This window comes from Streptomyces sp. NPDC003036, assembly GCF_040611175.1.
GTDB lineage: Bacteria > Actinomycetota > Actinomycetes > Streptomycetales > Streptomycetaceae > Streptomyces.
In genome coordinates this window covers 110,338-158,932 of the sequence record NZ_JBEXNO010000013.1, presented here as the reverse complement: position 1 = coordinate 158,932, position 48,595 = coordinate 110,338, and the positions used below count along the sequence as shown (strand labels likewise).

The following is a 48,595-nucleotide window of genomic DNA, read 5'->3' as shown; positions in this document are numbered from 1 at the left end:
GTTGCGCAACGCTGAGCGGCAGCCGTACGAAGGCGCCGCCCCGTGCGCAGCGGCGTGCGGCCGAGCGGCCTGGCCGTACGACGGCGCGGCCCGGCGGCGGGACTGCTTGGCGCACCCCCGCACAGGGCGAAGAGGCGGCTGACAACCAACGGGGCGGTGCGGCCGTACGACAAGCGAGCGGTGCGACCGTCGAGAGCAGCTGCACCACCAGCCTGTCGTGCGCCGTTGCCGGGCGCGTGACGAGGGCCTGCCGCGGCGCTGTTGCGTGCTTCGTCGTACGGCCGTCGCTCGTCGTAGGCAATGAGAGGCGGCGTATTCGCCAAGCTGGGCGACGACTCCCGCACGGCGGCGGTGGCGGCGGCGACGGCCCGCCGGCTGATCAGGCGTTAAACCGGGACTTCGCCGCCCGGGGCGGGCGGCGGGCGTACGACCATCTCGGTCGGAGCGGCCGGCCTGGCCGGGCCGGGCCCAGTGAGTAAGGCCTGGTCGACCTCGCCGCCGCCGAACAGCGGCAGGCGGACGGGGCCAGCCAGGCCGGATCCCAGCCGACGCCACCTGGCACACCGCCCGGCTGGCGCTGGGCAACTCCCACCAGACCCACGGACCGTGAGCCGCCAGCGCACAGCTGGACGGCGGCCGAACGCACGACGGCCGCCCGCCAAGCGGCGCGCGAGCGCGCGGCCGTACGACGGAGACGTTAGGGCTGGACGGTGAGGCGGTAGAACTCGAGCTGGATGCCGTCCGGGTCGCGGAAGGCGATGGCGTCGCCGGTGGGCTGTTCGACGATGCCGCTGTGGGGGATGCCCAGATCGGTCAGTTTCCGGAGCTGAGCGAGGAGTTCTCGGGAGAGTCGACGGCGAACGACAGGTGGTCGAGGCCGATGCGGCGCGGGGAGAACGGGGCGGGGTCCTGGTCGTCGTGGCGGATGAGGCCTAGCAGGATGCCGGCGGGCGTCTTCAGGTAGCGGTAGGCGAAGCCGTGTTCGGCATTGGTGCCGTCGAGGACGCAGGTGGCGTCCAGGAGCCTGGAGTACCACTTCTCCGAGCGGTCGAGGTCGCTGACGCTGAGGTCGACGTGGGAGAGGGCGAATCCAGACATGGAGGGGCCTTTCGTAACGGGTGCGGGTGGGGCGGAGGCGAGGCCGGTCGGGCATCGCCGAGAGTGCGGTGGGCCGATTCCAGGACGCTGCGGACGAGCGGCTGCGCGTCGGCCGGCGCGGGCGCGGAGATCTGGTCGCGGAGGAGCGCGTCGATGGCCCGGTAGAGCATGCGGCCGGCCCAGTGCGGGTGGGTGGTGCGGAAGGCGCCGTCCTGGGCCCCGCGGGTGACGAAGGCCGCCAGTACGGCGATGACGCGCTCGTCGGACGCGCGGCAGATCCGGAGGGCGCGGGCGTTGGCCGAGCGGTAGACGATGCGGCGGAGGACGGTGTGCTCCAGGGCGTGGTCAATGATCCCGGCCAGCAGGCGGTCGAGCGTGTCCCACCAGGGCGCGCCGTCGCCGAGGATGGCCTCGGCGCGGACGAGGAGCGCGTCGACGGACCGCTGCCAGAGCGCGCCGAGGACGTGGTCCTTGGAGTCGAAGTAGAGGTAGAAGGTGCCCTTGGCGATGCCTGCCCGCCGTGTGATGTCCTCCACGGTGGCCTCGTCGAATCCGAGGGCGCCGAAGACGGCGAGGCCGCTCTCCAGGATCTCGGCGCGGCGGTAGTGTGTGGTCCCTCTGCCGGTGCCGGCCGCGGCGCGGCGCGGGTGGTCGTGGGTGGTCATCGGGTCGACTCCGGGTCGTGGCGGTCGGTCAGCTCAGGGCCGCCTCGGTCCAGGAGCGGAGGGCGGCGGGGGCCATCTCTCCTATCTCCCCGACGGCTTCGGCCACGTGGTCCGGTCCGCCCAGGGCGGTGAACTTCCGGCGCATCAGGCGGGCGTGGTGGCGGCGGGTGTGAGGGCCCGCGGCGCCGTGCGGGATCAGGCGTTCCCTGGCCGCGGTGCGGCCGTCGGCGAGGCGTACGGTCACGCGGGCGCCGGTGGCCTTGTGCGCCCCGGTGAAGTCGGCCGGGGCCCGGTCGGGCCGTGCAGTGGCGGCCATGGCGACCAGGTCGGGGCCGCCGAAGCCTTCGAGCCAGGCCGTGGCGTCCGGCCCGGCGTGGCGGATCGCTTCTCCGAAGGGCGCCTCCGAGGCGAGGAGAGCCCGGGTCATGGCGGGGTCGTGGACGAGCCGGACCCGTCGTGCGATCCGCCAGCGGGACTCCTCGTCGCGCCCGGGTGCGGTGAAGTCGGCGACGGATAGGTCGCCGGTGAGGAGCGCGGTGGCGACGGTGTACGGGGTGTGGAGGACGAGCGCGCCGAGCGGGGCGCCGGGTCCGTGGACGTAACGTTCCGCCGTGCGCTGGGCGGTGAGCGTGTAGAGGGACGTCTCGACGACGACCTCCTCGATCGCGTCCGCGCCGTCGAGGTGGCCGAGGGCGAGGTCGTGGTGGAGGTCGAGTGCGCAGTCGATGGCCGCGTCCACACCGGGACCGCCCGGGTGCATCTTGAACGAGAGGGTGTCGGTGTGCCACCGCTCGCCCAGGCCGGCGGTGACGGCGTCGGCGAGGGGCACGGTGGCGAAGCGCGCGAGGAAGCCGTCGGGGTGCTCCAGTAGGTCGGGCGGGCCGTGGAAGCCGGCGGTCGCCGCATCGCAGGCGTCCATGGCGGTACGGACCGGGGCGAAGGTGCTGAACAGGCGGGCGTCGCTGGCCAGGAAGGCCCGCAGGAGCGGCCACGGGGGCTGGGCGAGGGCTAGCCCGAGGGCGTCGGTCCAGGTGGCGGCGGTGGCGCCCTCGCAGTGGAGACGTCCGGCGACGGCGCCGACGAGGTGGGTGTGCAGGGCGCTCTGGCCGCGCAGCGGGCCCAGGGTCGCGGCGGCGGTGACGCGCGCGGCGCATTCGTTGGCCGCGACGATCGCGGTGAGGAGCGCGGCTCCGTCCAAGCCCAGGTGGTGGGCGTAGGCCAGCGGAACGGCGACGGTGGAGGGGGACAGGTGTCCGGCGTACGCGGTGTCGTCGAGGTTGAGCCAGGACCCGAGGCCCGCCAGGACGCACGCGGAGGTGCGCGGGTCGTCCTGGAACGGCGGGCCGAACGCCTCGACCATGCGCGCACCGAGGGGCTGTTCGGCGCCCGCCCGGATGGCGGCCAGCTGCGAGAGCAGCTGACTCGCGGCGAGGGACAGCACCCGCTCGGGCACCTGATCGGGGCGGAGCGCCGCGGCCCAGCGGGCGAGCGTGACCAGTGCGGGCGGCCCGCCGGGAGCGGTCCCCCGCCGGGCGGCGGCGACGGGCGCGGTGGTCTGATCGGGCGGGCCTGCGGTGCCGGGCGCAGCGACAAGGTCCGGCGGGCTCACGGGGCCGGGTGTGTCGGCCTGATCCGACGGGCTTACACTGCCGGGCGCGACAATCCGGTCGAGTGGCCTTACGGGGCCGGGCGCGTCCGACCCCGTCGGCCGGCCCGGGGCGGTCCCCCGCCCGGCCGACCTGTCCGCCGCTGACGGCTGATGCGGGACGGCCACGGCATCGGCGTCGCGTCCGGCGGGCGTCGCCTCGGGTGCCGTCGGACGGGACGGGCGGCCGGGTATGTGCGCGCGGGCGCTCATGCGGCGGGCGTCAGTTCGGGGACGGGTGCGCCCCATACGGGGATCATCGCGGGCAGGACCCGCAGGGTCATCGAGGTTCCTCCGGCCGGCTGGAGCTCTCCGTCATGCTCAAAGCAGAGCGGTCGGCCGTCGAGGCGTTCGACGCGGATGGTGCGGCCTCGCGCGTAGACGACGCCCTGGCGGTTCATGTGGGCGCCCGTCAGGGTCAGCTTGGCCACTTCGGAGGGGAGCACGTCAGCTCCGAGGATGCAGACGTCGAGGAGGCCATCGTCGGGGACCGACCAGGGCAGGACGAGGTACTGACCGCCGCGGATGCGTCCGCCGCCGACGTTGGCGAAGACGGTGCCGCCCTCGTGGATGACCGAACCGTCGACGGTGACGCGGCCGGGGTAGGCGGTGAACGTCCGGGCGGTCTCGGCGAGGGCCTCGGCGTAGCGGGCGGGTCCGGTCAGAGGGATGCCGCGGGCGGTCTCCAGGGCCTGGGCGATGACGCCGCTGCACGCGCCTAGGAGGACGAGGGCGCCCGTCTCGACGAGGAGCGCCAGGTCGATGCGGCGCGCCACGGCGCCGGGCGCGGGGCCGACGAGGGCGGAACGGAGGGCGTCCTGCCAGGGGAGGTCGCCCCAGATCATCCGGTAGCCGGAGTTGCCGGTGCCGGCCGGGACGGTGACGAGTCCGGCGGTGGCGGGCCGGTAGCCAGCGGTCATGCCGGCGATCACTTCGCCGACGGTGCCGTCGCCGCCGACGGCGACGACGAGGTCGGGGTCCTCACCCGGGGGGCGTTGCAGCGCCGCGCTCACGGTGGTGCGGGCGTCACCCCTGTACCGGGTGATGTGGACGTCGACCCGTTCGAGGCGCTCTCGACACAGGTCGGTGGCTTCGGCCAGGGCCTCGGGGGTCATGGTGCCGGCTGTCGGGTTGGCGACGACCAAGGCCCTGCGGGGGCGGACCGCCTGCCGTGCGGTCCGGGCCGGTACCTGAGGGTCGTTGGGCATGGCGTCCTCACACGTGGGCGGGAACGGACGGGAAGCCTGCCGACGAGCGGCAGATGATCTTCCTCTCGAATCGAGCGTAACAACCGGACCGACCGTCGGTCAATCAGATCGGAGCTGCCGTCGGCCCCTCCTTCGCCCGCCGTCCCGGACGGCCGCCGCCCGGGTCCCGGCGGCGCGCGGAGACTCCGGATGGAAAGCATCAGCTCGGTGTCAGAAGCAGGTCAGAGCGGGCTGCGACGATCAAATCCCGGCTCCCTTCGTTCCCGTGCGCCGGTCAGCACCGGGACCCATTCGGAAAGGCCAACCATGCTCTCGGACGGAACAACAGAGGAGAAATCCTCCGTACGTTCTGCCTCTTCTGGCCGTGCGGCAGAAGAACGCCAGGCACCCCTGCGTAGCTACAAGCTCTACGTCGCCGGCAAGGACGTCGAAGGCGACGGCTGGGTCTACACCGTGAGCGGCAGATCTCTCCTGGAGGACGTGTTCACCAGCGTGACGCTCAAGCGGACGCTGGAGAAGGACCCCGAGTCGGACGCCGCCCAGCACCCCTACGTGGTGGGCCGTTGCGCCATCGCGAGCGACGACGCCCTGAGCCTGGCGAGCGAGGCCGCCGCGGCCGCCGCGCCCGGCTGGGCCGCCTTCCCGCTGGAGCGCCGCATGCGGCTGGGCCACCGCTTCCGCGAGGAACTCGAACGGCGCCGGGACGAGTTCATCGACATGCTCATCGCGGAGGCCCATCCAGCCAAGCTCGCCCGCTGGGAGTACAGCTCGCTCCTCCAGATCTTCAGCGAGGAGAGTCTCGGGTGGTACCAGGAGCAGATGCACACCGAGTTCCGGCACGGCGGTCGCCGTCTCATCCTGCGCCGCCAGCCCGACGGCGTCGTCGCCTTCAACCCGCCGCAGAACGCCCCGCTCCCCAGCGCGGCCCTCGGCGTGCTCTGCCTGATGTCCGGCAACGCGGTCGTCATGCGCGCCCCGCGCAGCATCGCCCTCAGCACCATGTGGCTGATGCGGGACGTGGTCGCTCCGATCCTGGACGAGCTCGGCGCCCCGCCCGGCACGCTCAACGCCCTGTGTGCCAATCCCAAGCAGACCATGGACCGCTGGATCGACGACCCGCTCATCGACGACATCTTCTACATCGGCGGCAGCCAGGAGGGTCTGCGCCTGGAGCGGAACTGCGTCGAGAAGGGCAAGAAGGCCATCCTCGAACTGGCCGGCAACGACTGCGTCGTCGTCTGGTCCGACGCCGACGTGCCCAAGGCCGTCGAGGCCATCACCGAGGCGTTCTACGGCTCCGGCCAGATATGCATGGTCCCCAACGGCGTACTCGTTCACCCTGCCGTCGCCGACGAGCTGCTGGCCGAACTCCAGGAGCAGGTCAAGCGTATCCGGCCCGGCTATCCGGAGGAGGAGGACGTCCTGCTCTCCCCCGTCCGGCGCAGCGAGCGGTTCTTCCGCCTGCTCGGCCAGGCCCTGGACCTGGGCGGGACGCTCGTCACCGGCGGGCGGCGCATGGAGGTCGACGGCACCCCGTCCGACACGGGCGTCTTCCTCCAGCCCACCGTCGTCCGGGTCGACGGACTGGCACGGGCCCGCACGTTCGACATCGTCCGCGAGGAGACGTTCTTCCCCCTCATCCCCGTGGTCGTCGCCGAGCCCGCCGCAGACCAGGAGCTGCTCAGCCGATTCGTCGACTTCACCAACGCCAACCCCTATGGTCTGCGCAACTCGCTGTGGACCGGGTCCGACGAGGTCATCGACACCTTCGTGCGCCAGGTCGTCAACGGCGGACTGCTGAAGATCAACGACTCGCACATGGGCTGCGTGCCCTACCTGCCCACCCACGGCGGCACCGGTCTGACCGGCGGAGCCTTCGGCGAGGCCAACTACCCAATGCTCAAAACCTCCCATCTGCAGGGCGTCAGTATCGCCAGCGGCGTCAGCCCGTACGAGGCGGTCTTCGGCGCCTGAGCGCGCCGCGCCCCGCACCCTCCGCCCCGAACCTCTCTTCCTTCCCCCATCGGAGGTACCCGTGCGCTCCCTCGACCGTGCCCGCGCCGTCTGCGAGCAGTACCACCCGGGGCTCCTCAAGGCCCTGGAGGAGATCCCCTTCGACCAGCGCGAGCAGCCTGGCAGCACCGCCATCGACCTGTTCCGTGCCCACGGCGGCGTCGGGCTGCTCATCCCCACCGCGTTCGGCGGCGCGGGGGCCTCCCCGCTGGAGGCGGTCCGCGTGCAGGAGGCCCTCGGCGCGGTGTCACCGTCGCTGGCCGCCGCCACGACCATGCACCACTTCACGGCGGCCATGCTCTACGCGCTGGCCGAGCGGGAGGACCGGCTGACCACCGCCCAACTGGACCTGCTGCACCGGATCGTGCCGGAGCAGAAGCTCATGGCGTCCGGTTGGGCCGAGGGGCGTACCCAGCAGAACGTCCTCGCCCCGACCGTCACCGCGGAGGCCGTCGAGGGCGGATACCGTCTGCGGGGCTCGAAGAAGCCGTGCAGCCTGTCGTCCTCGATGGACCTGCTGACAGCCAGCATCTCCGTGCCGGGCGCCGACGGCGCGCCCGAGCTCGGCGTCGCCCTCGTGCCGGCGGACTCCGCCGGGCTGAGCGTGCACCCGTTCTGGGGCGCCGGACTGCTGGGCGGCGCCGAGAGCGACGAGGTGCGTCTGGAGGACGTGTTCGTACCAGAGGAGCTGGTGGTACGGACCTCGGCCGACGATCCGAGCCGGCTGGACGACCTGCAGATGGCCGGGTTCATCTGGTTCGTGCTGCTCATTTCCGCCGGGTACATGGGAGCCACCGCCGCCCTGGTCGAAGAGGTCGTCACGCGCGAGCGGGGCAACCCCGCCGAACGCGCGGCCCTCGCGATCGGCCACGAGGCGGCCGTCGCCCTGCTCGAAGGCGCCGCACGCGCCCTGGAGGCCGGGGTCGAGGGCGAGGAGGCGGTGGCCGGCGCCCTGGTCGCCCGCTACACCGTCCAGGAGGCCCTCGTCACCCACGCGAACCGGGCGCTGGAGCTCCTCGGCGGCATCGACTTCATCAAGGGGTCCCCGAACGCGACCATCGCTGCCTCCGTACGCCCCCTCGCCTTCCACCCGCCGGCCCGGCCCGCCGCGGCCGAACCGCTGCTGCGCTACTTCGCCGGCGGTCCCCTCGAACTGGCCTGAGGGCCGCTGCGGCGGCCCTCCCCCGCGGCGGTCCGGCCTCCGTGTCCCCCTGTTCCGTCCCGTAAGCCATAGGAGTGACGACTCGTGACCGTGGTCCAGAACTCCCCCGACGGCGCCGCGCCGCCGAGCGCGGAGGAAGAGATCCTCCGGCTCTACCGAGCCCACCTCAGCAAAGGCCGGGCCACACTGGCCGAGCTGTTCGGCAGCCACATGGAGGTGGACTCCTCCGGAGCGTGGCTGACCACCAGCGACGGCGAGCGCTTCCTCAACGCTGGTGGGTACGGGGTCTTCATCATGGGCGCCCGCCACCCCCGGGTCGTGGAGGCCGTCCAGCGTCAGCTGCACACCCACCCCGCGGCGACCCGGATTCTGCTGGAGCCGACCGCCGCCCGGGCCGCCGAGGCCCTCGTGTCGGTCATGCCCGAGGGGCTGGACCGCGTGCACTTCGCCCTGTCGGGCGCCGAGGCCGTGGAGACCGGTCTCAAGCTCGCCCGGGCGAACGGGTTCCGCCGCACCGTCTCCATGAACGGCGGCTACCACGGCAAGACCCTGGGCGCGCTGTCCGCCACCGCCAAGGACGTCTACCAGCAGCCGTTCCGGCCACTCGTGCCCGACTTCCTCCACCTGCCGTTCGGCGACGCGGACGCGCTGGAGGCCGAGCTGTCGGCCCACCCCGGTGAGGTGTGCGTCATCCTCGAACCCGTCCAGGGCGAGGGCGGCGTGATCATCCCGCCGAAGGGCTACCTGAAGCGGGTCGAGGAGCTGGTCCGCCAGTACGAGGGCTTCCTCGTCATCGACGAGATCCAGTCCGGTCTCGGCCGGCTCGGCGAGTGGTGGGGCGTGGACATCGACGGCGTCGTGCCCGACGTCATGCTGACGGGCAAGGCGCTGGGCGGCGGCGTGCTGCCCGTCTCCGCCGCCGTCGCCACCCGCAAGGCGTTCCGGCCGTTCGACAAGGACCCCTTCCTCCACACCGCGACGTTCTCGGGGCAGCCGCTGCTCATGGCCGCCGTCCAGGCTTCCATCGAGACGATCAAGGAGGAGCGGCTCGTCACGAGGGCCGTCGACCTCGGTGCCGTACTCCTGCGGGAGCTCACCGAGATCGCCCGGCGCAACATCCCCGACCAACTGGTGGAGGTCCGGGGGCGCGGTCTGCTGATCGGCGTCGAGCTGGTCGAGGCCGGGCTCGCCGGCGAACTGCTGATCGAGCTGTTCAACCACGGAGTCGTCGCCAACCACTCGATGAACGGCAGCGCGGTGGTGCGCTTCACGCCGCCCGCCACCTTGACCGGCGCCGAGGTGCGGATCCTCCTCGACTCCTTCGACAAGGCCACCCGCGACCTGATCCGGGGCGCGGCCACGATGCCGGAAGGCGGTAACTGACCGTGCGACACGTAGAGATCAAGGTGCTGGTCCCCTCGCAGGAGGCCCGGACCGTCTTCGAGTCGATCATCCGCTGGGAGCGGTACCCCGATCTCGCCCCCCATGTGCACACCACCGCCGTGCACGGCACCCTGCCGTCGGACGACTGCAGTTCGAGCTGGGAGCTGCACTTCCGCAGCGGTCTGCTGCGCTGGACGGAGCGGGACGAGTTCTCCGTCGAGGACCTGACGGCCCGCTTCGAGCAGACCGACGGCGACTTCGACAGCTTCGAGGGCGTGTGGACGCTGCGCCAGGAAGGCGCGGACGTCGCCGTCGACTTCGAGGCGGACTTCGACTTCGGCATCCCCAGTCTGGAGGGGATCCTCGATCCCATCGCCGAGCGCGTCATCAAGGAGAGCGTGGCCTGGGCCGTCACCGGCATGTTCCCGGGCACCCAGCTGCTCGGCGACGCCAACCTCAGCGACATCCGCCCGGAGACGGCTGCGGCGTGACCCGCCGCCCCGACAGGAGCTGAACCGTGGATCAGGCCAACCCCTTCGAAACGCCGCGCACCTACTCGCTCCACCGGGCCGAGTACCTCGTCGGTCTGGCGGTGACCACCGGACTCCTCATCGCCCATCTGGACGAGATCAGATGGGTGCCGGCGATCGCGCTCTTCCTCTACATCGACCTCATCGGGTACATCCCCGGCGCCATCGCCTTCCGGCGGAGCGGCGGCCGCCCGATCGCCAAGACGTACTACGTGCTCTACAACGTGATGCACAGCCTCATCACCCAGGCCGCGGTCGTGACCCTGTGGTGCTGGCTCATCGGGCCCGAGTGGGCGCTCCTGGTGATCCCCTTCCACCTCTTCGGTGACCGGGGCCTCTTCGGCAACTTCATGAAGTCCTTCGCGCTGCCCTTCGAGCCGGTGCGCCAGCCCGGCTACCTGCGCCTCCTGGACGACCTCGGCATCAAGCACCCCAAGCCGGTGGGCCACGTCTCCGACCCGGCGCCCGTCGGGCACGTCCCCGCCGCGCGGACCTCCGCGCCCGGCGGGCGGTTCCGTCAGGAGGCGGCGCGATGAGCACCGCGCTCCGCCCCCGCACCGGGTCGGCGGCCGGGCATCGCAGCCCCGAGGGCCGGCTGCGTCGGCGCCGGGCGCTGTACCACCTCGCAGCTCCGGTGGCGGTGCTGACCGTGCGTCATGGCGACGTGCTCCACGGCACCACGGTCAGCACGGTGTCCACCGTCTCCCGGGAGCCGCTGCTGCTCGGCGCCTCCCTGCGGCGGGGGTCGCAGTTCGCCGAGCTGGCAGTGGCCGCGGGCCGCTACGCGGTGAACGTGCTCGCTGGGGACCAAGCCCGTCTGGCCCGGTACTTCGCCGACGGCTCGCGCCCCGAGGGGGCGGCGCAGTTCGCCGGCCTGGCCTGGGAGACCGGCCCGTACGCGCACGCGCCGCTCCTCGACGGCGCCCTGGCCCACTACACGTGCCGGCTCTTCGGCACCACCCCGCTGGGCGGCCAGGAGGTGCTCATCGGCCATGTGACGCACGCCGTCGTCGGCGAGGGCGATCCCCTGCTCAGTTACACGGGCGGACTCTTCAGCGGGCCGCTCACCCCCGTCCGGGACCCCGGAGCGGGCAGCCAGACCAGGAAGGAGACCCCCACATGACCGAGCCCGTGGCCCCCGAGGCCGACTGGGACAAGGCACCCGGCCTGCTCGACGGAGCGAAGGAGCTCACCCTCGGGCCCGAGGAGTGCGACCTCTCGTACTGGATCACGTCCGTGGCGCAGGGCACCCTCCGGGACCGCGGCGACACCGGGCACCACGCCGACGCGGTCGTCCCCGACTTCCTCAAGGAGCCTGGTCCCCTCCGGGACGCGCTCACCTTGGAGTTCGGCTTCCGGGCCCTGTCGGAGGAGATGGCCACCCGGATCCTCGGCCGGTACGTGACCATCGCCCCGGGCATCCCAGAGATGGAGTTCTACGCAACCCAGCTGATCGACGAGGCCCGGCACGCTCGGGTGTTCCGCAACCACCTCGTGGAGCTCGGCCACCCCGCGGACAGCCTGCTGCGGGACGTGGACGAGATGGCCGCCGACTACCGGCGCCGCGTGCTGGAGCCGGTGAAGGAGTTCACCGACGACATCGTGACCGGGCAGTCCGACTTCATCGGCGGGGTCGCCGTCTTCGCCATCGTCATCGAGGGCGTGCTTGCCCCGGCGGCCGAGCTGAGCGAGCGCAAGTGGACGCCGCTGTCGCCTGCCACCGGGGAGATATCCCGGGGCACCGCCATCGACGAGATCCGGCACCTGACCGTGGCGAGCACGATCCTCCGCGACCACGTCGCCAAGCACCCCGAGTACCGGCCGAGGCTGCTGGAGATCCTGCGCGCCGGCGTCCGGCTCTGGGACGAACTGCCCGACCGCGAGTACGTCCTGCCGCGCGAGGAGATGTTCCAGAAGGGCATGCAGGAGCACGCCGACCTGATCCGCGACTACGAGATCTGGCCCGGGGTGCGGATGCTGGACACCACACCCGAGCAGCGCTACGACATGGCCGAGCAGTGGACCGACGAGATGGCCGAGGCCCGCATGGCCTACATGGGCCTGCCTGTCGAGGTTCTGGCGAGCGGCCAGGCGGGCGGCGAGGGATGACGGCACTGTCCCGGCCGCCGGCTGCGGGGCGCGCGGCGGTCATCGCGGGCATCGGGTCGTACGTGCCGCCGAACGTGGTGACCAACGAGGACCTGACCCGCCGGCTCGACACCTCGGACGAGTGGATCCGCAGCCGCACCGGCATCGTGACGCGCCATGTGGTCTCCCCGGGCACGGCCACCTCCGACCTGGCGGTCGAGGCCGGCCGGCGGGCCCTGAAGTCCGCGGGCGGCGAGGACGCCGACGCCGTGGTGCTCGCCACCACGACGCCGGATCACACGTGCCCCGCCACCGCGCCCGCCGTGGCCGCCCGCCTCGGCCTGACCGGCGTGCCGGCCTTCGACGTGGCGGCGGTGTGCACGGGTTTCCTCTACGGTCTGGCCAGCGCGTCCGGGCTGATCGCGGCGGGCATCGCTGACCGGGTGCTGCTGGTGGCGGCCGACGCGTTCACCACCATCATCGATCCCGGGGACCGCACGACCGCCGTGATCTTCGCCGACGGGGCGGGTGCCGTCGTGCTCCGCGCCGGCGATCCCGGTGAACTCGGCGCCGTGGGCCCGCTCGTCCTGGGCAGCGACGGCGGGAGGAGCGACCTCATCGAGGTGCCTGCCGGCGGATCGCGGCAGCGGTCCTCGGGGCGGGCCGCCCGCCCGGAGGACCACTACTTCCAGATGCAGGGGCGCGACACGTACCGGCACGCGGTCGAGCGCATGACCGCGGCCTCCGTAGAGGCGGTGCGGCGCCGCGGCTGGACGATGGACGGCGTCGACCGTTTCGCCGCCCATCAGGCCAACGCCCGCATCCTGGCCGCGGTCGCGGACCGGCTGGAGATCCCCGACAAGCGGCGGCTGTCCAACATCGAGCACGTCGGCAACACCGGCGGCGCGTCCCTGCCGCTGCTGCTCTCCCAGGCGACCCAGGACGGTCGGCTGACCACAGGCCAGAAGGTCCTGCTCAGCGCGTTCGGCGGCGGCCTTGCCTGGGGCGCCACCGCCCTGCACTGGCCGGAGCTCGATCCGTTCTGAGCCCCGCGTCCCCTCACGTCCCCCGCACCCCTTCCCACCCAGCAGTGATCACCCCGCGCACCGTGCGCACGACCGGAGGAACACCATGTTCGAGCAGCTCAAGAGCATCCTCGTCGACAAGCTGAAGGTCTCGCCCGAGGCCGTCACCCCCGAGGCCACCCGGGAGGAGATCGAGCTTGACTCCCTGGCCGTCGTGGAGCTGTCCCTCATGCTGGAGTCCGAGCTGGGGCTCAAGATCAGCGACGATGAGCTGGTGGAGGCGCCCACCGTCGGCGACATCGTGGTGCTCATGGAACAGCGGGGCGCGAAGATCTGATGGCGGGCATCGATGTGGCCGTCACCGGCCTCGGCCTCGTCACCCCGGCCGGCATCGGGGTGGGGCCGAGCTGGGAGACGGTCCGCTCAGGACGCTCCACGGCCGCCTTCGACCCCGTCCTGGAGTCGAATCCGGTGAGGATCTCGTGCCGCGTTCCCGGGTTCGACGCCGATGCCCTGCTGGGGGCCAGGCGTGCCCTGCGCCTGGACCCGTTCGTACAGTTCGCCCTGGTCGCCGCCCGTGAGGCGCTGGCCGATGCCGGGCTGGATCCGCAGACCTGGGACGGCGCCCGCGTCGGCGTGGTCCTGGGCAACGGCGACGGCGGGCCCACCACGGTGGAGGCCCAGCACCGGGTGCTCCTGTCGTCGGGCGCCGCCAAGGTGTCCCCGCTGCTGCTGCCCATGCAGCTGCCTAACATGCTGGCGGGCCAGGCGGCCATCGAGTTCGGGGCCACCGGTCCCAACCTCGTGGTGTCCACCGCCTGCGCCTCGGGCACGACCGCCGTGGGGGTGGCGCGCGACCTGCTGCTCCTCGACCGCTGCGACGTGGTCCTGACCGGCGGTAGCGAGGCCCTGATCACGCCGCTGGCGATGGCGGGCTTCGCGCAGATGGGCGCCCTGTCCCGGCGCGAGGACGACCCCGCCGCCGCTTCGCGTCCCTTCGACGCGGACCGGGACGGGTTCGTCGCCGGGGAGGGCGCCGGCATCCTGGTCCTCGAACGGCTGACGGACGCCCGCGCCCGCGGTGCCCGGGTACGGGCCCGTATCGCGGGATACGGAGCCTCCGCCGACGCCCACCACATGACGTCCCCTCATCCGGCGGGCGCCGGGATCGAGTCGGCCGTGCGCGAGGCCCTGCGGGACGTGGGCGCGGGACCGAGCGACGTGACGCACGTCAACGCGCACGGCACGTCGACGCCCCTGAACGACCTGGCCGAGGCCGTCATGCTGAAGCGGACGCTGACGGGCGACCCGCTCGTCACCTCCACCAAGGGCGTGACGGGGCACCTGCTGGGCGCGGCGGGCGCCGTGGAGGCGGTGTTCACGGTGCTGTCGGTGGAACAGGGCATCGTGCCTCCCACCGCCAACCTCACCCGTCCCGACCCCCGCATCGAGATCAAGGTCGCGGCGACGGAGACGCAGCTCCCCGTCGACCTGGCCCTGAGCAACTCCCTCGGCTTCGGCGGACAGAACGCGGTGCTCGCCGTCGCCCCAGCCTGACCGTCACCGCCTTCCGGGGCAGCCGACCCGCCACCGGGTCGGCTGCCCCTGTCCATACGCTCTCAGCCCGCCCAGGCCGGCATTTGCGCGCGCCGGGGTCCGAGGCCGCACCGGAAAGAGGAGACCGCCGTGCACGACGTACGCGAGCTGATCGCGCTGGGGCCCGAGGCCGTCCGGCGCCTGGCGCGACGCGATCACCCCCTCGATCTCGACGCCCTGGAGACGGTCTCCCGCAGGCGGACCGCCGCCGAGGAGCGGGTGAGCCGGCTGCGGGCGGAGCTGAAGGCCACGCCGACATCGGCCAGCGGCTGGGACTCTTCGACGGCGCCCGCGCCGCCCGGCTCTCGGGGGCCCGGTTCCATCTCGGCCGCGGGGCAGGGGCGCGGCTGGAGCGGGCGGTCGGCGACTTCCTGCTCGATCTGCACGTCGCGGACCACGGCTACACCGAGTACTCCGTCCCGTTCCTGGTCAACCGGGAGACGATGACGGGCACCGGTCAGCTCCCGAAGTTCGAGGAGGACCTCTTCGCCACGCGGGTCGGCGACCGCGAGCTCTTCCTGATCCCCACCGCCGAGGTGCCGCTAACGAACCTGGTCGCCGGAGAGACGCTCACCGACGCCGAGCTGCCGCTCGCGTTCACCGCCCGCACGCCCTGTTTCCGCTCCGAGGCCGGTTCGCACGGGCGGGACACCCGAGGGCTGCTGCGGCTGCACCAGTTCGAGAAGGTGGAGCTGGTGCGGGTCTGCGCGCCGTCGGACGCCCCCGCGCAGCTGGAGCTGATGGTGGGGCAGGTCGAGGAGTGTCTGCGGCGGCTGGAACTGTCGTACCGCGTGGTCCTGCTGCCCGCCGGGGACATGGGCTTCTCCGCGCAGAAGACCTACGACATCGAGGTGTGGCTGCCGGGCAGCGGTGACTTCCGGGAGATCTCCTCGGTCTCGGACTGCGGCACCTTCCAGGCCCGGCGGGCGGGAATCCGCCACCGCGACGCCGCGGGCCGGAAGGGTTCCGCCGCGACGCTCAACGGGTCGGCGCTGCCGATCGGGCGGACGGTCGCAGCCCTCCTCGAACAGGGCTGCCGGCCCGACGGCAGCGTGGTCCTGCCCGAGGCCCTCGTCCCCTACACCGGGTTCCGCACGCTCCTGCCCGGGGGGCGTACCGCATGAGACGCGGGAGCGGGCCCATTCCGCCAGAGCGGCTGGCGGAACGGACCCGCTCTCATTTTCTGGGGACGTTCGGGACCGTCAACGTCCGCGCGGCATCACGGGAGAGGGGGCCGTCACGCGGATCGGCAGAGCGTGGGGGCGTTGGTCAGGGCGAGGGACGGGTCGTGGGTGAGGATCGCGTGTTCCACGTTGCGCAGCGACGGGGAGGGAAGCACGCCGATCTCCTCGGAGAGGCGCTGCCACATGCGGCGGTACGTGTCCAGCGCATCGGCCTGACGGCCGGAGCGGTACAGGGCGATCATGAGCTGTTCGCAGAAGCGCTCGCGGAGCGGGTTGTTGGCATGGGCGTCGCGGAGTTCCGGCAGGATACTCGCGTGGCGGCCGGCGCCGAGTTCGGCGTCGAACAGCAACTCGCGGGCCCGAAACCGGTGTTCCTCGTAGAGGGAGCCGGCGAGGCGGCACACCGACCCGCCGGGGAAGGGTCCGAAGACGGGCCCTCTCCACATGGACAGGGCGGAGCGGAGGAGGCCGGCGGCCTCGGCCGGGTGGCTGGCGAAGAGGTCCTCAGCCCGGCGGACCTTCCGGAGGAACTGGGCGGCGTCGAGCTCGTCCTCCTCCACGGCCAGCCGGTAGCCGGAGGGGTGGACGGTCAGGCGGGACACGGTCCGCTGGGGCTCCATCGATTTCAGCCGACGCCTCAGCCGGCTGATGTGTGCCTGGAGGGCGTTCGCCTGGTTGTCCGGAGCCGACTCCCCCCACATCTCGTCGACGAGGGTTTCGCCGGAGACCGCCTGTCTCTCGCTGACGAGGAGCACCTGTAGGAGAGTGCGTTGCAGGTCGCCCGGTATCTCGACCTGACCTGTTTCGGTATGTACCTCTAACGACCCGAGAATCGAGAAACTCAGCACATCGTCCTCCGTTGCCGTATGTGTGGGGTGCACATGAAGACGAACAGGATGCCGCCGTGAGTCACCGCATATTTCAGGCGGGTGGCTTCGACGGGTATTCCGTGTCGTCATCTCCACGAACAGCCTTGCGCTTAGTTCGACTCGATTCTTCCAACGTTAGGTTTTATTGTGAACTTACTTTTACGAATGTTTACCGTGAATCCCGGTAGCCGAGACGGGCGGGTGCCGGACCGGCACCCGGCCGGTGTTCCCACGAACCGATATGCGCGCCGCCCCGGACCCGCAGTGTGGCCGCGTGTCCGGGAATGTGCTCCGTAGCGCGCACACGCACCAGGTCCCCCCACTTGAGGTCCTGGTCGAAGACCACGGACCCCTCACGGTCGACGAGACGGGCCCGGACGGTCGCGTTCGCCGCCTCCTCGGGGGTGCGGGCCAGCAGGTCGATGAGTTCCATCGCGTTCCTGCGGACCAGCTCCGACCGCTCGGCGTGGGTCGTCGAGCCGAGGATCCGGCCGATCTCGGACTTCGACATGGCCTGTACGTTGTCCAGTCGGGCCGCCCGGCCGGCGAGGACGTCACGGCCCGTGTCGACCAGGGCCCGGTCGCTCAGGGCGATGTGCGCCAGGATCCAGTCGATCTGGGCGCGATCGGACTCGGCGAGGGGTGAGGTGTCGGTGATGTGCTCGGCCGCCTCCAGCAGGTGCTGGTAGGCCGTGAGGAGTGCGTCGGTTTCCACGGTGCCTCCGTAACAGGTGTGTGCAGTGACGGCCGCGGTCACACGGAGGCGGCGCGGGAGGGTTCGGCTGCGGGCCCGGCGGCCGCGGCGGCGGCCGCCGCCCTGGCCTCGGCCATCTTCTTCCGGCTGGGCAGAATCACCAGCGCCAGCAGGCCGCCGACGAGGGTGCCGAGGGCCGCGGCGGTGAAGCCGATCTGGAGGCCGTCGGTGAAGATCGGGGCCACCGCGTCCCGCACCGGCCCCCGCGCCTGCTCCGGCAGCTCGGCGATGGCGCTCAGGTCGCCGGAAGAGAGCAGCCCGGTCACCTCACCGCGCGCCGCCGGGTCCAGCTGCACGCCCTTCAGCGCATCGGGGACCCCGCCGTGCAGGTGCTGGATCAGCAGCGTGCCCGTCAGGGCCACCCCGAACACGCTGCCGACCTGCCTGAACGTGTTGGACACGCCCGACGCGGTGCCGGCCTGCTCCGGGCGGACCGAGGAGAGCAGCGCGACGGTCGCCGGCGCTCCCACCAGGGAGACACCCGCTCCGAGCAGCGCCATCGACCACCAGTAGGAGTCGAATCCGCTGCCCGGCTCCAGCTGGGCGAGCTCAAAGAGGCCGACCGCGCTCGCCAGCGACCCGATCAGGATCGGGACCTTCGGGCCGAACTTGGCGGCGGCGACGCTGGCAACGTACGAGAAGACCATGATCGACACGTTGAGGGCGAGGAACCGGACACCGGCCTCGGTGGTGGACAGACCGTTGACCTGCTGGAGGTAGAAGGTCAGCAGGAAGATGCTGCCGTACAAGCCGAACAAGCCGAGGAAGTTGACGCCTCCGGCGACGACGAGGACAGGGTTGCGGAAGAGGTTCATCGGCAGCATCGGGTCCTCGCTGCGCAGCTCCCAGGCGATGAAGGCGGCCAGGGCGACGGCGGCGACGACGAAGGAGCCGAGGATGACCGGGTCGCCCCAGCCCCGCGCGCTGGCCTCGATCAGGCCGTAGACGAGGGTGGCCATGGCCACGACGAAGAGGATCTGTCCGGCGATGTCGGCGCGACGGCGGTTCGGCGCCTTGCTCTCGGCGAGCCGGCCGGCGAGCACGACCAGCGCGGCCAGGCCGAAGGGCAGGTTGACCCAGAAGATGGACTGCCAGCCGAAGGCGTCCACGAGGACGCCTCCGAGCACGGGTCCGGCGGCGAGGGCGAGACCGCCGATGCCCGCCCAGATGCCGATGGCGCGGGCCCTCGCGGCGGGCTGCGGGTAGGTGGTGGAGACGAGGGCCAGCGAGACCGGGATCATGATGGATCCCGCGGCGCCCTGGAGCACCCGAGCGACCAGCAGGAACTCGTAGTTCGGTGCGAGCGCGCAGAGGACTGACGCGGCGAGGAAGCCCACCAGACCGCCGAGGAAGATGCGCTTGCGTCCGAAGATGTCGCCGAGCGTCCCCGCCGTGAGCAGGAGGCAGGCGACGACGAGGGCGTAGGCGTTGATGACCCACTGGAGCTGAGTCATGTCCGCCGAGAGGTCCGCCTGGATCTCCGGCAGGGCCACGTTCACGATGGTGGAGTCGAGGTACACCATGAAGACGCCCACGCAGATGAAGGTCAGCAGCAGACCTTTTCCTCGGGTGGTGTCCGGAGTCGTTTGTGTCATGTCTTCCTCATGTTCACGCGGAAATGGAGGGCTCCCAACCTGCGCGCAGCAGCGGGCCCTGCCGAGCCTGGGCACCAGAAAAGCTAACTGACCGACGGTCGGTCCGACAAGTGACCGGCGGCCGGTCATGTAGCCTCGACAGAAAAATCTCGAGCAAGAAGGGCTGCAGTGATGGCTCAGACCGCGACCCCGAGGAAGCGCAAGCGCGTCGTGAAGACCCCCGAGGCACGCAGGGCCGACATCCTGAGGGCCAGCCGGGAGGTGTTCGGGACGGCCGGCTTCGCCGACGCGACCATCGCGGACATCGCTGCGGCCGCGGGCATGGGCAAGGGCAGCTTCTACATGTACTTCGAGACCAAGGACCACGTCCTGGCCGCCCTCTGGGAGCAGTACGTCAGCGCCTTCTACGACACCACCCAGGAGATCCTGGGGCGGGGACAGGCCTGGTGGCCCACCATGGACGAGCTGCTGCTCAGGCTCCTGGACCACGCCATCGAGAACGCGGAACTGCACCGGCTGGTTTACGGATCGGCGAACGCGAAGGCGCTGGAGCTGTGCAAGGAGTCCAACGCCCGCGTGGTGGACGCGATCTGCGACTTCGTCCGGCGCGGCGCGGTGGCCGGCGCGTTCCGGAGCACGAACCCCGAGTGGGCGTTCCGCATGATCTACCACGCCGCCGACGGACTGCTGGACGACCTGATCGCCGACGGATCGCCGATCGACGCCGAGGCGATCAGCCGCAGCGTGCTGGAGATGGCCCACCGGACGCTCGGGGATCCGGGCCTGGCCCCGGCCGGCCGCTGACGCGCCGCCCGGCCCGATCCCGGGCCGAGCATGCACGAAGCCCGCTTCGGAAGACGCCGGGAAGGCCTTCCGAAGCGGGCTGCCGCACCTTCGGGGGGCCAGACCCCCCGGAGATCGTCCGCGTTATCTGCGGAGAGGGCAGGATTCGAACCTGCGCGGGCCCGATGGACCCGACCGTGGAGCCGAAGCTCCGGTCCCCGATAAACCACTCCGGGCACCTCTCCAGAAGCCGCCCGGTGCCAGCCAGGCGGTTCGGTGAAACAGCGGAGAGGGCAGGATTCGAACCTGCGCGGGCCCGATGGACCCGACCGTGAAGCCGAAGCTCCGGTCCCCGATAAACCACTCCGGGCACCTCTCCAGAAGCCGCCCGGTGTCTTCCGGGCCGTTCCTGAGAAGAACAATGACAGACCCCGCTGATACGGGCCTGACTCATCGCTGACGCGCTTCCGACGGCCTTCCGGAACACCTTTCGGCGCCCCGCCGTTCGATGTTCTAATTCCCTTGGTTCAGTCCCACCGACAGGGAGCGCGAACGTGTCCGCGATGGAAACCGAGAGTCCGGCCTTCCTGGCCGTACGAAAGTACAACCCCGCCGACAACCCCAGTTCATTTCTCGCGGTGAACGAGGGAAACGAAACATTCAGCGTCCCCGAAATGAACGGGGTCATATCGTTCCGGAGGACGGGCCGGTACGCCGTCCAGTTCGGCGGCCCCTTCGCCGACGGCGCGTCGTACGACGCGCTCCTGGAACGCTTCGTCACCTACGTCCACGACGAGGGCCTCACCCTCGTCGCCGTACAGCTCCAGCGCGAGGACGCCGATGCCTACGCGCGCCAGGGCTTCACGGTCAACCAGATCGGGGCCTCCTGGGCCGTACGCGTCCCGGAGCTCTCCCTGCGCGGCACCCGGTTCATGCAGCTGCGGAACAAGGTGTCGCGAGCCCACCGCAACGGCCTGAAGATCCAGGAGGTCCAGGCCGCGGAGTGGCGGGACGGCCTGGCCGTGATCGACCGGGCGTGGCTCGGCTCGAAGGGCGAGGGCGCCCGCCCCCTGGAGTTCCTGGTGGGCCAGATCGGCGGCCCGATGCAGGCGCACCGCCGACTCTTCGTCGGCACCATCGACGACGCCCCGGTCGCGTACATCTCCTACTCCCCCGTGTACGGTTCCCGCGCCGGCTGGATGCACGACCTGAGCCGGCGCATCCCGGACGGGTCGCCCGGACTGATGGAGGCCATCAACGCCCACGCGCTGGAGGTGTTCCGTGGCGAGGGAGTGGAGTGGCTCCACTTCGGCTTCACGCCCTTCACCGGGCTGGACGCGAGTCACGAGGTCCCGGGCCACAGCCCGGCCTTCCAGTGGCTGATGCACTTCCTGTGGGACCAGGGCGCGGCGCTCTACCCCGCGCAGACCCAGCTGGCCTACAAGCAGAAGTGGGGCACCGACGTCCTCATCCCCGAGTACGTCGCCTTCGAGAACCAGGCCTCGCTCGCCGGCTTCGCCCACATTTTCCGGGCGAGCAAAGCCTTCTGAGACCCCGCTGCACGAGACCGTTCCGCCGTTCCTGCCATGAAGGGAAGATCGTGTCCTACGCAACTCTCAGTACCGACGAGCTCCGGCAGTCGATGGTCGAGCACCTCATGCGGATCATGGGATGCCCCGACGACGAGACGCTGGCCCGCGAGGCCGACGCCGTCCTGCTCACCCTGGACGGGCGACTGGCCGAAGAGGCCGCGACCGTCTGACCCGCACCGCCCCGGTCAGTCCGGCGTCAGAATCACATCAGCCCGGTAGGCGAGGCTGGGCAGCACGTCGACTCGGAACCAGGCACAGCGCAGCGCCGAGGCTCACGTGCGGGGCGAGGGAACGACATCACCTCGTGGCTCCTGCCTCTCCCCGCACGCCTCCTGACACCGGCACGGCTGCCCTGCCACCGCCTCGCCACCGGGCACCTCAGCCTAAGGAGTGCACCGTATGTCATCGCCGCACGTCCCTCCCCAGAACAGCGTGGTCGAGTCCCTCGACACACGCCGGGTGTCTCCGCCCTCGCAACCCGCGGGGGCCTCCGCCACCTTCTCCGAGCTGCTGAAGCGAGTGAAGGCCGAGGGTCTGCTCGACTTCGACCCGCGCTACTACATAGGCCGCCTGGCGCTCAACGCGCTGCTCCTGGCGGCCGGCTTCACGGCGTTCTTCCTGCTCGGCGACTCGTGGTGGCAGCTCCTCGTGGCCGTGTGGATGGGCCTGTGCGGGACACAGAGCGCGTACATGTTCCACGACGCCGGCCACAAGGCGATGTTCCGCGACAAGCGGGTCGCCACCGCGGTGGGCTACATCCATGCCAATCTGATCAACGGGTCGAGCTACGGCTGGTGGGTCAACCACCACAACCGGCACCACAGCAACCCGAACCACCTCGACATGGACCCCGACATCGGCCGTCGCACCGCGATCTTCGACCTCAAGCAGTACCCGAGCCGGAGCGGCGTCAAGAAGTTCATCGTCCGGTACCAGAGCGTCCTGTTCTTCGTCCTGCTCGTCCTCGAAGCCCTCAAGATGAGCAAGACCGCGATCAAGGTCATCGCCAAGGGCGAGACCAAGCGCCCGGTGCTCGAAGGCGCGCTGATCCTGCTGCGCGCGGCGATCTACCTGACGCTGACCTTCACCGTGCTCTCCCCGCTGCTCGCCGTGGCCTTCATCGTCGTGCAGCAGTTTTCCCAGGGCCTCTACTTCGGCATGATCTTCGCCCCCAACCACAAGGGCATGGAGGTCCGCGACGGTGACGAGGAGACCCTGGACTGGCTGGAGCGCCAAGTGCTCACCTCACGCAACATCCGCCCCTCGCTGCTCATCGACTTCCTGTACGGCGGGCTCAACTACCAGGTCGAGCACCACCTGTTCCCGTCCATGGCGCAGAAGAACCTGCCCCGCGCCCGGGTGCTGACCCGCGAGTACTGCGCGGAGCGCGGCGTCCCGTACCACGAGGTCGGCTTCTGGGCCTCGTACCGGGAGGTGGCCGGCTTCCTCCACGAGGTGAGCGCGCCCGTCCGCCGCAACGAGGTCGAGCAGACGCTCGCACAGCGCGCCGCCTGAGGCGCCTCACCCTTCACGATCGGCCTCCCGACGGGCCGCACGACGGCGGAACGATCGGCGCCACGGCCCGGACCGGGCGGGTCGCCGGCCTCCCGACGTCGCGACACCGACGTCGGGGAGTCCGCCTTCCGGACATCCCGCCGTCACGCCTCACCCACGAACACGACGGACACTACAGACCGTTACAGACCACGACTGGCGAGATGAGGAGCGGTGCCCCCGATGCCCAGAACCGCCGTACCCCAGGGGAGCGGCACGGACAGAGCCGCCGCGGCTTCGATCGGCGACCGGCTGGACCGGATGCCCATCACCTCCACCCACCGGCAGCTCACCGCCGTGGTCGGGATCGGTCTGCTCTTCGACACCTTCGAGAACAACCTCGCCGGCACGATCTCCAAGGTCCTCCAGAACGACTTCGCCTTCGACGGTACGACCCTGAAGCTCGTCCTGGCCTCCGCGTTCGTCGGCCAGTTCATTGGCTCGCTGACCCTAGGCCGGGTCGCGGACCGGTACGGCCGGCGCCACGCCTTCCTCGTCAACCTGGCGATATACTCCGGCTTCTCCCTGCTCGCCGCTTTCTCCCCCAACGCGGTGTGGCTCATCGTGGCGCGCTTCCTGGCGGGCATCGGCATCGGCGCCGAACAGACCCTGTCCGACTGCTACCTCGCGGACGTGCTGCCGGCGTCAAAGCGGGGACGGTACACGGCGTGGGCGTACACGATCGCCTTCTGCGGCGTCCCCGCGGTGGGCTTCGCCGCGATGTGGCTGGTGCCGCTGAGCCCGCTGGGCATCGACGGCTGGCGCTGGCTCTTCATCATCGGCTCGCTCGGCTCCGTCGTGGTGTGGTTCCTGCGCCGCCGGCTGATCGAGTCCCCGCGGTGGCTCGCCGCCAACGGGCGGGTGGAAGAGGCGGAGCGCCTGGTCGCGAGCATGGAGTCCAAGGCTCCCGCCGGCCTCCGCCCCCTCCCCGGCCCGGCGCAGGCCCCCCGGGACTCGGCGCTCGCCGACCGCGGGCAGCGGCCGCGGCTGCGGACCGTCTTCAGTAGGCAGTACCGCCGACGTACGGCGATGCTGTGGACCTTTAGCGTCCTTTCCGTCTTCGGCTACTACGGCTTCGGCGCGCTGGCGCCGCAGATCCTCGCGGCCAAGGGCTACGGCGTGGTGACCGGGCTCGGCTTCATCGCCCTGTCCTTCCTCGGCTACCCCATCGGCTCCGCGCTCTCGCTCCCCATCATCGACCGGTACGAGCGCAGGACGCTGGTGGGCGTCGTCGCCGGAGCCATGGTGGCGACGGGCACCGGGTTCGCCTACGCGGACTCCGCCGTGCTCGTCGTCGCGTTCGGGTTCTCCTACACCCTCTGCAGCAACATCTTCTCCAACGTGTCCCACGTGTACCTGGCCGAGCAGTACCCCACGGCCTTCCGGGCGACGGCGTCGGGAGCGGCGTACTCCTTGTCGAAGCTGAGCGCCGCCGCGCTCCCCTTCATCCTGCTGCCGGTTCTCGACGCGCACGGCCCCGGCATGCTCTTCCTGGTCATCGGCGCGGCCATGACCCTGCTCGCGGCGACGGTCCTGCTGCTCGGGGACTCCACGACCGGCACCTCCGTGGACGGGGACCGCTCGACCGGCGCCCCCAAGGGCGGGGACCGTACGACCGGCGCCCCTCCGGACGGGGACCGTACGGACACCACCCGTCTTCCGTGACGAAGCCGCCCGGCCGGGCGGCGGATTGGCAGGGATCATGAGCGGCATACTCGACGGCAAGCGCATCCTCGTCAGCGGCCTGCTGACGGAGCACTCCATCGCCTTCCACGCGGCGAAGGTCGCGCAGGAGGAGGGCGCCGACGTCGTGCTCACCGGGTTCGGACGGATCTCCCTGGTGGAGCGGACCGCCCAGCGGCTGCCCAAGCCGGCCCCGGTCGTCGAACTCGACGTGACGTCACCGGAGCAGCTGGACGGCCTGGCCGCCGCGGTCGGCGACCACGTCACCGGCCTCGACGGCATCGTCCACTCGGTGGCCTTTGGCCCCAGGGGCGTCTTCGACTTCCTCACCGCGGACTGGGACGACGTGGCGACCGCCGTGCGGGTGTCCGCGTTCTCCTACAAGGACCTCGTCATGGCCTGTCTGCCGCTCATGCCCCGCGGCGGTTCAGTGGTCGGTCTGACCTTCGACGCCACCCGGGCCTGGCCCCACTACGACTGGATGGGCGTCGCCAAGGCTGCGCTGGAGTCCACCAACCGTTACCTCGCCCGCGACCTGGGCGACCGGGACATCCGCTGCAACCTCGTCGCCGCCGGCCCGATCCTGTCCTTGGCCGCCAAGTCCATCCCGGGCTTTGGCGACCTCGCGGAGGCATGGGAGCGGCAGTCCCCCCTGCCCTGGGACCTGAAGGACCCGGAGCCCGTCGGCCGCAGCGTCGTCGGCCTCCTCTCCGACTTCTTCCCGAAGACCACCGGCCAGATCGTCCATGTCGACGGGGGCGTGCACATGGTCGGGGCCTGACGTCCCCGGACGGGTTCGGTGGGGCGGGAGGTCCACGGGCGTGGCGGCGCCGATCGGATTCCACCGGGGCCCCGCGCCGTGGGATTCCCCGCGCGGATCGCCCGGCTGCGCGGCGACGCGGGGCCTCCGTCCGGGCGATGAGCCCTTTTAGAGCGTGTTTTTGAACTCTGGCCGTGTGGTGCGTACGGCTGGATGATCTGGGTTGTGGCGTCTGGCGGGGTGGGCCGGCGGCACTGCCGGGAGTGTGGTGATCCGCTTGCGTCGTCGATGGCGGCGGAAGCGGTGTTCTGCTCGGGTCGATGCAGGTCAAGGCGGTGGCGGAGGCTTCAGCGGGCCCGGCAGCGGGTCGCCCTGATGCAGCGTGGTGACCAGGCCGAGTGCCCGGTTTGCGGCCGTTCGTGGACGGTGGGGGTCGAGCGGTCGCGGTCGGCGCTCTACTGTTCGTCACGGTGCCGGGTCCGTGCCTGCCGTCAGCGGAAGGCGTCGCGCAACGGTGATACGGAAACGCCGTAGGCGAACGGCACGGAGACACCACCGGTCGCCGCCGTTCTGCATGGACTTGGGGGCGGCCAACGGGTGCTTCGAGCGCCCCTGGTTCACGCTCTGCCCCGTCATGTCGGGTCCGCGTCACGGTGGAAGCCGACCTGGGCCGGAACCCCCCTCCTTCAGCCGCCACCGGGTGGTTGATCCGGCTCGGGGGTGAGGGCGGTGATCATCGTGTCAGACCGGATCGGCAACGTCACTCGAACTCGTTACGAACAGCTCGTCGCCGAAGCCCGCGACCTGATCAGCCAGATGGCGAAAGCCCAGTTCGCGCTGGGTGACAAGGCCTTAGAGATCGAGCCGATGCGGCCGGTGGGCGGATCGATGCCGAACGGCACCGACGACCTGTTCACCGTCGAGGAGTCCTTGCAGCTGTTCGCCGACGACATCGGGGTGGCCCGCTCCACGGTCGAGGACTGGCGGTGGACCGCCTCGCGCTGGCCGGAGGCCAAGCGGAAGGACGGCGTGTCGTTCACCGTCCACAAAATCCTGGCCTCGATCCAGCACGAGGACGAGCGGTGGGCGGCGATCGAGGACGCCCCTTTCAACTCGCGCACGGGCAAGCGGCAGTGGACGCCGGATGCGGCGAAACGGCTGGTCGGGCAGCGGGTGGATCGGCCGGTGACGGTCGAGGAGAAGGTCCAGGCCGTCACCGACCTGACCCGCGATGAGGAAGTCGCCTCCCGGGTGACCGTCGACCTGCTGTCGCGGCCGGCCGCCGCCGCCCAGATCGGCCCCGACGACCGGGTCCGCGTCGTGCGCGAGCTCACCCGGGACGACGACGTCGCCAAGCAGGTCACCACCGACCTGCTCAAGCGGCCCACGGTCGCGAGGGAGACGATGCGCGACGACACCGCCCGCTTCCTGGTCAACCGGGCCCAGTTCGACAACTCCGCCCAGGCCCGCGAGACGATCCGCGAACGCACCCAGGCCGTTCGCAAGATCGACCACACCATCGAATACCTCGACCTGGTCGGTTCCTGCCACCAGTTCGTCGCCACCCTCGGCCGGCTGGTGCCGCGGATGCGGGGCCAGGAGTTCACCGAGGACGAGCGCGAGACCGTCCGCCGCGGCGTCTCCAAGGTCCGGGCCGCGGCCGACTGGCTCGAAGCGGCGATCGACAACGGCGAGTTCACCCTGGACGAGCAGCTGGCCCAGCTCCTCAAGGGCGAGTAGGCCATGCCCCGCCGTCGGGAGGCCCGGCCGCTGGATGAGCACTACGGCGACCTGGTCCGCGTCGCCCTGATGGAAGCCCGCCCCGCCGGTCTGAACACCCGCCAGCTCATCACCGCCACCAGCCTGACGAAGTCGCAGGTCGAACGAGGTATCCGGCACCTTCGGGATGTCGGGGCGGCCGAGCACCTCACCCCGATCATCTGGCGTCGGCGGGACGGCTACCTGTTCTCCGACGAACCGGCGGACTGGATCGAGTACGAGAAGAAGCAGTTCCGGCAGATCCTCGGCCGGCTCACCCGGATGATCACCGGCACGCTGGGTCCGCACCTGGCCCGCCACCCCGACGACGAATGGGCCCAGCTGGCATCCGCCCAGATCACGGGCGTCCGCGCGACCCTGGCCCAGCTCACCAAATAGGACCCGACCACCCCTGCCGAGCCCTCAATGCCCAACGTTCCCCGCTGTCGCCGCAGCCGCTATCCCTCCGACACCACCGTCGCCGAGTGGGCCTTGATCGAGCCGCTGCTACCTATCCCGGCCTGTCAGACCAAGACCGGCGGACACCCGGAGAAATGGCACCGGCGCGACATCGTGGACGCGATCCGATACATCGTCGACAACGGCGGCAAATGGAGGGCTCTGCCTGCGGATTTCCCGTCCTGGGAGACCGTTTACGGGCTCTTCTGGCGGTGGAACCGGGCCGGGGTGGTGGCCTGGATCCGCGAACAGCTCAGGCGCCGCATCCGCACCAACCTGGGCCGCTGCCCGCACCCGGTGACGCTGATCATCGACTCCCAGAGCGTGAAGGCCGCCGCGACCGTCAGCAAGAAGACCCGCGGCTACGACGCCGGGAAAAAGATCAACGGCCGCAAGAGACACATCGCGGTCGACACGATCGGACTCCCCGTAATGATCACGGTGACGCCCGCCGACATGACCGACCGGGACGCGGCCCGCGAACTGCTCTGGCGTCTGCGCCTCACCCAGCCACAGATCACCCAGGTCTGGGCCGACTCCGCCTATGCCGGACAGCTCGTGACCTGGGCAGATGACCGCCTCTGGCTCACCCTGCGGACCCTCTCGCGTCCCAAGGGCGCGAAGGGCTTCGTCGTCGTCCCTCGCCGCTGGAAGGTCGAGCGCACGATCGGCTGGCTGATGAACGCCCGCCGCAACGTCCGCGACTACGAACGCCTGCCCCAGCACTCCGAGGCCCACCTGAACTGGGCCCTGATCACCATCATGACCAAGCGCCTGACCCGCAAGCGGCCGGCCCCGGCCTGGACACGGAAACCGAAGCCCAGCCGCTGACCCCAATTGCGTCATCGTCCGGAGGACCGGTCCTCACCCGCCTCGGCGTGAGCTTGCGCAAACAGGCACTCAGATTCCTTCGTAGCTGCTGCTGACGGTGGCGACGAGGGCCTTCGAGTTCTGGGCAAACCCGCCAAGAGCCTCGGGTTTGCCTGCAATGAACGGCCCCAGCATCGGCTTGAGGATCGACTCTCCGCCGGGAACGAGAGCGCCTACAGCGTTGTCTCCATATCGCCCGCCTGCATCAGGCCGCAGTGGCGGCAGGTCGGCGCCGCCACACTGATTCAAAGGGCTTCCGACCGGGAGACCGGCCAGGTTGCCGTCAGCGGCACCCGTGCCGTGGGTAGTGGTGCCATTCGCCCGGGCGCCGGTGTGCTGATTGGCGCAGCTTGTGCCGAACGCCGGAGAGAGGAAATCGCCGACCCCTCCGGCGGAAGCTGGCGCCGCAGTGGCCAGGCCGAATCCAAAGGCAGCAACGGTGATGCTCAGCGGCGTGATGATGCGGCGGAATGTGGTCACGACACGGTCAACGATCACGCTTCAGCCTGGTCACCCTCGCGACGCATGGATGACTTGCCCCAACAGTCCGGGAAAGCCTCTAAAGGCTCGGCGCATCGAGTCTCCCTCAGAGCTGCAAGTGGGCTTTCCTGACTTGAACGACCGACTGACCTCCTGGACACGCCGACACGGGCCGATGCTGATGAGCCGTCCCGTGGCGACGCCCCTGCGCGCCTTGACTCGCAAGTCGACGGCAGCCATCGAGCCTTCGAGTTCAAAAACACGCTCTTAGGGCCCCGGTCTCCGAGCTCCGATGTCGGTTCGCGCCCGTGCCCATGGACAGCAAGGGCCCCGACGGTGTGCTCGCCGGGGCCCGCTGTGTTCGGTGGGTGCGGTTCAGCCGCAGGTGTCGCTCTGCTCGGAACCGGCAGGCGGCACCGCTGCGGCCGGGGCCGCGCAGCAGCCCTTGCCCTGCCAGGCGTCGCGGCCTTCCTGGGCGTCGCCGCCGGTGGGCAGCTCCTGCTCGATTTCCCGCGCCGTCCTCATCAGCTCCAGGGCCTCGCGGCGCAGGTCGCTGGCGCGCTCGCGCCGCTGCTTGACGCGTCGGCGCTGCTGCTGGGGCTGAACGCGTTGACGTACTGCCCGCGCGGTCCGGTCAGCAGCCCTTCGGCCATGAGCTGGCGTACGGCGACAATTCCCGCGAGAGCCGCACGCGCTACGTGACGCCGTGGCACCGCATCGGACACGGCGGTCATCCGCTGGCAGGCTCGGCGCCCGCGCCGAAGGGCGGGACATCCGCGACCGCGACGTCCAGCCGGAGCCGGGCGAAGCGCACCGGGTGCCGCCACGCCCCGCGCTCCAGCGCCGTATCCACCATGATCTCGGCCACCAACGCCGGTTCGACCAGCACGACGTCGAGCGGGGTGCGCGACCCCCAGGAGGTCGTGAACCGCGCGCCTTCCCATGGATGTCCGGGCCCTGCCGGCTCCAGCCGGTCGGCCAGGTCGCGTGCCGCGTCCGGCCGCAGCGGCGTACTGCGGCCGACCGGCCGGAGCGCCCCGGCCGCGTCGAGGCGGCCCAGCACGAGCGTCTGCGGCCGCCGTACGGTGCCGGTGATCGCGCCGACCACCGCCTCGGTGGTATCCCGGCGGCGCACCTTGTAGAGCGCGCGGGCCCCCGGCAGATACCGCTGACCGCTCCCCTTGATCACCAGCCCTTCGACGCCGGGCACCTGCGTCCAGGACGTCAGCCACTCCTGCGCCGTCGCCGGGTCGGTCGTCTCCGGGCAGAGCGTCCACGGGGCGTTCAGGCCGCGATTAGTGAACAGCTGCTCCAGCTGCGCGCGCCGCTCGCCGTACGGGACGCGCAGCAGCTCCTGGCCGTCGAGCTGGAGGACGTCGAAGGCGATGAAATGCGCGGGTGCCTCTGCCGCGAGGCGGGCGGCGGTGCGGCCGCCGGAGACCGCTCGCCGCTGGAGCGCCTCGAACGACATCTTCCCCTCGGCCCACACGACCAGCTCGCCATCGAGGACCAGGCCGTCGGGCAGGTGGGCGGCCGCGGCCACGAGATCCGGGAAGCGGCTTTGCAGGAGGCTGCCGCGGCGGGACTGCACCAGCATCGGGCCGGGCGCCGGCCACGGGGTGAAGACGAGCGCCCGGTAGCCGTCGAACTTGGGCTGAAATCGCAGCTCGCCAGGCAGCGCGCCCGGCGCGGGCACCGTGTCGCGGGCCTGCGCCAGCATCGGCTCCACCGGCGACCGAAGGACCATACGTCCGGTCTACGGGCAGCCCGGTGCCCCCGCGACCGGAGGCGGCCAGCGGTGTCGCGGGCGTCATCATGTGATCAACGCGCACGACCAGGCGCGGTCACATCTCGTTGGGCAGGACATGAAGCTGACTGGTGAGCCGGGCAAGCTGGAGGCGCTGGCGGAGGAGGCCGTCGTCGCGGCGTGCACGCTGGCCGACGCCGCCGATCCTTCACGGTGGAGCGCGGGCGCGGTGGAGGATGCGGCCGCCGCCCTCGAGGTCCTGGCCGGTGCGCTCGCCCAGCTCGATCCCGAGTGCGCGGAGATCCTCTCCGTCGTGCCGATCGCCGCAGCCGCCGTCGTCGAGCGCGCCGAACAGGCCGGGGCCGGAACCAGCTCGAGCGAGGCCGGCGGCAGAGCGGCGGCCGGAACGAGTGCGGCGCTGCGCCAGGCACTCGCCGCTCACGGTCTGACCCGGCACCGTGTCCACCAGCTCGGGGCCGCGCTGGTCACCGTGACGCTGGACGCCCCCGAGGCGCAGGCCCTGGCCGTACTGCTCAGCCGAGGTGACGCACTCCCCCGTCAGTCGCAGCAGGCCGATGACGGGTGGGGTGCGGGACCGGCGGAGACCGCGGCCGCCGCGCTCGCCGACGCACTCCGCGCCCACGGCACGGGCGCGTACGCGCGGGTCCTGGCCTCCGGTCAGGTCAGCGCCGGCCTTACCCCGCAGACCGCCCAGGCGGTGGTCGCGGCCCTCACCTCCCGGCCCGGTGGCGCGTCACGCGGCAAGCGACGTGGGCTCGGGTCCGGCTTCAAGGGCATCGCCGCCTCGTAGTCAGCGCTCTCCCTCCCCCTGCTTCGCGCTGGTGGGTGCCTGGCCTACGAGCAGGTGTTCAGAGGTACGGGCTGAAGCGGCCGAAGCGGGCCAGCAGCGCCCGTGCCGAGTTCTCGTTCAGCCCGAGGGCGGCAGCGGGCTGGTCGGGTGTCGTCTCCGAAATGGCATCACGGGCCGGCCAGTACCCCAGCCGTACGGCGGTCACCTCCAGCCGGCGGGCTGCCCGCAGGGCCGCCAGGGGGGAGGTCTTCGTCAGCTTCTCGATCTCCTCCTCCAGCTGGGTCAGCAACGAGGTGACCGCCTCGGGCAGGGCCACAGCCGAGGCCTCCACTTCGGTGGTGTGCGCGTCCCAGTCCATCAGGCACGCGTCTGCCATGCCCGCTCCTGCCTCCGCCAGCTCCTGCTCGCCGATCGCGTCCCAGTCCAGGGTGTGCTCCGTGCCGGTCCAGCCGCACGAGCACACCGCGCGCAGCGCGGCCGCGCGCGGCCCGCGCGTGATCCGGCCGTCGTAGACGCTCCACTGGGCGACCGACTGCCCGCCCCCGCCAGAGCCCGTATCGAAGAGGACAGGGGCTGGGACGGTGCCGTCGGCCAGAAGGACACCGACCGCGCCCTCGTGCGAGGCGCCGAACTCGTCGGTCGTCCACGTCTCCCGCTCACCCATGCCGCTCCTCCAGCCGCTTCGCCAGTCTTCCCGCGCGCACCCGGTCACGGGGCGCCGGAGACGACGATGCCGCAGACTCGGCGGCCTTAGGGGCGTAATCACCTATCAGGTGACCCTGTGGCTGGGCCCCGCTGCCGCGCCGGACCTGTCGGCAGTGGGGGCTCCCTCGTAAGCGGGCTTGGCGCACGGCCGGGGAACCGCCGACCGGACGGAGCCGTCAGCCGCGGCAGGAAGGTCGATGAGCAGCACGTCGCCAAGCCCGAGCTCGTGGTCCTGGTCGTCACGGCTGCGGATGAGGACACCGTCCGCACCGATGGATGACTCCAGAAACAGTGGGCGACCTGCCGCATCACGCCGATGTGGCGTGATGCGGGCGAGCGGCGGTGCTTAGACCTGGCTGGCGAGACGTTCGTCGTAGTAGTGCTCGCCGCCGACCAGCACCGAGGTGACGTGTAGGGGTAGGCCGCCTCGCGTCCGGGCAACTTCCTGGGAGGTCTGACGGGTGAAGCCCAGGGAAATGCCGGGGATGAACGGGTACTCGGGCTCGGTCCGGTCGACCGTCCATCCACGTTCCTCCGCCCTGCGGAAAAGGTCCTCGGCCGGCGCCGAGAAGACGTTGTCGCCGTCGAGGAGCACGCGGACATCGGTGTGGCGGCCTTCACCCGGCCACCAGAGCTCAACCGCAGTGACGGACTGCCCCCCATCTTCCAGCAGCACATTGACCCGGATCTCGTCGCACGCCGTGTAGATCGTCGCCGACGGATCGTCCTCGTCGTACTCGATCTTCGGTGTCCCCCAGGGAGTGACCGCCTCGACGGCCTCATCCAGCGTCATGCCCAGCCGTACGGGGCCAGCGCTGCGGGGCGGGTCCAGATCGAGGTCCATGGATCCGCAGCATTTCATGCGGCGTCGACACCGGGCCAGCCGGATCCCGGGCAGCTGCAAATGGCGTGTCAGGACGGATTGCCGGGCGAGTAAGCGGGCGGCACCTGCCGCAGCGGCACGGTGCGGCCGATAGTCGTGGCGGCACAGCACAAGGAGTTGCGGCATGGCCGGCTGATCGTCCGCTCGTTCTCGTTGCGCCGCAACGATCCCGTGCCAGCGGACAAGATGACCAGCGGCCGTACTACCTCTGTCGTTCCCTCACTGGAGGTTCAGACGCACCGGATGGTCCTGGTCTTCCGGACAGTAGAACACCCGGAGTTCTCCGTGCCGTCCCACGCTGAGCCCCGGGTCGCCGCCGCTGTCCACGGTGAGCAGCAGCCGCATCCGGGCCGTGCACGAGCAGTCGAGGGGCGTGAAGTCGGTGAGGTGCCAGCTGGGCCACCCGCCGGCCTTCCAGCCGGGCAGGCAGCCGAGCACCCGGTGGTAGTCGGTCCCTTGCTCCCCGGCTCGTTCCTCGACGTGTTCGTACAGCTCCGCCGGCAGCTCGTCTTGATCGGGCAGGTCGAGCATCTCCACGGTGTCGAGCCGGCACGGCGCTGGGAGGTACACGTCCTTGGCGCCATCGGGTATGGACGGCGCCTGGGCCAGGGCGCCGATCTCCGCCGAGTTCCGGTACCGCAGCTCCACCACCGGACCCCAGTACCGGGGCTGTCCCTCCGGTTCGGCGTGATCCTGCGGGCACCACAGGAGCTGCAGCAGATCGGTCCCGGACGGCCAGTGCAGTGCCGGCGCGTCCCGGGCGTAGAGCTGAAGCACCGGAACCATCGGCAATCCGTCGCCGGTCACAGGCTGCGGCACGAGCCGGACCCGTTCCCAGGCGACCAGGTCCAGCGATCCGCCGTCCATGATCCGCGACCGGGCCTCGACCTCTTCGGCGGTCAGCACGTGCGCCTCCCCCGGCCGGTGCCGCTGCCTGCGGTTCCGCTGGATGCTCTGCCACACCTCCCGCTCGGCGTCGGTCAGCTTCTCCCGCACGTACACCAGGTGGGGTTGCTGGCAGCACGGCCACGGCTCGTCGGCGGGCCACAGCGGCGCCCCGCCCACCGAGCTCTCGTACGGGCCGGGGCTCCCGGTAGAGGGCCTGAGGAGGGTCCCGGGGCGTACGTACGACGCCAAAGAGGGGAACTGGTTCAGAAGTTCGGCGACGGTGACGGTCGGTGCGGTCATCCAAGCAGGCTAGGGCCTGTCCGGCGGATCAAGGTTGGAGGGGCCGCCATGATCCGCCGGACAGGGCCTAGAGCGGGGCGGCGGGCGACAGCCCCGCCGCACGTGAACGCCGACCTCTCCCAGCAGGCGCTTGGTGTGTGCCTGACCCCGGCCGTAACGGGCTGCGACGCCCATGGAGGTGCCGTCCTGCCGGCTGACGGCACACGGTCCCCGGGACCGTTCAGACCGTCGACAACGGGGCTCCGTGTGCTCGGCGAGAGCCGACGTGCGGGTTCAAGGGACGCAATGGAGGCTGCGTTGCGCTGCCGCCGCCGACCGCCACGTCATGAAACAGGCCTCGTAGTTACCAGGAGGTAGTCGAAGTACAGCGGGTAACCCTCTTCGTCGGCGGGGTATTCGTAGGAGCTGTTGTTGGCGAAGGACATCTTGAGCTCGGGAAAAGCGTAGGTGCCGAAATCATCATCGCAGGATAGGGAGTGCCCGCTTTCTTCCAGCTGTTCAATCAGTTGTTCTTTCGGGATTCGGAAGACATCCAATCCGTCGAAAGCGACCCGGATATCGGCGTCTTCCTTACGGAAACGCCACAGTTCCACCCCGATCAGCGTTCCGTCCTCGGGGAATGACAGGACGAATTGAAAGGCGGAGTCGTCGAGGTTGACGACGAACACCCCCGGCGGTCGCTCGCGTCCGGGCCGAGCGCTGATCCGGCCCAGCCTTTTAGCAATCTCCATCGCCTCGTCGAAGGGCATACCGAACCGGAACGGACCCACGCCGACATGCGGCTGAATCTCAACGTCCATGCTTGCTCCACTCACTCCTTGTTCACTCACCGAAGGTTCACTTTAGTAGCGCGGCCTCGTCGATGGTCCAGCCGCGTGCAGTCAGCATGTCCTGAAGTCGCTTGTTGTCCTTCAGGCTCTTCACCATTTCCTCGATGTGGTCATCGTACTTCCCCGGAAATCTACGCTTGATGTCGTCGATGTCCATCTTCATGGCTTCGGTGATACGGCCTTGGCTCACCAGTTCCCGCTGCCACATCTGCCATGCCTTCGCCTCGTCATAACTGCCCGTGCTGTACACATCGCGGTGGTCATCGTATTCCATACGAATAGACGGGCCGTAGTTGACCTTCTGCCTGTCGTGCGGCTTGCCCGCCCGGTAGAAGCCAGGATCGGTGATGTCCTTCCAGGCGGCCTTGGACGGGATGTGATTAACCTCCATATCGATGGTAGTGATCCGCTTCCCTTTTTTGTCCTTGAGGTTTGCCGGGAGCAGTCCTCCGTACCATCCGCCCCTTTCCGTACACCCCTTGGCAATCAGCCCTTCGGGATCCATCCGCGTATGGGGGTTGGTGACGTACGCGACCGGATTGGGCGCCGGTTCGAGGCCCAGAGGGTCCGGCGACACGTAGCGCGCCGTCTCCGGGTCGTAGTGGCGGTGGAGGTTGTAGTGGAACCCGGTCTCGGGGTCGTCGTACTGACCGGGGAAGCGGAGCGGGGTGTAGGCGTCGGCACTGCGGTTCCAGGCCGTGAGGCCCCAGACGGTGGAGCGCTTGTGCCAGGCGATTGTGCCCTGCTCGTCAACGAGTTCGGTGGGAGTGCCGATGAGGTCGGTGACGATGGCGAAGAAGCGGCTGTCCACGTCGCTCTGGGCGTCCCCTTGGAGGGAGTCGGACGCCAGTCGCCGCTCGACCTGGGAGACCGGCTGGTAGCCCTCGTGGTCCCATGTCAGCGTCACACCGGTCGACGTGTCGGTCTGCTCCGCCAGCCGCGTGTCCTCCCAGGTGAAGAGGACGGTGTCCGCCACCCTGACCCCGTCGGGCGCCATGCGGTGTTTGGCGGTGCGGCGGCCGAGGGGGTCGTAGGAGTAGCGCCACACCGTGCCGTCAGGAGTGGTACAGGACTCCAGGCGGTCCTCGACGTCCCACGTGTAGTGCCAGGTGTCCGGCTTACGGGACAGGCGCCGCTTCTGTCGCAACACGACCCGCCCCGCGGCGTCGTACTCGTAACGCACCCCTCCCGCGCCGAGCAGACGCGTGCCGTCGTACGCCCGTTCGCCGCGGCTCTCGGTGCGCCGCGCCTGCTCGGGCCAGTGGGCGCTGGACTGGTTGCCGATGGCGTCGTAGGTGTAGCTCTCCGACCAGTCGCCTCCGGTGACGCCGAGCGGACGCCCCAGCGGGTCGAGCTCGAACCGCGTGGTCAGCCCGGTGAGGTGGTCGGTCGTCGCGGTGAGGAAGCCGTCGGCACGATAGGTGTACTCCCGTGAGCGGAGAGTGCGGTGTGCCCTGGACACGGTCTGCGCCGTCAGCCGGCCAATCGCGTCCCAGCTCGAGGTGAGAGCCACCGGAGCCTCAGCGGGCCCGAAGGTGCGCCGCAGCTCGCGGCCCATCTCATCACGCGTGTACTCCAGCGCGTGGCCGGAGGCTTCAACCCGCACCCGGTTACCGCCGGTGTCGTAGGCGTACGAGGTGACCGCTCCGGTCGGGGTCGTGCGCGAGACCAGCTCGCCGTGCGCGTCGTAGGTGAAGCGCATCGTGCGTCCATCGACGGTCTCCGTCAGGAGACGCCCCGTGGCGTCGCGCTCCACGGCGAGAGTGGACGTCGGCGACTCGGCACGGACCAGCCGGTCCGCGACGTCGTATGCGTAGCGGGTGACGACTCCGGCAACGTCCTTCGCCACCACGTTGCCAAGGGCGTCGTACAACATCGTGACGCGCCGGCCCAGCGGACTCGTGCGGGTGACGAGGCGTCCGGCGGCGTCGTGCTCGTACGTGGTGGTGCGGCCGTCGAAGTCCGTCTCGGATGTGGGCAGACCGGTGGGCCCGTAGGCGTAGCTCCACGTCCTGCCGTAGGGGTTGCGGACACCGGTGAGCCGCAACTCGGTGTCGTAGCTGAACTCGTAACGCTCCCCGTCCGCGCCCGTGCGGGCGGCGAGCAGGTCGAACCACGTGTACTCGAACCGGACGACACCACCCGTGGGACTCGTGTACGACAGGCAGTTTCCCTCGTCGTCCCAGGTCCACGACTCGGTCGCGCCGTCCGGCGCCACCCGGTGCGTCAGCCACCCTTCCGGAGTCCATTGCAGCCGCGTGACCGATCCGGCGGGGTCGATGCTCTCGACGGGACGGCCGAACGCGTCCCGCTTGACCGTGTACGTAGCGCCCTCCGGGTCGGTGACCGACATCACCAGGCCCGCCGCGTCGTTGGTGCGCCGCTCCGTGTCGCCCGTGGGGTACGTGGCCGTGGCGACCGCGCCTGTGGCGTCGTGTGTGAAGGTGGTCGCCTTCCCGTCGGGCGCGGTGGTCCCCGTTCGGTTGCCGCGCTCGTCGTAGGTGTGCTGCCACACGGTTCCGTCCGGGCCCGTCATGGTCTCCGGCAGATGCAGCGCGTTGTACGAGGCCGACGCCTGCCGCCCGTCCGGGTAGTGGACCGTGGTCAGGTTGCCGTGCTCGTCGTACGTGAACCGAGCCGTGTTACCCAGCTGGTCCGTGCGCGCGAGCAGGTTGTCCCAGCGGTCCCACTCGAAGAGGACGGTGTGCCCGAGGGCGTCAGTCTCGGCGATGACCTGGCCGAGCGGGTTGAGCCGGGTGACGGTGACCGCTCCCGTGGAGTCGGTGAACGTGGTGACGCGGTTGTCCGTGTCGTACGAGAAACGGGAGGACAGCGCGCCGTCCGGCCCGACGGTCTGCACCACGCGCCCGGCCGTGTCGTAGACGTACTGGTAGATGTGGCCGTTGCGATCGGTCCAGGAGGTGATCCGGCCCTCGCCGTCGTAGGTGAACCGCAGTGGCGCGCCGGACGAGTTGGTGACCGCCTCCAGGTTGCCGTCCCCGTCGTACCCGAAGGAGGTGACGTCGACCGGCCCCTCGGAGGTGTGCAGCGCGAGAGCGGTGACCCGGCCCAGCTCGTCGTCGTGGGCCACGTGCACGCGGTATCCGCCCTCGTGAACGACCCTGACGGGCAGGCCCGCACCAGTGCGGTCAATCTGTACGGCGTTGCCGTTGCGGTCTTCGATCTCGCGCAGCCAGTACAGACCCCCCGCGTACGGGTTGCCGGTGAAACGCCGGATGAAGCCGGAGCGCCCGTCGGTCACGGCGCACGTGACGGTACCCAGCGCGCTCCGGTCGACATAGGTGAGCGGGAGCCGGTCACCTTCCACCGGCCAGACCTCCTCACCGCTCTCACCCGGCAGGCGCGGGTACACCAGCAGCGAGCCGTCCTCGCGCGCCCAGACGGCCCCGTCGGCGGTCAGTTCCAGGCGTTCGTCGAGCGTGGAGGCCCAGCTGGTGCCGAAGCAGTGGCCGTAGCGGTAGCTGGATATATGGGTGCGGCTCAGCACCAGAGGGAGAACGCCGGGCAGGGCGAGGTCGGTCTGGGAGAGGACCATCTCGCCGCTGGCGACGTCGACCGGGTCGGACTTGCAGCGGCGGCGCAGGAGGGCAACGGCCTTCGCGCGTACGTCGTCCAGCACGGTCTTGAGTGACTTCGGCCGCTTGCCGTTCGCGGTTCGCCCCGCCGGCCCCGACTTCCCCCGCTGCCCGTCCAGCCCGCCGTCGTCCTTGCCCGCCGGTGACTTAACGCGCTTGGCGTCGTCATGGACGCCCTGATCGGTGTCCCGGTGGGTCTTGGAGCCGCCCCTGATGGCGTCGGGCAGCTTCTTGCCGATGTGCTCGCCGAGGTCGTCGAGGGCTTTGCCGAGCTTCTCGGTGACGCCTTCGATCGTGGTGTCCAGGACGGCGGTGAGGGAGTCCTTGCCCTTGGCGCGGCCGTGGTGGGACTTGGCCTTGCCGAGCTTGCCGCGCGTCTTGCCCTGCATGGCGATCTGTACGTCGGTGAGGTTGCCCCCGGCCTTGCCGTGGGCGTCGTGGTCGATCACCGGACCACCGCCCGCGCCGCCCCCGGGGCCACCGGCGGAATTTATCCGCAGGCCGTCCTTGCCGGCCTGGACGGTCTGGCCGGTGTTGTAGCCGTCCTGGACGCCGGTGACGTTCAGCGCGGTCTGGATCGCCAGGTCCGTCACGACGTTCTCGATCGCGGCGACCGCGGGCTGGGTGAGCACCGCAACGATCTCCGCAACAGCGGCATCCGCCATCTCTTTGAGGATCGCCTTGAACGCCGCTCGCGTGACAGCGATCTTCGTGCCGCCTATCAGCGTCGACAAACCCATGCTTGCCCTGCACCTTGGACCAGTGCTTGTCGAGCGCGGTCAGCGACTCGCTCTGCCCAGAGGACAGCAGCCGCTGGATGTGCTGGTGCGCCGCGTGACCGTCGTCGTCGGCGTCCTCGGCGAACTCCCGCAGGGCGGTCGCCATGCCGCGGTAAGCGTCCTCGTCGACGTTCGGCCAGCCCACGCCAACGACGTCGCCGAGCGGATCAACACCATCAGCCGGCGCATCCACGCCCGCATCCTGGAAGAGGGCCGGTGGCACTTCCACCAGTTCTCAGTCCCCGACGACACCGGCCGCCTCCAGCACGGCGCGACCCTGTACCCGCTGCGGTTCACGGGCAACAACCGGCGCATCACCGAAGGCCACATGCGCGACGCCCTCGCCTACGTCACCGGCCTCGGCCACGCCCTGGGGCAGCAGTGAACACCGACCTGCTCACGGCGGCCGCCGCCCTGCACCCCACCAGCGCCGGGTACGCCCTCGTCTACGGCTCCCACGCCATCCACCCGCGGCCGACATCCGACCTCGACCTCCTCTACACCGGAAACCGGCCTCTTGCCCCCGACCGGCTCGCCCAACTGATCTACGACGTCAAGCACCTCCACGCCGAGCACGACCTCACCCTCGACGAGGAGGTCAGCTACACCACAAAGCTGTACGCCACCTCAGCGGAGATCGAAAGCGCCGCCCGCCTCGACGGCTTCATCGGCGTGAGCGGCTACGCCACGCCCGTCGGCGACCCGCAGATGCTGAACTCCCCGGCGTTCAAACGGCGGCTCCTCCTCAACGCCCTCACCACCCCGCACCTCTTCCTCACCGGCGACGTCCACACCTACCGGCGCCACGTCGCCAAGGCCGAACGAGGCTGCGCACTTCTCGCCCTGCGGATCGCCGGGGCCGGAAAAATCAGGCTCGCCGACGCCACCGGCGCCCTACTGGCGTCTCCGGAAGGCCTGACCGAGAAGAGGTTCCTCGGCTACCGGCCCGGCCCCCACCTGTACGCGGTCCTGCGCCGGGGCCTTGCCGACCTCGCGCACGAGCACCTGGTCCACCTCGACCACGACGCGATCACCTGGAGACCGACGTGACCACCCCTACCTGGGACGACCTCCCAGCCCTCCTCCGCCACCGCATCGCCGACCACTTCCAGCCCACCGGCCCGGCCGAGCCCGTCGCGGGCGGCTTCACCCCCGGCGTCCGCGTCCGGATGCGCACCGCCACCGGCGGCGAGGTGTTCATCAAGGCCATCCCCGCACACGGCCCGCTCGCCGACCTGTACCGCACCGAGGCCGCCATCAACCGCACCCTCCCCGACGGGCTCGGACCGCGGCTGCTGACCACCATGGACACGGACGGCTGGGTCGTCCTCGCCTTCACCTACGCCGAGGGCCGCCACCCCGACCTCTCCCCCGGATCCCCCGACCTCCCCGCCGTACTCGACGCCGTCGCAGCCCTCCATACCCAGCTCCCCCGTGCCCGTACCCGGACGCGCCCGAATTCACGGACCACCCCGTCGTCGAACGCGCGGCCACGCAGCACGACGCCATGCGGCGACACCCTGCTCCATTGCGACATCAGGGCGGACAACATCCTCATCGGCGAGCACGGCCCACTGTTCGTCGCCTGGGCCCTCGCCCACCGCGGCGCCGCCTGGCTCGACGCCGCCCTGATGGTCCCCCAGCTCATCCTCGCCGGCCACACCCCAGAGGAAGCCGAGAAGCACGCCGCCCAGATCCCGGCCTACCGGGACGCCCCCGAAGAAGCGGTCACGGCGTTCGCCGCCTCGATCACCAGCTACTGGGAGCAGCGCGCCCACGAGGGCGTCGAGGATCTGCGGGCGTACCGCCAGCGAGCGCTGGAAGCCGGGCGGGCGCGGAAGGCGCACCGCCGCTGAGCGCCACGTCCTCGGATCGGTTCTCGACGGCCGGATCAGGCGGCAGCGAGCGGTCGATGCCGACGGGGTGGAATCCGTCGTACGGAGCGCGCGGTTGCGGCGTGACGGCGTCCGCGCGGCGGGAGCCCGACACAGGCGAGGGAACGTGCCACGATCGCTGGGAGCCCCGGGTCGGCTCCGAGCTGATCGGTTGGGGAGCCGGCGGGCCGAGCCAGGGCCGGGCACCGCACAGGGCGATCAGGCCCGAATGGACGGTCAGCAGTTCATACAGCGCGGTGAACCGTTTTTCCGTGGCCGTCGGCCAGTCGGTGCCGGTTGGTCCACCTTGCAGTCATCGGCCAGGCCTGTGACGACGTGGCCACGGCGATCGACCGGTCTCGCGAATGATCAGGATGTGCTCACGCCTCAGCGTGTGTTGCGCTTGTCGGGCAGCGGGCGGAGGTCTGTTGAGAGGACGGTCAGCTGGCGAGCTGGCTTCGCCAGTGGTGCAGCGGCTGGATGAGGCGGCGTCCGGCCTGGTGGTCGATGGCTTCGGCGAGGCCGTGCAGGAGGGAGGTGAGCATGGCGCGGGTCGTGGGGTCGTTCAGGCGCTCGCCCGGCTCGGCCTCGTGGTCCAGGCGGGTGTGGACTTCGGGGACGGCGACCTGGGGGCCGCCGACCACGTAGACGTTGAGCAGGGCGAACAGTTCACGCAGCTGGCTCTGGGCGCGGATGCCGCCGAAGATGCCGGGGGAAGCTGACAGGACTATCGCGGCGTGGCCGGGCAGGGTGCTCGCGCCGTAGGGGCGTGAAGCCCAGTCCAGGGCGTTCTTCAGGACACCGGGCATGGCGCCGTTGTATTCGGGGGTCGCCACGATGAGACCGTCGGCGTCGGCGATGGCCTGCCACATCCTGTGCACGGTGGCCGGCGGGTCGGCCTCAAGGTCTTCGTTGAAGTGGGGCAGTTCGCCCAGGCCCTTGAACAGCTCGATGTGCATGCCTTCGGGGGCGAGGGTCTGAAGGCCCTGGAGCATCTGGGTATTGAATGAGGCGGCTCGCAGAGAGCCGGAAATGGCCAGGACATGGCTCATGAAGGGTTACTCCGGGACAGATACGGGCGTGGCAGTGTCGCCGCGCCGACATGGACAAGCGGCATTGAGGGTGAGGGGCGGGACAAAGGCCGGCCCCGCCGGGCGGGGCTTCGGGGCGGGGCCGGTCAGACAGCTCGGTGGGTCAGCCGCGGAAGCTCTCGCGTTGGGCGAAGTCGGGGATCTCACCGGCCGCGAAGGCGTCCGTGTAGTGCAGGGGGCGGGCGGTGTCGATGTTCCACACGTAGATCGGCAGCCGGTCGCGGGCCACGGCCAGGCGTGCCTGGTTGGGACCGTGGTTCATCCCGCCGGGGGTGACGCTCATCAGCCCGGGGGGCGGGCCGACCCTGCGGCCGTCGGGGGTGCCGAGGGGGACGATCACCTCGTCGTAGTCGACGTTGCGGTGGTAGGGCTGCGCGCGCTCGGCGTCCTCGGCACTCTGCATCGGGCGCGGGGCCATGGTGACGATCCAGTTGTCGCCCGATTGGAACGTGGCGTGTGTCATCGGCGGCACATCCAGCCGCTCCGATGTCAACGGCCGGATGTCCGCCAGTCGGAGACGGAACGGGGCGAGGCTGCCGGTCCAGCCCTCGACGTCGGCGGGATCGAAGGCGTAGAAGATGGAGGACAGCTCCCCGTCGCGGGTGACGAGCACCTCCCACTCCCCGCTCGCGTCTGCTGGTGCCGGGACGTCCTCCCGGGCGTCGAGCCGGGGGACGTCCAGGACGCCTCGGTCGAAGGGCAGGAAGTGACCGAGCGGGCCGCGTTCGGGGAGCACGATCGGCTCCCGCGTCTGCACCACGTACGTCAGGTGCTCGACACCTTCGTCGGGTATGAGGCGGTAGTTGGTGCCCTTCGGGATGACCAGGTACTCCAGCGGTCCGTAGGTCAGGGTGCCGTAGTCGCACACTAGGGTGCCGCTGCCGGACTGGGTCAGCAGCAGCGTGTCGCCGTCGGCGTTGCGGAAGTAGTACGGCATCGCGGCGGACCGCTTGGACACCGAGATTTTGATGTCGTCGTTGAACATCAGCAGCGTCGGCAGTGCCCTGGGGTTGGACGCGTCAGCGGTCGCGAGGTCGGTGATCTGGATACCGCGTGGCCGGATCGGGCCTTCGACGCGCAGCCAGTTGGTGGTGGGGTGGGCGTGGTAGAGCTGGGAGACCTCTCCCTCGAAGCCGCGGCGTGCGTGATGTTCCTCGAAGGTGCCCTCCGGCACCGCCGAGTGGGCCTGACCGGATATCCGGCCCTGGACGTGCTTGGCGAACAAGAGACTCCTCCATGGGCGCGTACCGCGTCGCGCCAGTCGGTGAGTGTGTGAGGGTGCGGCGGGGCGGGCGGCAGCCCCGGTGCACCGTTCGCGGAGGCGGGGGTGCCGCCGTGCTTGTAGCCGGGTCAGTCCAGGGTGAGGACGAGCTTGCCGCGCTGGCCGCCGGTTTCCATCAGCTGGTGCGCTTCGGCAAGGTCCGCCAGCGCGAAGCAGCGGGCGATGGGCAGGTCCAAGTCGCCGCGGGCGGCGAGACCGGCGACCTGGGCCACAGTCTCGGCCGCGCGGGTGCCGAACATCATCGTGATGCCGTACTGCTTGGCCAGCGGTGGGCTGGCCAGCGTCACGATCCGGCCCTTGTCGCCGGTCACGGCGATCGAGACGGTGATCGCCTCCTCGGAGCCGGTCAGATCAAGGGAGGCATCCACCCCCTGCGGGGCCAGCTCCCGCACACGCTCCTCCAGGCCCTCGCCGTACGTCACAGGCGTACCACCGAGGGATCGCACGTAGTCGTGCTTGTCGTCACTGACGGTGCCGATCACCCGGGCGCCCCAGGCGCGGGCGAACTGGGCGGCAACCGAGCCGACCCCGCCGGCCGCACCGTGGATCAGCACGGTCTCGCCCGCTGCGACCTCCAGCATCCGCAGCGCGTTGTACGCCGCCTGACCGACCGCGCCGATGACCGCTGCCGTCTCCCAGGAGAGCTCCGCAGGCTTCAAGGTCAGGTTCTCGACGGGGACGACGACCTGCTCGGCGTAGGCCGCCAGATCGACGAACCCGATCACCTCATCCCCCACCGCGAAGCCCTCGACTCCGGCGCCGACCTGGTCGACCACCCCGGCGAACTCGTTGCCGAGCTGCTGCGGGAAAGAGATGTCGAAGACCGCGTCGAACTCCCCGCGCCGGACCTTCGCGTCGATCGGGTTCAGCCCCGCCGCCTTGACCCGCACCCGCACCTGACCCGGCCCGGCCTTCGGCTCAGGAAGATCAGCCACCCGGAGAACCTCCGGAGCGCCGTAGGAGTCCATCACCACTGCCTTCATGCCAGCCGCCGCCTTACCTTCGATTGAGTGAATCAGTACCGGAAACAGCCTTCGATCTGTGCCATCCGGCGTCCTTCTGGTGACCAAGTCAACGCCTACGGCTCACTCGCGTCCAACACTCCCGAGCTGATACATGACAGTCAAAGGCTGTTACCGTGGAAGGCGTGGACCTAGACCTGCGCCAGGTGCGCTACGCCGTCACCCTCTCCGAGGAACTGCACTTCGGCCGGGCGGCAGCGGCGCTGACCATCGCCCAGCAGACGCTTTCCTCGCAGATCAGCGCCCTGGAAAGCCGTGTCGGTATCCCCCTGTTCACCCGCGACCGCCGCCACGTGGCCCTCACCCCCGCAGGCGAAATCTTCGTCAAACGCGGCCGACGCCTGCTGGCCGACGCCCAGCGCCTGGTCGACGAGGTCGCCCGCACACAGGCACCGCTGCGCATCGACGTCCTCACCGAAGGGCTCACCCCTTCACTCATCACCCAGCACTTGCGCGGCGAGTCACCGTGCCTGCCCTTCGAGGTCTTCCAGAGCCAGGGCCTGGCCGCCGCCCTGCCCCGCCTGCTCGCCGGAGACCTCGACATCTCCTTCGGCCGCCCCCACGGACTCGGCCAGGACCTCCCGGCGCCCCTGGGCACCATGCCCGTCCGGCTGGAACCCATCGGCCTCGTCATGCCCACCGATCACCCCCTGGCAGCCCACGACGAGGTGACGCTCACCGCTCTCACCGACCACCCACTCCTCGTCCACACCGCCGAGGAAGCCGCAGAATGGCGCGACTGGATCGACGAAGCCATCAACGACTTCAACCTCCAGGCAGCACTGCGCGTACGCGGACACGGCCGCGCCGCCATCCACGCCACCGTCCTCGCCCGCGGCTACCCCGCCTTCGGCCTCACCACGGGAGACCTACCCCACGGCCTCACCGCTCGCCCCCTGATCAACCCCGTGCCGCTCTACCCATGGCACGCCGTGTGGAATACGCAAACAGCCACACCTACCGTCAACCGCGCCCTGGAGCTCGTCCACAACTACGCCCAAGACCACCACTGGCACCAGTTCCCCGACCGCACCTGGTGGCTCCCGGGCACCGACCGGACCGACCTGCCCAGACCCTCCTGACAACTCTCATGCCCGGCTCGTAACTCCCGCGTCGGCCGAGGTGTCCAATCGCACCTGCCGGAAGTTGCGGACCCTGTCCAGGGTCCGCAACTCGCCGTACGCGGGTTCCGGCACAAACGTCGGAATCCGCGCGGAGGTCACCCGCTGCGGCCAGTGGCCGGGCACTCTGTCGGCATACCTGAGCGGCGCGAACAGCCGAGCCGCCCAACTGCTACTGAGCGTGACAACTGCTCATGATCACGGGGAAGTACTCACGAAACTGCGGAACGACCCTCCAGCGCTACGCCTGGGCGGAGCCGATCACTGGAGTCCAGGCGTCGGCGGCGTCGTCCATGAGGCGGGCGGCGCGCAGGCTGTTCATGCCAACGGCGGCCGGCGCATCGTCCGGGATGACCTCGGGCTCGGGGAACGCGCGGCGGCTCAGTTCCCGCATCGCGGCGGTCTGCCGTTCCACCGCTTTTTGGCGATGGCCAGGTCCGCTTGACGCGGTCGCGCGGCTTGGCGGTGCGCTTCGAGGGCGCGGAGGTAGCCCTTGGGCGGGGTCCGTCGGTGTACCGGCGCCGAGTGCGCAGTCGGCTGCGGGTCCGGGTCGGCGGCCGCGGTTGCGGGGCTGGTCTTCGCCGGTGTGGGCGGCAGGACGTGCAGGGCGCGGACGTTCGCGTTCGGCGTCCGCTCGTTGACCACCGCGCTCTGCTTGGGCATGCTCCAGCGGAGCTTCGGGCCGTACGCGGGAGCGTCGAACCGGCTCTCGACACTGGAGCGGGTGGCCAGTCCGAGATGGTCAGCGACCTGCTGTCAGGAGGTCCCGCGCTTGCGGGGCAGCCCGGGTGAGGTCGCGCTCCAGGGTGCCCAGCGCCGCCCGGGCCTCGTCGAGCTGGGTGAGCGCGGTGAGGACATCGGCGGCCGGCACCTCCACCTGCTCCTGGTCGAGAAGAACCCCTTGCTCCGCAGACTCTGCCGGCTGCATGCATCCCTCGATCCGCTGGCGTGCCGCGGTCAGGCAGAGGGGCGTCCCGCCGGCACAGCTCCGCGATGTACGTCTCGAATTCCTGCCACGACAGGGCGTCGACCTGGGCCATGGACAACTCACGCGCCCGGGCCTCCTCCTGCGCCCGCCACGCGCGGTCCTGGCCGACCGTCAGGCGGTGCGCCCGCAGCAGCTGCCCAGCCGGCCCCGCCCACCACGGCTGCGGCGAGTACGACCACCAGGGACGGGCCACACCCTCGACCAGTTCCCGACGACCCACACCGCTACGGCCAGCGACAGCACCGCACCCCAGACCTGCAGTTTGCTGCGGGTCTGCTTCTTCAAGCGCCGACGCCGTCGACGCGCCGCCATCACTCCCCCGCTCCCCGGACCCGAGATCCGCAGTGTGCGCCGACGGGTGCCGTCCGACCCGTGCGCGTGCGGCGGGTCATCGACTGGCCTGGGTGACGCCGCTCGCAAGCTGTCTCAGGGTGTCGGCGATTTCCTGGCCGAGCGGGGTGGGAGCGAGGAGAACGCCCAGCGCCGGGATGATGACGGCAGCGGTCTTCTCCTCGCTCCCGCTGCGGGCCTGGGTGCGGCGCCGCAGCCGGAAGAAGACGATGACTGCGCGCAGCACGGCCACGTTGATAGTCAGCAACCGTCCACACATCCCCCAACGATCGGTGCAACAGACGGGGGCTGCAGGCGCCACCCCAGCGTTCTTGTGTAGCGGGGCGGATGCGGGACAAGGCGCTGCTGGCGTCGTCCCCAAACACGCGGGGGTAGTCCCGCCGCGCTGATGGCGTCGTTGAGCATCATTACGTCGTCTCCGCACGCGCGGGGGTTGTCCCCCTGGTCTGCCTGGCCGGCATCTCCGTTGGAGGGTCGTCCCGCGCCCGGCGGGTAGCACGTCTTGAAGGCCACGACCGTGACGCTGAGGCTGTCATAGGCTCCGCGTACGTTTTACCCGCGTCACCGGCACGATCGGCATGGCGCGTTATCGGCAGGACACGGGTCCCAACTACTCGAATTAAAAGGAGACCAAGGGTGGCATTTGATGTGGAGCAGGCCGTACGGGAAATTCCCGGGATAGAGGAGTTTCCGGGCCTCTCTTACGCGTGGCGCTGGTCGCCCATGTCCCGGTTCGTGTTCTCGCTGGCGATGAACGCGGAGGGGACGCGCGTCCATCAGGTGAACGCCCGGAACTCCTTCGACGAGGATCTGGCCCGGTCGGTGCTTACGTTCGCGCGTGAGCACCGTGCGGGGCTCGGGGAGGACCCCCGGCCCTTCGAGGTCGTTCCCGGGTTCTCCCACCCGGGGTACGACTTCGACGCCCTGGTGGCGATCCAGCCAGACATCCACGGCTACTACGTGGGTCGGAACGACGAGCTCAACGAGGTCGTGGTCGGGGTCTTCCCGGCGTACGTCCGCGAGTTCTCCGGGAACGAGACCCCGGAGGAGGCGCTCTTCCGCTTCAAGCGGATGTTGAACGCGGCGGACATGACCCGTGGGGCCATGCCGTTCCTCCGGATGAAGTTCGACAACACGCGGACCGGCGGAGGAAGCGAAGGCGACCTCCGTGGTTTCACTACCCCCGACGTGCTGCTCCGGGAGCTGGAGCTCCTGGAGGGCGCGCCCGGCAGCTTCGTGGAGTACGAGAACCGCCACGGGCGGGTCCAGCGGATCGAGTGGAACGGCTCGTGGACCGTCGACGGCGAGGCCCGGGAGCACGCGCCGGCCCACGCCGAGGTCCTGGAGACCCTGAACTGAACCCCGTCGCGTCCTGCTGAGAACGAGGGCCGTTTCGGTGAACCGGGTGGACGGCACCAGAGCGCCCTCGTCGAGTACATCGACGAGGGCGCTCTGGTGCCCGTGAACATCGGTGGCGACGGCGCCTACGGGTTCACGGTGCGCGGTGAGTCTGCTGAGCATGTTGTCGACGGAGCCGGAGTCGTCCCGCGCCCGCAGGGGTAGTCCGCAGAAG

Annotated in this window: 45 protein-coding genes, 2 tRNA genes and 2 pseudogenes; 27 read left to right on the top strand and 22 right to left on the bottom strand. The window is 70.4% G+C overall.

The window, feature by feature from the left end:
- Nucleotides 1-312 precede the first annotated feature (312 nt).
- Nucleotides 313-390, top strand: a pseudogene (locus ABZX67_RS12730) (DNA-binding response regulator); the annotation flags it as partial.
- A 566-nt stretch (nt 391-956) separates the two neighbouring features.
- Here the strand turns inward: ABZX67_RS12730 and ABZX67_RS12725 are convergent.
- From ABZX67_RS12725 to ABZX67_RS12715, 3 genes are all read right to left on the bottom strand, one after another.
- Nucleotides 957-1,763, bottom strand: a complete 807-nt coding sequence (locus ABZX67_RS12725) for a TetR/AcrR family transcriptional regulator (RefSeq protein WP_355358118.1) — start codon at nt 1,761-1,763, stop codon at nt 957-959.
- Nucleotides 1,764-1,791: 28 nt separating this feature from the next.
- Nucleotides 1,792-3,261 (bottom strand): MmgE/PrpD family protein, encoded by a 1,470-nt coding sequence (locus ABZX67_RS12720; RefSeq protein WP_355358146.1) that lies wholly within the window; start codon nt 3,259-3,261, stop codon nt 1,792-1,794.
- 356 nt (nt 3,262-3,617) lie between these two features.
- Nucleotides 3,618-4,616, bottom strand: a complete 999-nt coding sequence (locus tag ABZX67_RS12715) for a diacylglycerol kinase family protein (RefSeq protein ID WP_355358115.1) — start codon at nt 4,614-4,616, stop codon at nt 3,618-3,620.
- 390 nt (nt 4,617-5,006) lie between these two features.
- Here ABZX67_RS12715 and ABZX67_RS12710 point away from each other — a divergent pair, with 390 nt between their 5' ends.
- From ABZX67_RS12710 to serS, 11 genes and pseudogenes are all read left to right on the top strand, one after another.
- Nucleotides 5,007-6,590: an aldehyde dehydrogenase family protein gene (locus ABZX67_RS12710; RefSeq protein WP_355358142.1), complete on the top strand. Its 1,584-nt coding sequence runs from the start codon at nt 5,007-5,009 to the stop codon at nt 6,588-6,590.
- A 61-nt stretch (nt 6,591-6,651) separates the two neighbouring features.
- The gene (locus tag ABZX67_RS12705) at nt 6,652-7,791 is read left to right on the top strand and encodes an acyl-CoA dehydrogenase family protein (RefSeq protein ID WP_355358112.1); all 1,140 of its coding nucleotides are present in this window, start codon (nt 6,652-6,654) and stop codon (nt 7,789-7,791) included.
- A gap of 84 nt (nt 7,792-7,875) precedes the next feature.
- On the top strand, nt 7,876-9,174 hold the full coding sequence (locus ABZX67_RS12700; protein WP_355358109.1) for an aminotransferase class III-fold pyridoxal phosphate-dependent enzyme: 1,299 nt from the start codon (nt 7,876-7,878) through the stop codon (nt 9,172-9,174).
- 2 nt (nt 9,175-9,176) lie between these two features.
- The gene (locus ABZX67_RS12695; protein WP_355358106.1) at nt 9,177-9,665 is read left to right on the top strand and encodes an SRPBCC family protein; all 489 of its coding nucleotides are present in this window, start codon (nt 9,177-9,179) and stop codon (nt 9,663-9,665) included.
- 26 nt (nt 9,666-9,691) lie between these two features.
- Nucleotides 9,692-10,240 (top strand): hypothetical protein, encoded by a 549-nt coding sequence (locus tag ABZX67_RS12690; protein ID WP_355358103.1) that lies wholly within the window; start codon nt 9,692-9,694, stop codon nt 10,238-10,240.
- Nucleotides 10,237-10,827: a flavin reductase family protein gene (locus ABZX67_RS12685; protein ID WP_355358100.1), complete on the top strand. Its 591-nt coding sequence runs from the start codon at nt 10,237-10,239 to the stop codon at nt 10,825-10,827. Before ABZX67_RS12690 ends, ABZX67_RS12685 begins: the two co-directional genes overlap by 4 nt.
- Nucleotides 10,824-11,813, top strand: coding sequence for a VlmB-like protein (locus ABZX67_RS12680; protein WP_355358097.1), 990 nt, complete (start codon nt 10,824-10,826; stop codon nt 11,811-11,813). The genes ABZX67_RS12685 and ABZX67_RS12680 overlap by 4 nt, the downstream gene beginning before the upstream one ends.
- Entirely contained in the window at nt 11,810-12,838 is a 1,029-nt protein-coding gene (locus tag ABZX67_RS12675; RefSeq protein ID WP_355358094.1) for a beta-ketoacyl-ACP synthase III, read from the top strand. The genes ABZX67_RS12680 and ABZX67_RS12675 overlap by 4 nt, the downstream gene beginning before the upstream one ends.
- 85 nt (nt 12,839-12,923) lie before the next feature.
- Nucleotides 12,924-13,154 carry a phosphopantetheine-binding protein gene (locus tag ABZX67_RS12670; protein WP_355358091.1) on the top strand — a complete coding sequence of 77 codons (231 nt, stop codon included), beginning with the start codon at nt 12,924-12,926 and terminating at the stop codon, nt 13,152-13,154.
- Nucleotides 13,154-14,374 carry a beta-ketoacyl-[acyl-carrier-protein] synthase family protein gene (locus ABZX67_RS12665; protein ID WP_355358088.1) on the top strand — a complete coding sequence of 407 codons (1,221 nt, stop codon included), beginning with the start codon at nt 13,154-13,156 and terminating at the stop codon, nt 14,372-14,374. The genes ABZX67_RS12670 and ABZX67_RS12665 overlap by 1 nt, the downstream gene beginning before the upstream one ends.
- Nucleotides 14,375-14,503: 129 nt before the next feature.
- Nucleotides 14,504-15,537, top strand: a pseudogene (gene serS, locus ABZX67_RS12660) (serine--tRNA ligase).
- A gap of 113 nt (nt 15,538-15,650) precedes the next feature.
- Here serS and ABZX67_RS12655 read toward each other — a convergent pair.
- The 3 genes from ABZX67_RS12655 to ABZX67_RS12645 all read right to left on the bottom strand — a co-directional run bounded on the left by ABZX67_RS12655 (nt 15,651) and on the right by ABZX67_RS12645 (nt 18,815).
- On the bottom strand, nt 15,651-16,445 hold the full coding sequence (locus tag ABZX67_RS12655; RefSeq protein ID WP_355358085.1) for an AfsR/SARP family transcriptional regulator: 795 nt from the start codon (nt 16,443-16,445) through the stop codon (nt 15,651-15,653).
- Nucleotides 16,446-16,635: 190 nt separating this feature from the next.
- Nucleotides 16,636-17,181 carry a hypothetical protein gene (locus ABZX67_RS12650; protein ID WP_355358082.1) on the bottom strand — a complete coding sequence of 182 codons (546 nt, stop codon included), beginning with the start codon at nt 17,179-17,181 and terminating at the stop codon, nt 16,636-16,638.
- 38 nt (nt 17,182-17,219) lie between these two features.
- On the bottom strand, nt 17,220-18,815 hold the full coding sequence (locus ABZX67_RS12645; RefSeq protein WP_355358079.1) for a DHA2 family efflux MFS transporter permease subunit: 1,596 nt from the start codon (nt 18,813-18,815) through the stop codon (nt 17,220-17,222).
- A gap of 171 nt (nt 18,816-18,986) precedes the next feature.
- On the opposite strand from ABZX67_RS12645, the gene ABZX67_RS12640 reads away from it, so the two are divergent.
- Nucleotides 18,987-19,619 (top strand): TetR/AcrR family transcriptional regulator, encoded by a 633-nt coding sequence (locus tag ABZX67_RS12640; RefSeq protein ID WP_355358076.1) that lies wholly within the window; start codon nt 18,987-18,989, stop codon nt 19,617-19,619.
- Nucleotides 19,620-19,749: 130 nt separating this feature from the next.
- Here ABZX67_RS12640 and ABZX67_RS12635 read toward each other — a convergent pair.
- Together ABZX67_RS12635 and ABZX67_RS12630 are read right to left on the bottom strand one after the other, a co-directional pair.
- A tRNA-OTHER gene (locus tag ABZX67_RS12635) sits at nt 19,750-19,843 on the bottom strand.
- A gap of 40 nt (nt 19,844-19,883) precedes the next feature.
- Nucleotides 19,884-19,977 (bottom strand) — tRNA-OTHER (locus ABZX67_RS12630).
- Between the two features lie 184 nt (nt 19,978-20,161).
- On the opposite strand from ABZX67_RS12630, the gene ABZX67_RS12625 reads away from it, so the two are divergent.
- The 8 genes from ABZX67_RS12625 to ABZX67_RS12590 all read left to right on the top strand — a co-directional run bounded on the left by ABZX67_RS12625 (nt 20,162) and on the right by ABZX67_RS12590 (nt 28,235).
- Nucleotides 20,162-21,148 carry a DUF2156 domain-containing protein gene (locus ABZX67_RS12625; protein WP_355358139.1) on the top strand — a complete coding sequence of 329 codons (987 nt, stop codon included), beginning with the start codon at nt 20,162-20,164 and terminating at the stop codon, nt 21,146-21,148.
- Between the two features lie 50 nt (nt 21,149-21,198).
- Nucleotides 21,199-21,360, top strand: coding sequence for a hypothetical protein (locus ABZX67_RS12620; RefSeq protein WP_355358073.1), 162 nt, complete (start codon nt 21,199-21,201; stop codon nt 21,358-21,360).
- A gap of 229 nt (nt 21,361-21,589) precedes the next feature.
- Entirely contained in the window at nt 21,590-22,705 is a 1,116-nt protein-coding gene (locus tag ABZX67_RS12615; protein ID WP_355358070.1) for an acyl-CoA desaturase, read from the top strand.
- A 222-nt stretch (nt 22,706-22,927) separates the two neighbouring features.
- Nucleotides 22,928-24,409: an MFS transporter gene (locus tag ABZX67_RS12610; RefSeq protein WP_355358067.1), complete on the top strand. Its 1,482-nt coding sequence runs from the start codon at nt 22,928-22,930 to the stop codon at nt 24,407-24,409.
- A gap of 37 nt (nt 24,410-24,446) precedes the next feature.
- On the top strand, nt 24,447-25,208 hold the full coding sequence (gene fabI / locus ABZX67_RS12605) for an enoyl-ACP reductase FabI (protein WP_355358064.1): 762 nt from the start codon (nt 24,447-24,449) through the stop codon (nt 25,206-25,208).
- 717 nt (nt 25,209-25,925) lie between these two features.
- Entirely contained in the window at nt 25,926-26,927 is a 1,002-nt protein-coding gene (locus tag ABZX67_RS12600; protein WP_355358136.1) for a DUF6192 family protein, read from the top strand.
- A 3-nt stretch (nt 26,928-26,930) separates the two neighbouring features.
- Nucleotides 26,931-27,344: a hypothetical protein gene (locus ABZX67_RS12595; RefSeq protein ID WP_355358061.1), complete on the top strand. Its 414-nt coding sequence runs from the start codon at nt 26,931-26,933 to the stop codon at nt 27,342-27,344.
- Between the two features lie 27 nt (nt 27,345-27,371).
- Nucleotides 27,372-28,235, top strand: a complete 864-nt coding sequence (locus ABZX67_RS12590; protein ID WP_355358058.1) for an IS5 family transposase — start codon at nt 27,372-27,374, stop codon at nt 28,233-28,235.
- A 69-nt stretch (nt 28,236-28,304) separates the two neighbouring features.
- On the opposite strand, the gene ABZX67_RS12585 is transcribed toward ABZX67_RS12590, so the two are convergent.
- The 3 genes from ABZX67_RS12585 to ABZX67_RS12575 all read right to left on the bottom strand — a co-directional run bounded on the left by ABZX67_RS12585 (nt 28,305) and on the right by ABZX67_RS12575 (nt 30,501).
- The gene (locus tag ABZX67_RS12585; RefSeq protein WP_355358055.1) at nt 28,305-28,772 is read right to left on the bottom strand and encodes a chaplin family protein; all 468 of its coding nucleotides are present in this window, start codon (nt 28,770-28,772) and stop codon (nt 28,305-28,307) included.
- Between the two features lie 357 nt (nt 28,773-29,129).
- Nucleotides 29,130-29,279, bottom strand: a complete 150-nt coding sequence (locus tag ABZX67_RS12580; protein WP_355358052.1) for a hypothetical protein — start codon at nt 29,277-29,279, stop codon at nt 29,130-29,132.
- Between the two features lie 205 nt (nt 29,280-29,484).
- Nucleotides 29,485-30,501, bottom strand: coding sequence for an ATP-dependent DNA ligase (locus ABZX67_RS12575; protein ID WP_355358049.1), 1,017 nt, complete (start codon nt 30,499-30,501; stop codon nt 29,485-29,487).
- A 118-nt stretch (nt 30,502-30,619) separates the two neighbouring features.
- Here ABZX67_RS12575 and ABZX67_RS12570 point away from each other — a divergent pair, with 118 nt between their 5' ends.
- Entirely contained in the window at nt 30,620-31,312 is a 693-nt protein-coding gene (locus ABZX67_RS12570) for a hypothetical protein (RefSeq protein ID WP_355358046.1), read from the top strand.
- Nucleotides 31,313-31,370: 58 nt separating this feature from the next.
- Here ABZX67_RS12570 and ABZX67_RS12565 read toward each other — a convergent pair whose 3' ends face one another.
- The 5 genes from ABZX67_RS12565 to ABZX67_RS12545 form a co-directional block, all read right to left on the bottom strand.
- A complete protein-coding gene (locus tag ABZX67_RS12565) occupies nt 31,371-31,976 on the bottom strand; it encodes a hypothetical protein (protein WP_355358043.1) in 606 nt (201 codons plus the stop codon).
- Between the two features lie 387 nt (nt 31,977-32,363).
- The gene (locus ABZX67_RS12560) at nt 32,364-32,861 is read right to left on the bottom strand and encodes a hypothetical protein (RefSeq protein ID WP_355358040.1); all 498 of its coding nucleotides are present in this window, start codon (nt 32,859-32,861) and stop codon (nt 32,364-32,366) included.
- 258 nt (nt 32,862-33,119) lie between these two features.
- Nucleotides 33,120-34,088 carry a hypothetical protein gene (locus ABZX67_RS12555; protein WP_355358037.1) on the bottom strand — a complete coding sequence of 323 codons (969 nt, stop codon included), beginning with the start codon at nt 34,086-34,088 and terminating at the stop codon, nt 33,120-33,122.
- A 323-nt stretch (nt 34,089-34,411) separates the two neighbouring features.
- Nucleotides 34,412-34,888 carry a hypothetical protein gene (locus tag ABZX67_RS12550; protein WP_355358034.1) on the bottom strand — a complete coding sequence of 159 codons (477 nt, stop codon included), beginning with the start codon at nt 34,886-34,888 and terminating at the stop codon, nt 34,412-34,414.
- Nucleotides 34,889-34,925: 37 nt separating this feature from the next.
- The gene (locus ABZX67_RS12545; RefSeq protein ID WP_355358031.1) at nt 34,926-39,254 is read right to left on the bottom strand and encodes a DUF6531 domain-containing protein; all 4,329 of its coding nucleotides are present in this window, start codon (nt 39,252-39,254) and stop codon (nt 34,926-34,928) included.
- 22 nt (nt 39,255-39,276) lie between these two features.
- Here ABZX67_RS12545 and ABZX67_RS12540 point away from each other — a divergent pair, with 22 nt between their 5' ends.
- From ABZX67_RS12540 to ABZX67_RS12530, 3 genes are read left to right on the top strand one after another with little or no spacing between them, the layout of a single operon-like run.
- Nucleotides 39,277-39,678, top strand: coding sequence for a hypothetical protein (locus tag ABZX67_RS12540; RefSeq protein ID WP_355358028.1), 402 nt, complete (start codon nt 39,277-39,279; stop codon nt 39,676-39,678).
- Nucleotides 39,675-40,343 carry a hypothetical protein gene (locus ABZX67_RS12535; protein WP_355358025.1) on the top strand — a complete coding sequence of 223 codons (669 nt, stop codon included), beginning with the start codon at nt 39,675-39,677 and terminating at the stop codon, nt 40,341-40,343. The genes ABZX67_RS12540 and ABZX67_RS12535 overlap by 4 nt, the downstream gene beginning before the upstream one ends.
- Nucleotides 40,340-41,149 (top strand): aminoglycoside phosphotransferase, encoded by an 810-nt coding sequence (locus ABZX67_RS12530; RefSeq protein WP_355358022.1) that lies wholly within the window; start codon nt 40,340-40,342, stop codon nt 41,147-41,149. The genes ABZX67_RS12535 and ABZX67_RS12530 overlap by 4 nt, the downstream gene beginning before the upstream one ends.
- Nucleotides 41,150-41,607: 458 nt before the next feature.
- Here the strand turns inward: ABZX67_RS12530 and ABZX67_RS12525 are convergent, their stop codons facing one another.
- From ABZX67_RS12525 to ABZX67_RS12515, 3 genes are all read right to left on the bottom strand, one after another.
- Complete coding sequence (locus tag ABZX67_RS12525) at nt 41,608-42,219, bottom strand: NADPH-dependent FMN reductase (RefSeq protein WP_355358019.1); 612 nt, start codon at nt 42,217-42,219, stop codon at nt 41,608-41,610.
- Between the two features lie 142 nt (nt 42,220-42,361).
- Nucleotides 42,362-43,483: a homogentisate 1,2-dioxygenase gene (locus tag ABZX67_RS12520; protein ID WP_355358016.1), complete on the bottom strand. Its 1,122-nt coding sequence runs from the start codon at nt 43,481-43,483 to the stop codon at nt 42,362-42,364.
- A gap of 125 nt (nt 43,484-43,608) precedes the next feature.
- A complete protein-coding gene (locus ABZX67_RS12515) occupies nt 43,609-44,475 on the bottom strand; it encodes an NADP-dependent oxidoreductase (protein WP_355358013.1) in 867 nt (288 codons plus the stop codon).
- Between the two features lie 212 nt (nt 44,476-44,687).
- On the opposite strand from ABZX67_RS12515, the gene ABZX67_RS12510 reads away from it, so the two are divergent.
- Nucleotides 44,688-45,644 carry a LysR family transcriptional regulator gene (locus ABZX67_RS12510; RefSeq protein WP_355358010.1) on the top strand — a complete coding sequence of 319 codons (957 nt, stop codon included), beginning with the start codon at nt 44,688-44,690 and terminating at the stop codon, nt 45,642-45,644.
- Between the two features lie 280 nt (nt 45,645-45,924).
- Here the strand turns inward: ABZX67_RS12510 and ABZX67_RS12505 are convergent, their stop codons facing one another.
- The 3 genes from ABZX67_RS12505 to ABZX67_RS12495 form a co-directional block, all read right to left on the bottom strand.
- Nucleotides 45,925-46,098, bottom strand: a complete 174-nt coding sequence (locus ABZX67_RS12505) for a hypothetical protein (RefSeq protein ID WP_355358007.1) — start codon at nt 46,096-46,098, stop codon at nt 45,925-45,927.
- Between the two features lie 327 nt (nt 46,099-46,425).
- Complete coding sequence (locus ABZX67_RS12500; protein WP_355358004.1) at nt 46,426-46,611, bottom strand: hypothetical protein; 186 nt, start codon at nt 46,609-46,611, stop codon at nt 46,426-46,428.
- A gap of 448 nt (nt 46,612-47,059) precedes the next feature.
- Nucleotides 47,060-47,269, bottom strand: coding sequence for a hypothetical protein (locus ABZX67_RS12495; RefSeq protein ID WP_355358001.1), 210 nt, complete (start codon nt 47,267-47,269; stop codon nt 47,060-47,062).
- 389 nt (nt 47,270-47,658) lie between these two features.
- Here ABZX67_RS12495 and ABZX67_RS12490 point away from each other — a divergent pair, with 389 nt between their 5' ends.
- The gene (locus tag ABZX67_RS12490) at nt 47,659-48,381 is read left to right on the top strand and encodes a hypothetical protein (protein ID WP_355357998.1); all 723 of its coding nucleotides are present in this window, start codon (nt 47,659-47,661) and stop codon (nt 48,379-48,381) included.
- Nucleotides 48,382-48,595 lie beyond the last annotated feature (214 nt).

Excerpts from the sequence above, each read along its gene's own strand:
- ABZX67_RS12725 (WP_355358118.1), bottom strand. The coding sequence starts at position 1,763 with ATGACCACCCACGACCACCCGCGCCGCGCCGCGGCCGGCACCGGCAGA.
- ABZX67_RS12715 (WP_355358115.1), bottom strand. The coding sequence starts at position 4,616 with ATGCCCAACGACCCTCAGGTACCGGCCCGGACCGCACGGCAGGCGGTC.
- ABZX67_RS12685 (WP_355358100.1), top strand. The coding sequence starts at position 10,237 with ATGAGCACCGCGCTCCGCCCCCGCACCGGGTCGGCGGCCGGGCATCGC.
- ABZX67_RS12680 (WP_355358097.1), top strand. The coding sequence starts at position 10,824 with ATGACCGAGCCCGTGGCCCCCGAGGCCGACTGGGACAAGGCACCCGGC.
- ABZX67_RS12675 (WP_355358094.1), top strand. The coding sequence starts at position 11,810 with ATGACGGCACTGTCCCGGCCGCCGGCTGCGGGGCGCGCGGCGGTCATC.
- ABZX67_RS12670 (WP_355358091.1), top strand. The coding sequence starts at position 12,924 with ATGTTCGAGCAGCTCAAGAGCATCCTCGTCGACAAGCTGAAGGTCTCG.
- ABZX67_RS12665 (WP_355358088.1), top strand. The coding sequence starts at position 13,154 with ATGGCGGGCATCGATGTGGCCGTCACCGGCCTCGGCCTCGTCACCCCG.
- ABZX67_RS12645 (WP_355358079.1), bottom strand. The coding sequence starts at position 18,815 with ATGACACAAACGACTCCGGACACCACCCGAGGAAAAGGTCTGCTGCTG.
- ABZX67_RS12640 (WP_355358076.1), top strand. The coding sequence starts at position 18,987 with ATGGCTCAGACCGCGACCCCGAGGAAGCGCAAGCGCGTCGTGAAGACC.
- ABZX67_RS12625 (WP_355358139.1), top strand. The coding sequence starts at position 20,162 with ATGGAAACCGAGAGTCCGGCCTTCCTGGCCGTACGAAAGTACAACCCC.
- ABZX67_RS12615 (WP_355358070.1), top strand. The coding sequence starts at position 21,590 with ATGTCATCGCCGCACGTCCCTCCCCAGAACAGCGTGGTCGAGTCCCTC.
- ABZX67_RS12610 (WP_355358067.1), top strand. The coding sequence starts at position 22,928 with ATGCCCAGAACCGCCGTACCCCAGGGGAGCGGCACGGACAGAGCCGCC.
- fabI (WP_355358064.1), top strand. The coding sequence starts at position 24,447 with ATGAGCGGCATACTCGACGGCAAGCGCATCCTCGTCAGCGGCCTGCTG.
- ABZX67_RS12595 (WP_355358061.1), top strand. The coding sequence starts at position 26,931 with ATGCCCCGCCGTCGGGAGGCCCGGCCGCTGGATGAGCACTACGGCGAC.
- ABZX67_RS12590 (WP_355358058.1), top strand. The coding sequence starts at position 27,372 with ATGCCCAACGTTCCCCGCTGTCGCCGCAGCCGCTATCCCTCCGACACC.
- ABZX67_RS12580 (WP_355358052.1), bottom strand. The coding sequence starts at position 29,279 with ATGAGGACGGCGCGGGAAATCGAGCAGGAGCTGCCCACCGGCGGCGAC.
- ABZX67_RS12575 (WP_355358049.1), bottom strand. The coding sequence starts at position 30,501 with ATGGTCCTTCGGTCGCCGGTGGAGCCGATGCTGGCGCAGGCCCGCGAC.
- ABZX67_RS12570 (WP_355358046.1), top strand. The coding sequence starts at position 30,620 with ATGAAGCTGACTGGTGAGCCGGGCAAGCTGGAGGCGCTGGCGGAGGAG.
- ABZX67_RS12565 (WP_355358043.1), bottom strand. The coding sequence starts at position 31,976 with ATGGGTGAGCGGGAGACGTGGACGACCGACGAGTTCGGCGCCTCGCAC.
- ABZX67_RS12560 (WP_355358040.1), bottom strand. The coding sequence starts at position 32,861 with ATGGACCTCGATCTGGACCCGCCCCGCAGCGCTGGCCCCGTACGGCTG.
- ABZX67_RS12555 (WP_355358037.1), bottom strand. The coding sequence starts at position 34,088 with ATGACCGCACCGACCGTCACCGTCGCCGAACTTCTGAACCAGTTCCCC.
- ABZX67_RS12550 (WP_355358034.1), bottom strand. The coding sequence starts at position 34,888 with ATGGACGTTGAGATTCAGCCGCATGTCGGCGTGGGTCCGTTCCGGTTC.
- ABZX67_RS12545 (WP_355358031.1), bottom strand. The coding sequence starts at position 39,254 with ATGGGTTTGTCGACGCTGATAGGCGGCACGAAGATCGCTGTCACGCGA.
- ABZX67_RS12525 (WP_355358019.1), bottom strand. The coding sequence starts at position 42,219 with ATGAGCCATGTCCTGGCCATTTCCGGCTCTCTGCGAGCCGCCTCATTC.
- ABZX67_RS12500 (WP_355358004.1), bottom strand. The coding sequence starts at position 46,611 with ATGCAGCCGGCAGAGTCTGCGGAGCAAGGGGTTCTTCTCGACCAGGAG.